A 57,671-nucleotide genomic window follows, 5' to 3' on the forward strand; every position below is an offset into this window, starting at 1 on the left:
CAAGGGCCACGAGTCCAAGGGCCACGAGTCCGAAGGCGGCTGGGGCAGCGACGCCCGCGAAGGCTCCGAGTCCGAAGGCGGCTGGGGCAGCGAAGGCCGCGACTACAAGCGCCACGACTACAAGGGCCACGACTACAAGCGCCACGACTACAAGCGCCACGAGTCAAAGGGCCACGAGTCCGAAGGCGGCTGGGGCAGCGAAGCCCGCGAAGGCTCCGAGTCCGAAGGCGGCGTGACGCCCGCCGATGAACGGTTCGCAGCTCGGCTGGAAGGGAGCAGCGAAGGCCGCGAAAGCAGCGAAGGCCACGACTACAAGGGCCACGACTACAAGGGCCACGACTACAAGGGCTACGAGTCGGCTGGAGACCACGGTGACCGGGGCGGGGACCGCTGGGAGCACAAGCGGGACTACGTCTACTACGGCGAAGCCATGGTTGACCGGAACGCCAAGCCGGGCACTTACAAACTCGAGGGCTCGTGTGGCGAGGGCGAACTGGTCGTCCTGCCGCGGGGCGGTGTCGCTGGTGGTGACGGCGGCATGAACGCCGGCACCAACTTGGGCCTCGCCGCCGGTGGAGCTGGACTGGTCGGCGCGGCCGCCCTGGGCGGTCTGGTGCTGCTTCGCCGTCGGACCAATGGTTCCCTGGTCTGAGGTGACGACGACCCGGGCCGGTGGCCGCCACGGACTCCCGTGGCGCGCCGCCGGCTCCGTCGTCGTCCTGCTCGCCCTGGCCGGCTTCGGCCTGATCGGGGCAGCGTTTACGGAGAGTCCCACGGCCCCCCCTCCGCAGCCTCCCCCGCTGGCCGAATCCCCAGTCGGGGCAGCGGCCACCAGCCCGGAAGTCGCCCAGCCTGCCCCCTCCGGCCGCCCCCGCTCCGCTCCCGGCCAGATCGTCATCCCCAAGATCGGTGTCCACGCATCAATCATGAAGATCGGGACAAATCCGGACGGTACAGTCGAGGTACCCCCGCTCGATCAGGCGCAGCTGGCCGGCTGGTACGAGCCGGGAGCGAGCCCAGGCGAAGTCGGTAACGCCGTGATTGTCGGACACGTCGACTCGGCGGAGCTCGGCCCCGCGGTCTTCTTCTCCCTCGGGGACCTGCGCCCTGGCGACACGGTCGGCGTGGTCCGGGAGGACGGTGAGCAGGTCGACTTCACCGTCGAGTCGGTGAAGGCCTATCCAAAGACCGAATTCCCGACCGAACTGGTCTACGGCCCCACGGACCAGATCGCACTACGGGTGGTCACCTGTGGCGGCATCTTCGACGAGGCGGCCGGCGACTACCCGGACAACATCGTCGTGTTTGCCACCCAGGCCCAATGACTCCGGGATCGGGTGTCCCGGCGGCCGAATCCGAGCCGCCGGGACACCCCTCGGGTCAGGACGCCGCCGAGGTCCGCACCAGGGTTCGGATCTGACGCAGCAGCACCGACAGGGCGGCCAGGTCGGCCCGGGACTCGTCGAACTCCCCCATCGCCCGCTGTGCACGATGGATCGAGGTGGCGTTCGACTGCTCCCACTGCTGCACGCGTTCCACCGGTGGCAGGTTACCTGGGGTACCCCCCAACACCTCGGTGGTCAACGCAGCGAGCGCGGCGTACAGGTCGTACCGCAACGCCATCCGGGCCAGTGTCTGCCACCGGTCCTCTCGTGGCAGCAGCGAGATCTTCGACAGCAGCGAATCCACCCGGAACCGGTCTGACAGGACGAAGTAGACCGATGCGACTTCGGACACGTCCCGCCCGCTGCTCGCCGCGGTCTCGACGACATCGAGCAGGCCGAAGCTGTACATCAACCGGACTGTCTGCTGCGCCAGGTCCCGCGGCAGTCCCTTGGCGACCAACGACTCGATGTGCGCCGCGATCGCCTCCCGCTCGCTGCCGTAGAAGAGCGTCTCCATCTGCGGTAGAAGGTGGGCGACCCCGTCGCGCAGTCGCGCGACCTCTGCCGGCACGTCGATCGGAGAGCGGCGGTTGGTCACCAGCCACCGCACCGCCCGGTCCAGCAGACGCCGGAAGTCCAGGTAGACGTCGGTCTGCAGCTCAGGGGCGACACGATTGTCCAACTCCTCAACGGCGTTCCAGATCTGGCGCAGCCCGAACACCTCGCGGACCACCACGTACGCGCGGAGCACGTCGGCGGCGCTCGCCCCGGTCTCCTCGACCACCCGGTAGACGAACGAGATACCGCCCCGGTTAATCGTCTCGTTCACCAGCATGGTGGTGACGATGTCCCGACGCAGCCGGTGGCGGGACATCCGGTCGGCGAACCGCTCCCGCATCGGCGTCGGGAAGTAGTTGACCAGCAGTTCGGTCGTCCACTCCTCGTCGGCCAGACCTTCCGCCAGGATCTCCTTCTCAAGCACGATCTTGACGTACGCGAGTAGCACCGCGAACTCCGGCGCCGTCATCCCGGACTCCATCCGGACGGCCAGTTCCTCGTCCGGTGGCAGCGCCTCCAGCGCCCGGTCCAGGGCACCTGAACGCTCCAGTTCAACGATCATTCGCCGGTGCACCGGCAACAGCGACGGCGCCTGGGCCTGTGCGTTGCTGATCGCCCGCGCCTGGTCGTAGTTGTCCCGCAGTACCAACTCGGCGACCTCGTCGGTCATCTCGGCGAGCAACTCGTCCCGCTCACCAACGGTCAGTTCCCCGTCGGCGACCGCCGTGTTGAGCAGGATCTTGATGTTCACCTCGTGGTCCGAGCAGTCCACCCCGGCCGCGTTGTCGATGAAGTCGGTGTAGATCCGACCACCCGCCTCGGCGTACTCGATCCGGCCGAGCTGGGTGCAGCCCAGGTTGCCCCCCTCACCGACAACCCGGCAGCGCAGGTCCTTGCCGTCAACCCGGATCGCATCGTTGGACTTGTCTCCCACCTCGACGTTGGTCTGACTCGAGGCCTTGATGTACGTGCCGATGCCGCCGTTCCAGAACAGGTCGACCGAGGCGGTGAGGATCGCCTTCATCAACTCCTGCGGGCTGAGCTGGGACACACCGTCCTCGATGCCGAGCGCCGCCCGCACCTCGGGTGAGATCGGCACTGACTTCGCGGTACGGAGGAAGACGCCGCCTCCCTCGGAGATCAACTCCGGGTTGTACTCCTCCCACGTCGAACGGGACAGGTCGAACAGCCGCTTTCGCTCCACCCAGGAGGTGGCGGCGTCCGGATTCGGGTCGAGGAAGATGTGCCGGTGGTCGAAGGCGGCCACCAGCCGGATGTGCCGCGACAGCAGCATCCCGTTGCCGAAGACGTCACCGGACATGTCGCCGACGCCGACCACCGTGAATTCCTGGGTCTGGGTGTCGTGCCCCAACTCACGGAAGTGCCGCTTCACCGACTCCCAGGCGCCGCGGGCGGTGATCCCCATCTTCTTGTGGTCGTAGCCCGCCGATCCACCGGAGGCGAACGCGTCACCCAGCCAGAAGTTGTGGGCCGTGGAGATCTCGTTGGCGATGTCGGAGAAGGTGGCGGTGCCCTTGTCCGCCGCGACAACCATGTACGGGTCGTCCCCGTCGTGGCGAACCACATCCGGCGGCGGCACGATCTCTCCGCTGACGATGTTGTCGGTGGCGTCCAGCAGCGCGGAGATGAACTCCTTGTAACAGGCCACGGCTTCGTCCCGGTCGCCCGGCTTCTGCTTGAGCACGAAGCCGCCCTTAGCGCCGACCGGGACGATCACGGCGTTCTTCACCATCTGCGCCTTGACCAGACCGAGCACTTCGGTACGGAAGTCCTCCCGTCGGTCGGACCAGCGCAACCCGCCGCGGGCCACCGGCCCGAAACGCAGGTGCACACCCTCGAACCGGGGCGAGTATACGAAAATCTCGAACCGGGGCCGCGGCGCCGGCAGGTCCGGTATCGCCTGCGGATCCAGCTTCAGGGCAACATACGGCTTCGGTCGCCCGTCAACGCGCTTCTGGTAGAAGCTCGTCCGCAGGGTGGCCTGGATCAGGGTCAGGTACGACCGGAGGATCCGATCCTGGTCTAGGCTGGCCACGTCGTCGAGTGCGGCACGTAGCTCGGCGACCAGCTCCCGGCTCTGCTGCTGGCGTTGCTCGGAACTCGTTGAGCCCGGCGCGAACCGGGCCTCGAAGAGCCGCACCAGCAGGGCCGCGATCCGCGGATACGCGATGAACGTCGACTCCATGTAGTCCTGGGAGAAGACCGTGCCCGCCTGACGCAGGTACTTGGCGTACGCCCGCAACACGACCACCTGCCGCCAGGTGAGGCCGGCACGCAGGACCAGCGCGTTGAAGCCGTCCACCTCAGCCTCGCCCCGCCACGCGGCCGCGAAGGCGTTCTCCACGTGCGGGCGAACCTCGACCAGCTCCTGGTGCCCCTCCGGCAACCGCAGGCCGAAGTCGTACAGCCAGATCCGACCGTCAATACGCTCTACCTCGTACGGGTGCTCGTCAACCGCCTTCACCCCGAGCGAGTGCAGCACCGGCAGCACCGCCGAGAGCATCATTGGCTCGCCGTACCGGTAGACCTTGAACCGGACGTCCATCGACTCGTCGCCGCCGGCCACCCGGTTCGCCGCACGAGGCGCCAGCTGCTTCCGGAACAGGTGCATCTCCAGCTGCCCGGGCTCCTCCAGCAGCTCCAGCTTCGCCAGGTCCTTCATCGCCTCGTACGGCGTGTGCCCGTCCTTGTACCCCTCCGGGAAGGCGTCGGCGTACCGGGAGAAGAGGTGCTTGGCCTGCTCGTCGCCGAGCTTACGCTCCAGCACCAGCCGGTAGTCGTCGTCCCAGAGGCGGGTGGCGTCGGCCAGCTCCTCGGCGAGCAGGTCGGCGTCGATCTCCCCCGGCGGCTTGGTCGGGTCGGTACGCACGATGAAGTGCACCCGGGCCAACATCGACTCGGTGACCCGGGTGGTGTAGTCGACCCCGACCCCGTTCAGCTCCCGCAGCAGGATGTCCTGCATCCGCAGCCGGTTCTGGGTGGTGAACCGGTCCCGCGGCAGATAGATCAGGCAGGAGATGAAGCGTCCGTACGCGTCCCGGCGCAGAAACACCCGCAGCTGCCGGCGGCCCGCCATCCGCAGCACACCGATCACCGCGTGGTATAGGTCATCGGTCTTGATCTGGAACAGTTCGTCGCGCGGATAGGTCTCCAGGATCTGGAGTAGATCCTTGCCGGAGTGGCTGCGCAGGCTCAGACCGGACCGGTCGACCACCTCCGCCACCTTGCGCCGCACCACCGGCAGCTCCTGCACGCTGGTGCGGTACGCGGCGGTGGCGAACAGCCCAATGAACCGACGTTCCCCGACCACCTCGCCGGCCTCGTTAAAGACCTTAAAGCCGATGTAGTCCAGGTACGCGGACCGGTGCACGGTAGCCCGTGAGTTCGCCTTGGTGATGACCAGCAGGCGCTTCTCGGTGACCCGCTCGTGCGCCTCGGGCGTCATTGACGACAACGCCCGGGACTCCGTGGAATCCGAGCGCAGAATTCCGAGGCCGGTGCCGAGTACCGCGCGCAGGGCCTTGCCGCCCGCCTCCCCCTCAGCGTCCACCAGGCGATACTCCCGGTAGCCGAGGAAGGTGAAGTGGTCGTGGGCGAGCCAGCGCAGCAGCTCGACCGAGTCGGTGATGTCCTTCTCCGGCACCGGCGGCCGACTCTCGCCTGTCCGCGCGGCCGCCAGCTCGTCGGCGAGCGTCAGCGCCTGCTGGCGCATTCTGGGCCAGTCCTCGACCGCCTCCCGTACGTCGGTGAGCACCCGTTGCAGCTCCCGACGCAGGTTGTCCCGGTCCGCCGCGTCCCGGACCGGGTCGATCTCGATCCGCATCCAGCTCTCGATCAGGCCACCGGTGGTCACCTCGTCGGGCTCCACGTCGGCGGCCACCTCGATCAGCCGGCCAAGCGGCTCACGCCGAATCACCAACAACGGATGGACCAGTAGGTGCACATCCAGGTGATGCGAATTGAGCAGGGCGGTCACCGAATCCACCAGGAAGGGCATGTCGTCGGTGACGATCTCAACCACCGAGTGGTGCTGGTCGGCATCCGGCTCCTGGATGCGCAGTTTGAGTTCGCCCGGTACCCGCTGCTCGGCCAGCTCCCGGTGGGTACGTACGGAGTCGAGCATCTCCTCGGCGGTGAAGCCGATCAGCTCCTCATCTGGTGCGAACCGCCAGTAGCGGCGAACCAGCGACGCCGAGTCGCGGTCGTCGCCGGCGAGCGCGATGGCCTGCGCCACCAAGCGCTCCGCGTTGGGTACCGTCTCATCGAGGTCCGAATCCTCGGCGTCCTCCCCCAAAGCGTTGCCGGGTAGGCCCAAGTCGTAGATCGAGTCGATGCTCGAACCGGTCAGGCCGGTCACACCAGTCTCGACGTCACCGAACCCGTCGGAATCGGTCGCCGAATCGAAGTTGTCGTCCCGGCCGGTATCAACCTGCCGGAGGTCGGGTCCCGGTTTGGTAGCCGGACGCCGGTCCATCGGTGCCACTCCCCTCGACCCACCGCGTCGTGGGTCACTCTGCGCCCAGCCTAGGCCTGCCTATCCGCGCGTTGGTCGGCGGACCATCATCCGGACGTCCGGTTCGGGACTGCCGTCTTTCACCTACTGCGATGGGGGTCGACCCACCCCGGTTTACCCCGCCTCCGGATGTTCATCACCAGTCGGGGGCCTGTCTTCGGCGTCTCGACCTCCAGCCGGGCGACAAACGGGCCGACACAGCCGCATTACGGTGCAAAAAGGCCAGGAATCTGGGGGTTGCCGAGGAGACCAACCGGCGTCAGCTGACTGGTCGCCCCCGGCTGGATGGGGGCCGGGCGTCCGGGGGCTCCACCGCCGCTGCGGGCTTCCCCGCGCCGGTCGGCGGCTCCGGGGGCTGCTCCACGCCGGCCGGCCCGCCCTGGTTGACGAGGATCGGCGGCTCCGGAAGCTGCTCCACGCCCGCTGGCCCGCCCTGGTTGACGAGGAGGACCGGCTGCTCCCGGCTCCGGCGGCGCTCCAGCCCCCGACGCGGCGGGGCAGCGGTCGGCAGCCGAGGCGGGACCGATCCCGGCGCGGTGACCGGGCGGAGGCCCCCGACCAGAGTGTTAACGATCTCGGCGGCGTATGACCCGTCGGGGTCGTAGTCCGGGTCAAATACGGTCAGCTCGACGCCGAGGCAGTGCGGGGTATCGACCAGACCGGCGAGCAGACTCTCCAACTCGGCAAAGGCGATTCCGCCCGGGTCGGGAGCGTCAACGGCGGGCATCACGGCCGGGTCCAGCACGTCCACGTCAACATGCAGCCAGTAGCCAGCGCAGTGGGTGAGCTGGTCATGCGCCCACTGCGCGGTCCGGGCCGCACCCTCCGCGCGCAACTCCGGCACCGGTCGGGTGGTGATCCCGGCGGCCTGGAGGTCGAGCCGATAGTTGTCCTGCGCCCGGATGCCCAGCACGACCACGTCAATATCCCGAAAGTACGGCCGCCGACCCTCAATCGCGGTCAGGTCGAGCTGACCGCGGCCGGTGACCAGGGCCAGCCCCTCACCCGCCGCCGCGCCCACGTAAGAGGCGTTACCGGGGTGCCGGAAATCCGAATGCCCGTCCACGAAGACGAGCCCGACCCGACCACCCACCGCCGCACCGAGCCGGTGCATGGCCAGCGCCGAGCCGAGCACAACCGAGCAGTCCCCGCCGAGTACCAGCGGAAACTCGCCTCGGTCAATAACCGCTCCGATCCGGTCGGCGAGCGCCACCGAGTAGTTGGCGATCTCATACGCGTGACATACGCCATCGCCAGGTCGCCAGTCGCCCGGGTCATACCGGGACGGGGTCAGGCAGCCGGCGTCCCGGGCCCGAAGCCGGCCGAGCAGGCCCTGGTCGCGTAGGGCACCAGGAGCCTTCCCGCAGCCCGGAACCGAGGTGGCGGTGGGCGGGCGCAGCCCAAGGTTGGTGGGCGCGTCGAGGACGGCGATCCGGCGCATCATGGGCTCCCGTCCTCAAGCTCGTGCGGGCCGGTCGGCACCCCGGCCCGCGCCGACGTGACTGGATCAGAACAGGGCGCTGGCCAGTGCCCGACGGGCCAGCGCCACCGCGGAATCGTCGGGGCCGGCGATGGTGAAGAGGCCGACCAGGTGCTGACGCACCTTCTCGCGGTCCTCACCGGCGGTACGGCGAACCAGCCCGACCAGACGTTGGTAAGCCTCCTCCGCCATTCCGCCGAGCACCTCAACATCGGCGGCGAGCAGCTGGGCGTCGATGTCGTCGGTGGCTGCGGCCGCCGCGGTGAGCACCGCCTGCGGGTCGGCACCGGCGACCCGACGGGCAAGCCCGACCTGGGCCAGCCCCGCCTCCGCCGCGGCGTCCGACGGCACCTCGGCCAGGATCTTGCGGTACGCCTGCTCCGCCGCGTCCAGGTCCCCACTGAGCAGGGACTCGTCGGCCTCGTCCAGCCGTGGGTCGGCCGTCTCGGCCACGCTCGCGCCACCAGCCTTCAGAACCGCCTGGATCCACTGCCGTAGCTGCGCCTCGGGCACCACGCCGGAGAAGGCGTCGACCGGCTGGCCGCCGACCACCGCGTAGACCATCGGGATCCCCTGCACCCGGAACATCTGCGCCAGCCGAGGGTTGGCGTCCACGTCGACCTTGGCCAGGACCCAGGCACCGCCGCCTTCAACGGCGAGGCGCTCCAACACTGGCGAGAGCTGCTTACAGGGTTCGCACCACTCGGCCCAGAAGTCGACGACCACCGGCGTGCTGAGCGACCGTTCAAGGACCTCGGCCTGGAAGGTCGCCTCGGTGACATCAATGACGGCGGCGGTGCTCCCGGCGCCGTCATCGGACGGGCCGGTCTGGGCAGGGGCGGGGGAGGGTGCGGGGGTGCGCAGCGCGCTGAGGTCTACCGCGCCGCGGGTAAAGATCGACGGGGTGATCCGTGGGTCGCTCATGGTTACCTAGTCTCGCACGGGTGACGCCAATCTCCGCCCTTCGGCGACGCCGAAGGTCACGGTTCTCACGCAGGTCACCACACCTCCCCGCCGCGTCTGCGGGATAGCGTCGGTCAGAAGCGGGCCGGTTCGCGGTAGACGCCCCACTCGAGGCGCAGCGCGTCACAGATCTCGCCCAGGGTCGCCTCGGCACGGACCGCGTCGAGCATCGCCGGGATCATGTTCCCGCTGGTCCGGCTGACCTCGACCATCCGCTCCAACGCCGCACGGACCTCGGCGTCATCCCGGGCTGCCTTCCGCTCGCCGAGCGTGCGACGCTGTTCCAGCTCGACCTCGTGCGAGATCCGCAGGATCTCCAGGTCCTTGGCGACCGTACCGGTGTGGCAGTTGACCCCGACGATCTTCTTCTCGCCCTTCTCCAGCGCCCGCTGGTAGACGAACGCCGCCTCGGCGATGTGCCCGGTGAACCAGCCGTCCTCAATGCCGCGCAGAATTCCCGAGGTCATCGGGCCGATCTCGTGCGGCCCCTCGCCACCGAGCTGCCGGATCCGGGCGAAGATCTCCTCCGCCTCGGCCTCGATCTTGTCGGTGAGCGCCTCGACATACCAGGAGCCGCCCAGCGGGTCGGCCACGTTGGTCACCCCGGTCTCCTCCATCAACACCTGCTGGGTGCGCAGGGCGATCTCGGCCGACTCGTCGGTGGGCAACGCAAGCGTCTCGTCGAGGGCGTTGGTGTGCAGCGAGTTGGTGCCACCAAGCACGGCCGCCAGGGCCTCCACCGCCGTCCGGACCACGTTGTTGACCGGCTGCTGTGCGGTCAGCGAGACCCCGGCGGTCTGGGTGTGGAAGCGCAGCCACTGCGCCTTCTCACTGGTGGCGCCGTAGACGTCGCGCATCCATCGAGCCCAGATCCGGCGGGTGGCACGGAACTTCGCGACCTCCTCAAAGAAATCCACATGGGAGTCGAAGAAGAAGCTGAGACCCGGGGCGAAGACGTTCACGTCCAGGCCTCGGGAGAGACCCAGCTCGACGTAGCCGAAGCCGTCAGCGAGGGTGTACGCCAACTCCTGCGCGGCCGTCGAGCCCGCCTCCCGGATGTGGTAGCCGGAGACGGAGAGTGGTTTGTACCGGGGAATCTCCCCGGCACAGTACTCCATCAGGTCGCCGATGAGACGCAGGTGCGGCTCCGGGTCGAAGAGCCACTCCTTCTGCGCGATGTACTCCTTGAAGATGTCCGTCTGCAGGGTGCCATCCAGGCGGGAGAGGTCCGCGCCCTGCCGCTCGGCGGCGATCAGATACATGCAGAAGACCGGCACAGCCGGGCCGGAGATGGTCATGCTCGTCGTCACACCAGCCAGGTCGATGCCGTCGAAAAGCACCTCCATGTCGGCGGCGCTGTCCACCGCGACCCCGCAGTGGCCGACCTCGCCGAGCGACTGTGGGTCATCCGAGTCACGGCCCATCAGCGTGGGCATGTCGAAGGCGACAGAGAGCCCGCCACCCCCCGCGCCCAGAATCATCTTGTAGCGCTCGTTGGTCTGCCGGGCGTTGCCGAAGCCGGCGAACTGCCGAATGGTCCAGGCCCGTCCCCGGTAACCGGTCGGATGTAGACCACGGGTGTACGGGAACTCCCCCGGCCAGCCGATCCGCTCAAAGCCGGGATGGTCCGCCCCCTCCGGCGGCCCGTACACCGGGGCGACAGACATCCCGGAGAGCGTAGTGAAGTCGGCGTCCCGTTTGCGCGCGGCATCGTAGCGGTCCTGCCAGCGCCTGCGTCCAGCGGCGATCTCGTCGGCGTTCATCCGCGGGCTCCTCCTCGGGTCTGCGACTCCACCTCCGAGTGTAGATCCCGGCCTGAACGGTCGCTAAGGACGCTCGTACCGGCCGGTAGGGTTTCCGGCGCTGTCGCCGGCGATCTGGGCGAGGAGCTGATCAGCCGCCGCGTACGGGTCGAGCGAACCGGCGGCCACCCGGGCAGCGAGCGTTGACAGCTCGGTGCCGTCCCGCAGCGAACCAATTCGGGCGCGAAGTGCGCCCAGCGCGATCGCCTCCACTTCCGCGGCGGCCCGTGCCTCCTGACGACGGCGGAGTTCACCCCGCTCGACCAGCCAGCCCCGATGCTTGTCGATGGCCGCGGCGACGTCGTCGATCCCCTCGCCGCGTACCGCGACCGCGCGTACCACCGCTGGCCGCCACTGCCCCGGCCCCCGTTCTCCCAGCGCGATCATGCCCTGGATGTCCCGGACCGTGGCATCGGCACCGTCCCGGTCGGCCTTGTTGACCACGAACACGTCGGCGATCTCCAAGATGCCGGCCTTGACCGCCTGGATCGCGTCCCCCATCCCGGGCGCGAGCAGCACGAGCGTGGTGTCCGCGAGCGAGGCGACCTCCACCTCCGCCTGCCCCACGCCGACGGTCTCCACCAGAACCACGTCGCAGCCGGCACCCTCCAGCACCCGGACCGCCTGCGGCGTTGCCGCCGAAAGGCCGCCAAGGTGCCCGCGACTGGACATGGAGCGGATATAGACCCCGGGGTCGGTGGCGTGGTCCTGCATCCGGACCCGATCGCCGAGGATCGCCCCACCGGTGAAGGGACTGGACGGGTCGATGGCCAGCACGCCGACCCGGTGTCCCCGGGAGCGCAGCGCTCGCACCAACTCGTTGGTGGTGGTCGACTTGCCCACTCCGGGCGAACCCGTCAGGCCGACCACCTGGGCCTGGCCGGCGTACGGGGCGAAAGCCGCCGCAATCCGGGGCAGTGTCTCATCCCCGGATTCGACCAACGTGATCAGCCGGGCGACCGCACGGGGGTCACCCGCGCGGGCCCGCTCGACGAGCATGGGAATGTCCCGGCTGCGGCGCACCGACGGCGCGGCCGGGACATTGTTGACGGCGTCAGTCATGGTGCCCTTCGTTCCCGACCACGGGACTCGCCGATCTGGCTCACCCCTGGCTCTCGGCCCCCGCTGGGACGTGAATGATCAGCGCGTCGCCCTGGCCACCACCGCCGCAGAGCGCCGCCGCGCCGGTGCCGCCACCGCGCCGCTTGAGCTCCAGCGCCAGGGTCAGGACCAGCCGGGCACCGGACATACCGATCGGATGCCCCAGGGCGATCGCACCGCCGTTGACGTTGACCTTGTCCGGGCTGATCCCGAGGTCACGGGTTGACTGGATGCCCACCTGCGCAAACGCCTCGTTGATCTCGATTAGATCCAGATCGTTGATGGTGAGGCCCGCCTTCCGGAGCGCGTGGCCGATCGCATTGGACGGCTGCGAGTGCAGCGAGTTGTCCGGACCGGCGACGTTGCCGTGCGCACCGATCTCGGCCAGCCAGGTCAGCCCCAGTTCCTTGGCCTTGGCCTTACTCATCACCACGACAGCGGCCGCCCCGTCGGAGATCGGCGACGAACTGCCGGCGGTGATACTGCCCTGCGGGGCGAAGGCCGGGCGCAGCTTCGCCAGCGATTCCGCGGTGGCGTCCGGACGAATGCCCTCGTCCTCGCTGATCACCAGCGGCTCACCCTTGCGCTGCGGGAGAACGACCGGGGTGATCTCTTCGGTGAAGTGCCCATTCTTCTGGGCTGCGGCGGCCCGCTGGTGGCTTCCCGCGGCGAAGGCGTCCTGCTCCGCACGGCTGATCCCCTTGGTACTGCCGTGCCGCTCGGTCGACTCCCCCATCGAGCAGCAGTCCCAGGCGTCGGTGAGCCCGTCGAGGGCCATGTGGTCCTTGATCACCACGTCGCCGTACTTGTAGCCACCCCGCTGCCCCAACAGCAGATGCGGGGCGTTGGTCATCGACTCCATGCCGCCGGCCACGACGATGTCGAACTCCCCAGCCCGGATCAGCTGGTCAGCCAGGGCGATCGCGTCCAGCCCGGAGAGGCAGACCTTGTTGATCGTCAGCGCCGGAACGGAGAGCGGGATGCCCGCCTCGGCGGCTGCCTGCCGGGCCGGAATCTGACCGGCACCCGCCTGAAGCACCTGCCCCATGATCACGTACTGGACCTGGTCCGGGGCGACCTCGGCACGCTCCAGCGCCGCCTTTATCGCCACGCCACCAAGCCGGGTCGCGGAAAGATCCTTGAGATTTCCCAGCAGTCGCCCCATCGGGGTTCGAGCGCCGCTGACGATCACCGAAGCCATACCTGCCTCCGAGGGTCCCGACCTGTACGCCTTAACGATTGTTAGGACGCACCTTAGCTTCTGGGAACAGATCGGCGACGGTGACCCCGCGCACATCGACGACGCACGGTGGGGCCAGCCCGGTGCACGGCCACTCGTCGCCCGCCACGCGCGGGGAACGGAACCTCTCAGCGACCGCCCGGACAGCGTAGCGGTTCGCGCCCTTTCACGCAGGCATCGACCGCCGCCCCGGGCCCCGCCGCTACCTGTCCACCCGCACGGACGTCCGCGGGCGACCGCCTTCCGCGGCGTAAGGTCGGCGCCTGCTGGCGGTCGGCCCGTTGCCGAACTGGCCGAAGGAGTCGTCGCCTTCCCGTGCGTGAGATAGCCAACCAGCCGCGCTCCCCGCGCACGCGTTCGGCCAGACTGACCTCATGGCCGAGAATCCCCCCGCCGAGTCCGCTGCGGACCACGGCACAGACATCGGACTACGTCGCATCGACCACGTCGGTATCGCCGTACCCGACCTGGACGAGGCGATCGACTTCTACCAGCGCGCCTTCGGCATGCGATGCGTACACACCGAGACCAACGAGGAGCAGGGCGTACGCGAGGCGATGCTGGCGGTCGGTCCGACCGCCGCCGGCGGCTGCGTGCAGCTACTCGCCCCGCTCTCGCCGGTGTCCACGATCGCGCGGTTCCTCGACCGGCAGGGCCCGGGCGTGCAGCAGGTCGCGTACACGATCGCCGATATCGACGTAGCTTGCGCGAAGCTGCGCGAGCGGGGTCTCCGCCTGCTGTATGAGCAGCCGAAGCGGGGCACCGCGAACTCCCGGATCAATTTCGTCCACCCCAAGGACGCCGGTGGCGTCCTGGTCGAACTGGTCGAGCCCGCCGCGGACCACTGAGCCCGGGTGGGCCCGCCCCTGCTCCCTGCCGGGCATGGCCCACCCCGTCAATCGATGCACTTTTTCACAGAGCACTTCCGAGCATAGCTACCGTTCAGTAACGTCCGCCTCCACAACAACGCGGTCGATGTCGGATGCGTCGATACCGAGACGGTGTCCGACACGCCGGGCGCCGACGATGGCACACACCCTGCCGGCGACGCGCGGGGCAGACGAACGGGAGGTCGAAGTGCAGGACATCCTCGAAACGATCATGGCTGCGGAAGGTTCGGCGCAGCCCGAACGTGAACTCGCTGGTGTTGCCCGGCTCCCGATTCCACAGTCCTACCGAGGCGTCGTCGTACGCGCCGAAGAAACCCAGATCTTCGACGGAATGGCCACCCGGGACAAAGACCCCCGCAAGGCGCTGCACGTCCAGGAGGTGCCGACCCCGCAACCTGGCCCCGGCGAGGCACTGGTCGCGGTGATGGCCAGCGCCATCAACTACAACACGGTGTGGACGAGCATCTTCGAACCACTGCCGACCTTCAAGTTCCTCCAGCGCTACGGCCGACTCTCCGAGGAGACCAGGCGACACGACCTGCCGTACCACGTGGTCGGTTCGGACGCGGCCGGTGTCGTGCTGCGCACCGGCCCCGGGGTAACCCGATGGCAGGCCGGTGACGAGGTCGTCGCCCATTGTCTCTCGGTGGAACTGGAGGAGGCCGCCGGACACGACGACACCATGCTCGACCCACAGCAGCGGATCTGGGGCTTCGAGACCAACTTCGGCGGTCTGGCCGAGCTGGCGATCGTCAAGGCCAACCAGCTCATGCCGAAGCCCCGCCACCTCAGCTGGGAGGAGGCGGCGAGCCCGGGGCTGGTCAACTCCACCGCGTACCGACAGCTCGTCTCCCACCACGGCGCCAACATGAAGCAGGGGGATGTCGTGCTGATCTGGGGGGCCTCCGGAGGCCTGGGCAGCTACGCCACCCAGATGGCGCTCACCGGCGGGGCGATTCCGGTCTGTGTGGTCTCCTCGCCGGAGAAGGCGGAGCTGTGCCGACGGATGGGCGCGGAGCTGGTGATAGACCGGGCCGCCGAAGGCTTTCGGTTCTGGCGGGACGAGCAGACCCAGGACCCGGACGAGTGGCGCCGCTTCGGTGAACGCATTCGCGAGCTGACCGGCGGCGAGGACCCCGACATCGTCTTCGAGCACCCGGGGCGGGAGACCTTCGGAGCCAGCGTCTTCGTCACCAAACGCGGTGGCACCGTGGTCACCTGCGCCTCGACCAGCGGCTACCAACACCAGTACGACAACCGCTACCTCTGGATGCACCTCAAGCGGATCGTCGGCAGCCACTTCGCGAACTACCGCGAGGCGTGGGAAGCGAACCGGCTGATCGCGCTCGGCAAGATCCACCCAACCGTGTCGAAGACCTACAGCCTGGAACAGACCGGCCAGGCCGCGTATGAGGTGCACCGGAACGCGCACCAGGGAAAGGTCGGGGTCCGCTGCCTTGCTCCGGCCGACGGCCTCGGTGTGCGCGACCCCGAGTTCCGCGGGCGGCACGAGGCGGCGATCAACCGGTTCCGCGGTCACTGATCAGACGGGCAAGGGTCGCCACCAATGTGGCGGTTGGATTGCCTTTCCTTTCGCTGGCCTGGACGCCCATTTGAACGATACCGGATACCCCGATACCGGCTCAGAACGGAATGGGGCCGCGAGTCCTTGCTCACGGCCCCATTTCCAGAGCCCACTTCAGACCGTCGCGGTGTCCGGGAGCTGCCAAGATCGCCGATTGCTCCGGTGGCTGTGCCCCACCTGGGCGGACCCTGTAATGAGGATGGCAAAGGTCGGGGCGCTCTTGCGAAGGCCCCCAGGTCGTCTGCCAGTATGTCCCAATGCCCCAGCAGCAGTCCTCCCCTCTTGCGTTCTTCGATAACGCGAACACCCAGCCGGACTTCACGGTCGGCCTACGCGGCTACAACACCGGGCAGGTTGACGACTTCCTTGGTCGGATGAGCGCCGCGCTGACCCAGTCCGAGCAGGCCCGCGCCGAGGCCGAGCAGCGGATGAACGACGCGCAGCGCCGGCTCCGCCAGGCCGAGCAGCGGATGACCGCCCTCGAGCAGAAGCTCTCCGAGGCCAGCAAGCAACTCGAAGAGAACAATCGGCCGACCCTCTCCGGCATCGGCACCCGCGTTGAGCAGATCCTCCGGCTCGCCGAGGAGCACGCCAACGACCACCGCAACGAGGCGAAGCGGGAGTCCGAGGGCATTCTCTCCGCCGCCCGCCTCGAGGCACGGGAGATCACTGACAAGGCTCGGGCCGAGGTGGCGGCGATGAAGGCCACCGCGGAGCGGGAGGCGGGCAACGTCCGGACCGCCGCGGAGCGGGAGGCGGCCGAGGTCCGGGTCCAGGCCCGGCGCGAGGCTGACACGCTGCGGGCCGATGCCGACCGGGAGACCAAGCAGCTGCGCACGGTCACCGCGCACGAAGTCGCCGAGCTGAAGTCCACCGTCGAGCGGGAGGTGTCCACCCTCCGCGCGACCGCGGAGCGGGAGATCACCCAGCAGCGGGCGAAGGCCGCCCGCGAAGCCGAGGAGAAGCGCGCCGAGGCGACGAAGCTCCTCACCGACGCGCGGGACAAGCGCGACAAGGACCTGCAGGCCCTTGAGCTGCAGCTGGCCGAGCGGCGGGAGAAGGCCGAGCGCGAGGAGTCGGAGCGGCACGCCGCCCAGGTCGCCCAGACCCAGAAGCTGGTCAACGAGGCCGAGGAGCGGGCCCGGGCCGCCCAGGAGCGGGCGAAGGAGATCGAGCAGCGCGCCGAAGCACGGCGGGTCGAGTCGGAACGCACCGCCCACGACACGGTCGAAGAAGCCAAGTCGGTCGCCGAGAAGAGCCTGAACGAAGCGAAGACCGAGGCAGAGCGCCTGCTCACCGAGGCCCGCACCGAGGCCGACCTGGCTACTCAGACGGCCCGCCGCGAGGTCGAGGATCTGACCCGCCAGAAGGACGCGGTCACCTCCCAGCTCGGCCAGATGCTCTCCGGGCTCGCCGGTATCGTCCCGGGTACCGGCCCGGACGCCGCGGCGGCGGCGGCCTCCGCTGTGGCCGCCGCCACGGAGGCAAAGTCGGAGACCACCGCCGAGGCGAAGCAGGGCGAGGGCACCGAATCCTCCAGCTGACCAGCTCAGCTGGGGCCTGTTCCACCGCGCGGGGCGACGCTGGGCATCCGGTGTCGCCCCGCGCCGTACGTCGTTCCAAGTCCGGATCGCACCGGTTAAACCGCTGCATCCGACGAGTCCGTATCGCCCCAAGAGGGCCAATTGCGTGTGAGGATGGGGGCATGTCGAACGGCGAGGAACTGTTCGCTCTCGGCGGGGATGTGACCACGGAGCCCAGCTTCGAGGCCGGCCTGCGGGGGTACGTGAAGGGGCAGGTCGACCGGTACGTCGCTCGCGCCGAGCACGAGATCGCCACCCTGACCGCCGAGCGAGAGCAGGCCTACACCCAAATCCATAAGCTGGCCGGCCAGGTGGAGGTGCTCCAGCGGGATCTCGCCCAGGTGCGCAAGCAGGTCGGCTTGGTGGACCGCGCCTCCTTCCGGCACCTTGGACCCCGCGTCGAGCAGGTCCTCACCCTCGCCGAGGAACAGGCCGAAGAGATCCTCGCCGCGGCGAACAAGGAGATCGACTCCCGCCGAGCAGTCGCCGAGCACCTCATTGACGAGGCGCGGGCGGAGGCGGCCAAAGCCCTCGAGGACTTCAAACTGGCGCTGGCCGCTCGCCGCGCCGAGGAGGAGCGGCACACCGCGGCTCGGAAGGCGGAGGCAGACGCCGCCGTCAAAGCCGCGACCGAGCAGGCCGACGCAGCGGTAAAGGCCGCGACCGAGCAGGCCGACGCCCGGGTCAAGGCCGCAGCCGAACAGGCAGACGTAACGGTCAAAACCGCAACCGAGCAGGCCGATGCCGCGGTCAAAGCCGCGACCGAGGAGGCCGCCCGGCTCCGCGAGACCGCGCAGGAGGCGCTGACGAAGGCCCAGCAGGAAGCCACCCAATTGCGGGACACTGCGAAAGAGGTGCACACGCGGGCCCAACAGGAGGCGACGAAGCTGCGCGAGGCGGCCCGCGAGGCGCAGGCCAAGGCTCAGCAGGAGGCGACCGAGCTACGGGATGCCGCCAAGGAGGTGCAAGCCAAGGCGCAGGAGGAGGCCGGACGCCTCGTGGAGCAGGCGACCGAGGCGAGCCGGGCTACCCACGCCAAGGCCCAGCAGGAGGCCAAGCAGATCCTTGACGACGCCAGCACCGCCGGCCGGGCCACCCACACAAAGGCCCGTCAGGAGGCGGAGCTGCTCGCCAAACAGGCCGCCGACGCGGCGAAGCGGCAGCGGGCCGAGGCCGAGGCATTCGCGCAGCAGACGCGCACCGAGACCGAGGAGTATGCCCGGCAAACCCGAGCCCAGACACAGCAGGAGCTGGGAGCCTGGCGGGCGGGGGTGGAGACGGAGGTCAACAACCGCCGGGCGGCGGCAGACCGCGAGCTGGCCCAGCGCCGGGCCGCCGATGACCAGGAGTTCGCCAGCCGCCGCGACGAGTTGGAGCAGCGGCACGAGTCCCGGCACACCGAGCTGGAGCAGCAGTACACGAGCCGACAGCAAGAGCTGGAAACTGGGTTCACGACCCGACAGCAGGAGCTGGAGACCGGGTTCACGACCCGACAGCAGGAGCTGGAGACCGAGTTCACGACCCGACAGCAGGAGCTGGAAACCGAGTTCACGACCCGACAGCAAGAGCTGGAAACCGATTTCACCTCGCGCAAGACCGAGTTGGAGTCCACGTACACGGCCCGCCGAGACGAGATCGAGGGTGCCGCCGAGCGCATCCGGCGGACCGCCGAAGAGGATGCCCAGGCCCTACGCGAGCGTGCGGACCAAGAAGCATCGGCGCTGTTGAGCCAGGCCGAGGAGGCGGCGGCCGAGCAACGCCGAACCGCCGACGAGTACGCCGCCACCTCCCGACGCCAGTTCGAGGAGTACGCCGCTACCACCCAGCAGGCCCTGGCAACCACGCAACAGCACCTGGCGGCGACACAGCAGGAGGCCGCGACCGGCCGGCAGCAGCTCGCCCAGGTGATGCTCGAGATCGCGCAGGCGCAGCAGCAGCTCGCTGATTTGCGGCAGGAGACCTGGCGATCCCGCCAGGAGTCCGACGACCTACAGCGACAGGTGGCAGAACTGCGGCTGGAGCTGACCGCAGCGGCAAAGCCGACACCGGTCGGACCCGCGGGCAGCGAATCCGACAACGGTCGGGCCCCCACGGCCGCACCGGCGCCACCCGCTGCCGACCGGGCCGGGGTGGGGAAGGTCGATCCGGCGGACGCCGGTCAGCCGGCCCACGGACGGATCGAGCCGGCTGTTGACGAGTCCGCGAAGGGCAGCGTGAAGTCAGTCACCACGAAGGACGGTGATGAGGCCAGCGCCGGGGTGGACGGTGAGCCGACCGTCGCGGCCGTGCCGGGGGAAGGGGGCCGGGCAGCCTCCCCCACAAAGATCACCAGTACCGGCGAGAACAACAACCGACCGGCAAAGCCCACCACCGACGAGCGCAGCTCCAAGCCGAGCAAGGTCGTCGTTGACAAGGACTGAGCCGGCCGGCTGGAGGACGCTTCCGGGCCAGGCTCGCCGCTGTCGGCGACGGAGCGAGCCGTGGCGGGCCGGCCACGGCGCTGGGCGGGCGGCCTGAGCTCCGGTGGCACCGGGCGAGCCGGAGTCGCAGCAGCACCGCGCCGACCAGGGGTCTGGGCGGTTCGGCGTGCCGGGGCTGCCCCTGCGGCGTAGCAGCTTCCTCGTCGGCTTCACCGGCGGGCTCGGCGCGCTGCTGGCCTACGCTCTCTTCCTCGGCCTGCGCAACGCTGCCGGTCTCCTCGTCCCCGTCGTGATCGCGCTCTTCCTCGCCGTCGGGCTCTATCCGGCGGTGGCGCGGCTACGCCGGCTCGGGCTGCCCCACGGGCTGGCGGTCGCGGTCGTCATGCTGACCCTGCTCCTCCTGCTGTGCAGCGGTGCGGTCGCCCTGGTGCCACCGATCATCACGCAGTCCAACCAGTTCATCGAGCAGTTCCCCGGCTACCTGGAAACGCTGCGGCGCAATGAGACCATCAACGAGCTGGTCGAGCGGTACGACCTGGTGGAGAGGGCGCAGCAGGTCGCGGACAGCGACACCCTCGGCCCGGCACTCGGCGGAGTACTCGGCGGTGCCCAGCTCGTCTTCGGCACCGCCTTCCGGACCCTGACCGTGCTCGTACTCACCATCTACTTCCTGGCGTACTTCAACCAGCTGCGGTCGCTCGGGTACGCGCTCGTCCCCCGGTCCCGTCGGGATCGGGTACGCCTCATCGGCGACGAAATCATCGCCAAGGTCGGCGCGTACATCGTCGGAGCGCTCATCATCGCCCTCCTCGCCGGTACCACCACCTTCGTCTTCGCGTTGATCACCGGGTTGCCGTACCCGTTCGCCCTGGCCGTCGTGGTGGCGGTGACCGACCTGATCCCGCAGATCGGTGCCACGCTCGGGGCGGTGATCGTGAGCCTGGTCGGCTTCGCCACCGACCTACCGGTGGGGATCGCCTGTGTGCTGTTCTTCCTCATCTACCAGCAGGTGGAGAACTACCTGATCTACCCCAAGGTGATGCGCCGATCGGTGCAGGTCAACGAGGTAGCCGCCCTGGTAGCGGCGCTGCTCGGAGTCGCCCTGATCGGCGTGGTGGGCGCCCTCATCGCGATCCCCACCGTCGCGGCGTTCCAGCTGATCCTGCGCGAGGTGGTTATCCCGCGCCAGGACTCCCGTTAGTCGGCGGCGGGGCCCGGCACCGCCCGGTCGGCGAAGGCCGCCACCGTGCGATCGGCGTAGGCACTGGCATCGCCGGTCTCCACCGGGCCGTCCCAGGTGGTCGGCAGCGGCACGGAGACGGTGGGATTGACCCGCCGGACAATCTCGTCGAGGACGGTCTCGGCGTCACCAACCCAGAGGTGTTTGGCGCCCGGCACCCCGACCACCTCAGCCTGCGGCACGGCCGCAAAGCGCTCCCGCGCCGCCTCGGGCCGCAGGTAGTCGTCGAACTCCGGCACCAACGCCGTGATCGGCTTTCCGGCGGCGGCCCAGCTCGCCAGGTCGTCGGGCCCGGAGAACCGCAGCGGCGGGGAGAGCAGGAGGGCACCCGCCACCGCCGGGTCACAGCCGTACCGCAGGGCCAGGTCAGTGCCGAACGACCAACCCAGCAGCCATATCTCCGGCAGCTCGTGGAACTCCGCGTACTCGATGGCGGCGGCGACGTCGTACCGCTCGCCGACCGCGTTGTCGAACGTCCCCGCGCTGGTACCGCGCACGCTGGTCGTGCCCCGGGTGTTGAAACGCAGCACCGCAAGGTCCGCCAGGGCCGGCAGGCGCCAGGCGGCCTTGCGGAACACGTGGCTGTCCATCATCCCGCCGTGGGTGGGCAAGGGATGCAGGCAGACCAGCGTGGCGACCGGCGCGCGGTCGGCCGGGCGGGCCAGCTCACCGACGAGCCGCAGCCCGTCGGCGGTGTGTAGCTCGATCTCCTCCCGGCGACCGGGCAGAATCGACGAGGCGCGGATGGGTGTGCTCACCCGCCCAGTCTCCCCCGTCACCGGGCCGGCAACCCGGCCGGGGTCGGGAAGACGGCGATCCAGATCACGCCTCAGCCGTGGCGGGGCGCACCGCGGCCCCGTTGCACGATCGGTGCCCGCCGGTCCCGGGCCCGCCAACAGCCGCTGTGCCAGTGCCGGCGATCGGTCGGGTCCCCCCACCCCTGCGCGGGCCACGCCACGACATGCGCCACACCGGGACGGATCTCCTGGTCACAGCCGGGGCAACGGTAGGTCTTCACCGACGCGCCGCCGCTGATCAACCGAACCTGCCAGTCGCCGTCCCGCCACTGCTGCACCGACTCGACCCCCTGCCGGAGCCGCGCGGAATCAGGCTGCCCGCTCTCATCCCGGCGGGATCGGTTACGACGAGGGCTCACACCCACCAGCGTACGGCGGGACGAGGCCGTACGGCGTCGGCGGGCCGGCGACCCGACCCGCCCGCACCTGCCCTACTCGCTCAGCGGCGAGTGTGATCGCGGAAGCCACGGCCCGCCTTCCGGCCCAGATAGCCGGCGGTGACCAGGTGCTCCAGCAACGGCGCGGGAGCGAACCCCGGCTCGCGCAGTTCCAGGTACAACTCCCGCTGAATAGCCAGGGACACGTCGAGGCCGACCACGTCCAACAACTCGAACGGACCCATCGGGTAGCCACAGCCGAGCTTCATCGCATGATCGATGTCGTCGGCGGTCGAGTAGCTCGCCTCCAGCATCTTCACCGCGTCGTTGAGGTAGGGGAAGAGCAGCGCGTTGACGATGAACCCGGAGCGGTCACCGCAGACCACACCAGTCTTGCCCAGCTCCCCGCAGACCGCCTTCGCGGTCGCGGTGGTCTCCGCGGACGTACGGATGGTCTGCACGATCTCTACCAGCGACATGACCGGTGCCGGGTTGAAGAAGTGCAGGCCGACCACGTCCGCCGGACGCTGGGTGGCCATCGCGACATCGATCACCGGCAGCGACGAGGTGGTGGTGGCGAGGACGACACCGGGCTTGCAGATCTCGTCAAGGCTCGCGAAGAGCGCCTTCTTGACACTCAGCTCCTCGACGACCGCCTCGACCACCAGGTCGACGTCGGCAAGGTGCTCCAACGTCGCGGACCAGGTGATTCGGCCCAGCGCGGCGTCCCGGTCGGCCTCGCCCAGCTTGCCCCGCACCACGCCCTTGTTGAGCGAAGTCTTGACCGCCTCGAAGAGCTTGGCAGACTTCTCCGCCCCACGGGTCACCGAGACCACCTCGTAGCCAGCCTTGGCGAAGACTTCGATGATGCCGGTCGCCATCGTCCCGGAACCGACCACACCGACCTTCGCGATGCCCCGCGCGCGGGCCTCGAGCGTCGACTCCGCACTCACCGGGGTCTGGTCGTCCGGTACGACCACCGGCGAACCGGGCCGCTCGTAGGTGTAGAAGCCGCGCCCCGACTTCCGACCGAGCAGCCCGGCGGTGACCATCTGCTTGATCAGCGGCACCGGGGCGTGTCGCCGGTCCCGGCCGCCCCGCCGGTACATCGTGTCCAGAATCTCGTACGCGGTGTCCAGGCCGATCAGATCCATCAACGCCAGCGGGCCCATCGGCAGACCACAGCCGAGTTTCATCGCCGCGTCGATGTCCTCCCGGCTGGCGTACCGCGTCTCGAGCAGGCTGACCGCATGGTTGAGGTAGCCGAAGAGGAGGGCGTTGGCGATGAAGCCCGCTCGGTCGCTGATCGTCACATCGACCTTGCCCAACCGTGCGCAGAGCCCTTCCACGTCGGCAACGACCTCGGCCGAGGTGACCACCGTCCGGACGATCTCCACGAGCTTCATGACCGGCGCCGGGTTGAAGAAGTGGATGCCGATGACCTGGTTGGGGCGGGTCGTGGCCACTGAGATCTCGGTCACCGACAGCGACGAGGTATTGGTGGCCAGAACCGTCTCGGGCTTGCAGACCCGATCCAGCTCCGCGAAAATCCGCTGCTTCAGATCGAGCTGCTCGGGAACGGCCTCGATCACCAGGTCGACCGCGTGCAGGGCCGCCAGCCCGACCTGCCAGTCAACGCGGGCCAGGAGCGCGTCCCGGTCGGCCGCCGCGAGCTTGCCCTTGGCGACCGCCCGGTCGGTCGAGCCGGTCAGGGTGGCCCGGCCGCGCTCCAGCGCTGTCTCGGTCACCTCAACGGCGACGACATCGATGCCGTTTCGGGCGAAGACTTCGACGATGCCGGCACCCATGGTGCCCAGACCCACCACACCCACACTGGCGAACTCGCGCGTCACGCCAAGCCTCCCTGGTCAGCTCCATGCGGCCGGCATTAACGGCCGCTAAGGTATGCGCGCGAGTCTGCCATGTGCCGCAGGGTTGTCGAGATGCCGTGGGGTATGTCACGACATCGAGGCGACAGCAAGCGGGCACCGCCTGCCCTACCGGTGAGTAGCAAGCCGGGTCTAAACTTCCGCCATGACGGCTGTACATGTTCCGGGCACGCCGGTGATCGAGGACGGTCGACTCGTGTCGACGAACCCGGCGACCGGCGCGGAGGCCGGGCGCCTGCTGGTCGCGTCCCCCGCCGATGTCGAAGCAACCGTCGCCCAGGCCCGTGCCGCCAGCGGGTGGTGGGCCGGGCTCGGCGTCGCCGCCCGACGGGAGCGGCTGCTGCGCTGGCGGAGCCGGCTGGCGTCCCGGATCGAGGAACTCGCCGAGCTGATTCACCTCGAGGGCGGCAAGCCGGTCGCCGAGGCCGTCGTCGAGGTGGTCACCGCCGTCGAACACCTCGACTGGGCCGCGCGCAACGCCAAGCGGGTGCTCGGCCCCCGCCGGGTACGGTCCCGGCTGATGCTGGCGGAGTTCTCCGCCCACCTGGAGTACCAGCCGTACGGGGTGGTCGGCGTGATCGGCCCGTGGAACTACCCCGTGTTCACCCCGATCGGCTCCATCGCCTACGCCCTGGCCGCGGGCAACGCCGTGGTCCTCAAGCCCAGCGAGTACACCCCGGCCGTCGGCCAGTGGCTGGTGGACAGCTTCGCCGAGGTCGTCCCCGAGGAGCCGGTGTTCGCCGCGGTGCACGGCCTCGGTGATGTCGGCGCGGCGCTGTGCCGATCCGGGGTCGACAAGGTGGCCTTCACCGGGTCCACAGCTACTGGTCGAAAGGTGATGGCCGCCTGCGCCGAGTCCCTGACCCCCGTGCTCATCGAGGCCGGCGGGAAGGACGCGATGATCGTCGACACCGACGCCGACCTGGACGCCGCGGCCGCGGCAGCGGTCTGGGGCGGTCTCACCAACGCCGGCCAGACCTGCATCGGCATCGAGCGGGTCTACGCCGTCGAGGGGGTCTTCGACCGCTTCGTTGACCGGGTGGTCCAGCGGGCCGGACGACTCACCGTGGGCACCGACGGCACCGATATCGGCCCGATCACCATGCCGAGCCAGCTGGAAGTGATCCGTCGGCACATCGATGACGCGCTGGCGCGCGGCGGCCGGGCGGTGCTCGGCGGGGCAGACGCGGTGCAGCCGCCGTACGTGCGACCGACCGTGCTGGTGGACGTGCCGGAGGACTCAGCGGCCGTACGTGAGGAGACCTTCGGCCCCACCCTGACCATCAACCGGGTCCGGGACGTGGACGAGGCGGTCGCCCGCACCAACGCGCTGCGCTACGGGCTCGGCGGCTCGGTCTTCGGCCGGCGTCGGGCCATGGCGGTCGCGCGGCGGCTGCATTCTGGAATGGCCTCGGTGAACTCGGCCCTGACCTTCGCCGGCATGTCCACCCTGCCCTTCGGCGGCGTGGGCGACTCCGGTTTCGGACGGATCCACGGCGCGGACGGGCTGCGGGAGTTCGCCCGCCCCAAGGCCATCACCCGGCGCCGGGCCCGGTCGCTGCTGCCCGCAACGACCTTCGACCGCACCGACGCGGACGTCGCCCGACTGGTCAAGCTCATCAAGCGCTTCTACGGCCGCTGACCCGCCCCCGGCCGCCCTGCCCTCGAGCTGCGCCGCAGCCCCTGCCCGCGGGCGGTGGGCTGCGGGCGACTCAGAACAGGGTCAGCTCGTCCCGCTCGATGCCGCGCAGCTTGTCGTAGTCCACGACCACGCAGCGGATCCCCCGGTCGGTGGCGAGCACCCGCGCCTGCGGCTTGATCTCCTGCGCGGCGAAGACGCCCTGCACCGGCGCGAGCAGCGGGTCCCGGTTGAGCAGTTCCAGGTAGCGGGTGAGCTGCTCCACACCGTCGATCTCACCGCGGCGCTTCACCTCGACCGCCACGGCGCCCTGCGCCGCGTCCCGGCACAACAGGTCCACCGGACCGATCGCCGTCATGTACTCCCGGCGCACCAGCGTGAAACCCTCACCCAACGTCTCCGGGCTCGCCGCCAGCAGCTCCTGAAGGTGCGCCTCCACGCCGTCCTTCCGCAGGCCCGGGTCGACCCCCAGCTCGTACGCGGTGTCCTGGAAGACCTCCTCCAGGGTGATCCGCAGCTCCTCACCGGCCTTGTTGACCACCCGCCAGACGCCCGGGGCCTCCTCCAGCCGGCACGGGGGGCTCATCCAGTTCAGCGGCTTGTAGGCCCGGTCGTCGGCGTGGATCGACACCGACCCGTCCGCCTTCACCATCACCAGACGGGTGGCTGGCGGCAGGTGGGCCGAGAGCCGTCCAACATAGTCCACAGAGCACTTCGCAATCACCAACCGCACCCGACGAGGGTAACGGAGCTACTGCTCCGGTAGGCCGTTGGCGTGGCGAACCACGGTCACCAACTCGTTGATTACCCCGGTGAGCGCGAAATCCTTCGGCGTGAAGACCCGGACGACCCCGGCCTCCCGAAGGGTCTGCGTGTCCGCCTCCGGGATGATGCCGCCGACCACGACGGGCAGATCACCTCGACCGGCGGCGCGCAGCCCCGCCAGGACGGCTGGCACAGCCGCCAGGTGCGAGCCGGAGAGGACCGAGAGGCCGACCAGGTCTACGTCCTCCTCCACGGCCGCGGCCACGATCTGCCCGGCGGTCAGCCGAATGCCCTGATAGACCACCTCGAAGCCAGCGTCCCGGGCCCGGACCGCGATCTGCTCGGCACCGTTGGAGTGCCCGTCCAGACCGGGCTTGCCGACCAGCAGCCGCAGCCGCCCGCTGCCCAGTTGCCGCGCGGTGGCGGCGACCCGGGCCCGCACCGCCGACAGCGGGCCGTCCGCGCCGGAACCGACCGCTCCGGAGAGGCCGGTGGGGGCCCGGTACTCCCCGAAGACCTCTCGCAGCGCGCCCGCCCACTCACCGGTGGTCACGCCGACGCGTACGCAGTCAAGCGTGGCCGACATCAGGTTCGTGGTGGACGCGGCGTCCGCGCGGAGCCGGGCGAGCGCGGCGTCCACGGCCGCTGCGTCCCGGTTGGCCCGCCAGTGGCGTACGGCCGTCGTGGCGGCTGCCTCCACCGCCGGGTCGACCTGTTCGATCGCGGCGGCGCCGGCCGCGGTCAGTGGGGAGGGCTCGGTCTCGGTGAACCGGTTGACGCCGACCACCACATCGGTGCCGGCCTCCATCCGGCGACGCCGGTCGGCGAGCGAGGCGACCAGGGCGCTCTTGAGGTAGCCGGTCTCGACCGCGGCGACCACTCCCCCCATCTCCAGCACCTTCTCCAGCTCGATCCGGGCTCCGGAGACGATGTCGTCAACCAGCGCCGTCATCAGGTGCGAGCCGTCGAACAGGTCGGGGTACTCCAGCAGGTCCGACTCGTACGCGAGTACCTGCTGCATTCGCAGCGACCACTGCTGGTCCCACGGGCGGGGCAGGCCAAGGGCCTCGTTCCAGGCGGGGAGCTGCACCGCCCGGGCCCGGGCGCTCTGGGAGAGGGTCACGCCGAGCATCTCCAGCACGATGCGTTGGATGTTGTTCTCCGGCTGCGCCTCGGTCAGCCCCAGCGAGTTGACCTGGACGCCGTAGCGGAACCGGCGCTGCTTCGGGTTCGCCACGCCGTAACGGTCGCGGGTGATCTCGTCCCAGAGCGCACCGAAGGCCCGCATCTTGGCGATCTCCTCGACGAAGCGCACCCCGGCGTTGACGAAGAAGCTGATCCGCTGGACCACATCTCCCATCCGCTCGGCTGGTACCTGGCCCGAGTCACGGACGGCATCAAGGACGGCGACCGCGGTGGCGAGCGCGAACCCGACCTCCTGGACCGGGGTGGCACCGGCCTCCTGAAGGTGGTAGGAGCAGATGTTGACCGGATTCCACCGGGGCATCGCCTCGAGCGTGTACGCGATGAGGTCGGCGGTCAGCCGCAGGGACGCTGCCGGCGGGAAGATGTAGGTCCCGCGGGACAGGTATTCCTTGATGATGTCGTTCTGGGTCGTGCCGGCGCAGCGGTCGAGTTGCGCCCCCTGCTCGGTGGCGACGGTGCTGTAGAGGCCGAGCAGCCACATCGCGGGCGCGTTGATGGTCATCGAGGTATTCATCTCGGCCAGGGGAATGCCCTGGAAGAGAGCCCGCAGGTCGTTGAGGTGCGCCACCGGCACCCCGACCCGGCCGACCTCTCCGGCGGCGAGTTCGTGGTCGGGGTCGTACCCGGTCTGCGTCGGCAGGTCGAAGGCGACCGATAGCCCGGTCTGCCCCTTCGCCAGGTTGCGGCGAAAAAGCGCGTTGGTCGCAGCGGCCGAGCTGTGCCCGGCATAGGTTCGCATCACCCACGGACGGTCCCGCTCGGGCAGCCGACCTGGGGGGGCCTTCTCGTCCATGGCGGGAGTCTAAGTTACTGATGGGTAGAGTGGGCTGTGGAAAATTCCACAGCGACCACCACACCCCGATGCCCGACCGGTTGCGCGGGGGCAGCACACTTGTTGCATGGACAACGAGCTCGCGATCGTCGCGCGGGGGCTACGCAAGGCGTACGGGAAGAATGTGGCCGTGGCCGGGGTGGACCTGGAGGTCCGCCGGGGTGAGGTGTTCGCTCTCCTCGGCCCGAACGGCGCCGGCAAGACGACCACCGTGGAAATCCTGGAGGGCTACCGGCGACGTGATGCCGGCGAGGTCTCGGTGCTCGGGAGCGACCCGGCGACCCCCGCCGCGGACTGGCGCAACCGGATCGGCATCGTCCTCCAGGGCGTCGGTGAGTTCGACGAGCTCAGTGTCTCCGAACTGGTCCACCACTTCGCCGGCTTCTACGCCGACGCCGACGACCCGGAGAAGGTGATCGCCCGGGTAGGTCTGGCCGGCAAGGCCCGGGCCCGCACCCACACCCTCTCCGGGGGACAGAAGCGCCGCCTGGACGTGGCGCTCGGCATCATCGGCCGACCCGAACTGCTCTTCCTCGACGAACCGACCACCGGCTTCGACCCGGAGGCGCGGCGCGAGTTCTGGCAGCTGATTCGGGACCTGGCGGCGGTCGGGACGACGATCGTGCTGACCACGCACTACCTCGACGAAGCGGAGGCGCTCGCGGACCGGGTGGGGGTGATCGCCGGCGGCCGGCTGATCGAGGTAGCCGCCCCCGAACACCTGGGCAACCGGCAACAGGCCCACGCAACCGTCTCCTGGCGTACGCCCGAGGGGCGCACCGAGAGCACGGAGAGCGCGACGCCCACCGAGCTGGTGACGGAGTTGGCCGCACGCTTCGACGGTGAGGTGCCCGGGCTCACGGTCACCCGGCCAACCCTCGAGGACATCTACCTGCAGATGATCGGACACCGATGACCACGACGTTGAAGCCCGCCACGGCCGCCCGAGCAGCCGGCCACCAGCCCGGCCCACTCGCCCTCGCGCTACGGCAGGGCCGGCTGGAGCTCACCCAGTTCCTGCGCAGCCGGGAGTCCGTCGTGTTCACGATGGGATTCCCGGTCGTCATGATCCTGATCTTCGCCGCGGTCTTTGACGGCGAGATCGCGCCCGGGGTGAGCTACCCGCAGTACTTCATCACCGGCATGATCGCGACCGGCCTGATGACGGTGAGCTTCCAGAACCTCGGCATCTGGATTCCGATCGAACGAGACCGCGGAGTACTCAAGCGCTACCGCGGCACCCCGATGCCGAAGTGGGTGTACTTCGCCGGCAAGGTGATCATGGTCGTGGTGGTCGGCGTCATCGAGACAGCGCTACTGCTCGCCGTCTCGGTGGCCGTGTTCGACCTACAACTGCCGGGCGCCGCCACCAAGTGGCTGACCTTCGGTTGGGTCTCCGTCCTCGGCATCACCGCCTGCACGCTCTGCGGCATCGCGGTCTCCTCGTTGGCGCGGACATCCCGCAGCGGTTCGGCGGTGGTCACCCCGATCGCCCTCGTCCTCCAGTTCATCTCCGGGGTGTTCTTCGTCTTCACCGAGTTGCCGAGTTGGATGCAGCAAACGGCCGCGCTCTTCCCGCTCAAGTGGATGTGTCAGGGGCTCCGCTCGGTCTTCCTGCCGGAGACCTTCGCCGGGCAGGAGCCGGGGGGCTCGTACGAGCTGGGTCGGGTCGCCCTGGTGCTGGCCGCCTGGTGTGTGATCGGGCTCCTGCTCTGCCTCGGCACCTTCCGCTGGACCACCCGCCGCGACGGTTGAGGGGCGACACCGGACCAGCTCAGCCCCGCGGCGGTGAAGGGCTCCTTCGGAGCGCTGCCTCGAAGGGCCCTGCACCGCCGCTCGGCCGGGGCTAGCCGTACGAGTAGAAGCCCTGGCCGGTCTTGCGGCCCAGGTCACCGGCGGTGGCCATCCGCTGGAGCAGCTCCGGGGGGAAGAACTTCTCGTCGGCGGTGTCGGTGTAGATGTTGCGGGTGGCGTTGAGCAACACATCCACCCCGGTCAGATCCACCGTCGCCAACGGGCCCATGGCGTGGCCGAAGCCCAGCTTGCAGGCGTTGTCCAGATCCTCGGCGGAGATCACGCCGGATTCGACCAGGCTGACCGCCTCCATCGCCAGTGCGCAGATCAGCCGGGTGGTCACGAAGCCGGCGGTGTCCCGGTTGACGACCACGACCGTCTTGCCGATCTCCTCGGCGAACGCCTTCGCCGTGGCGATGGTGGCATCGCTGGTCTTGTAGCCGCGGACCAACTCGCACAGCTTCATCATCGGCACCGGCGAGAAGAAGTGGGTACCGACCACCGACTCGGGACGGTCGGTGGCGGTGGCGATCTGGGTGACCGGGATCGCCGAGGTGTTGGTGGCGAGCACCGCATCCGCCTTGCAGATCTTGTCCAACGCGCGGAAGACCTCGTGCTTGAGCTCAAGCTTCTCAAAGACCGCCTCAACGACGATGTCCGCGTCGGCGGCAGCCGCAAGGTCAGTGGTGGGGGTGATCCGGCCAAGTGCCGCCTCGGCGTCGGCCGACGAGATCTTCCCCTTCTCGGCGAACTTCTCCAGCGACCGCTGGATGCCCGCCAGGCCCCGCTTCGTGGCCGTGTCGTCCAGGTCCCGCAACGTCACCTGCCAGCCCGCCTGCGCCGCGACCTGGGCGATTCCCGAGCCCATCAGTCCAGCACCGACGACCGCGAGTCGACCCGCCATCTGCTTACTCCCTCACTGCGATTGGTGTCTGCCTGCACCCTAGTCGGCAGACCTGAACGCAGCTTAAGGGCAGGGCGGCGGTCGACTGAGGGCCCCGCAGGCCCACCGGCGCCCTCACCGGCCGAGGGAGATACCCCCGTCGGCGGCGCCACCCCGCTCCACCTCGACGCCGAGGGCTCGCAGGTCCGCCACGAAGTCCGGGTAGCCCCGGTCCACGTGGTGCACCTGGGAGACCTCGGTGACCCCTTCGGTGCAGAGCCCCGCGATCAGGAGACCCGCTCCGGCGCGGATGTCGGTTGCCCGTACCAGCGCCCCGGAGAGCCGCTGTCGCCCCCGGACCACGGCGTGGTGGCCGTCGGTCTGAATGTCCGCGCCGAGTCGCATCATCTCGTTGGCGAACATGAACCGGCCGTCGAAGATGTTCTCGGTAATCAGGGAGGCACCGTCGCTGACCGCTGCCAGCCCGATCGCCATCGGTAGCAGATCGGTGGCGAAACCGGGGTAGGGCAGGGTGACCACGTCCACCGCACGGGGTCGGTCCACCATCCGGACCCGGAAGGCGTCCCGCCGTGTCTCCACCAGCGCACCGGCGGAGACCAGCTTGTCCAGGGCGATGTCGAGGAAGGCCGGGGAGGCGCCGGTCACCGTCACGTCGCCCCGAGTCATCGCCGCGCCGAACGCCCACGTACCCGCGACGATCCGGTCCCCCACGGTGGCGTGCCGCACCGGATGCAGCCCGGGCACACCGACGACGGTCAACGTCGAGGTGCCGGCACCGTCGATGAGCGCACCCATCTGCTGGAGCATCGTGCAGATGTCTACGATCTCCGGTTCGCGGGCGGCGTTGTCGATGACCGTCGTGCCCTGGGCGAGCACCGCCGCCATCACCAGGTTCTCGGTGGCGCCGACGCTCGGGAAGTCCAACACGATCTCGGTGCCGCGCAGCCCGTGTGGGGCCGTGGCGACCACGCAGCCGCGCTCGCCGGAGATCTCGGCGCCCATCCGGGTGAGCCCGGCGATGTGCATGTCCAACCCGCGCGAGCCGATCGCGTCGCCTCCCGGATGGGCCACCCGAACAGTTCCACGACGCGCCAACAGGGGGCCGAGTACGCAGATCGACGCCCGTAGCCGGCGAACCAGATCGCAGTCCGCGTCGATGCCGGGGGTCTCCGGCACATCAATGGTCACCGATCGGGAGCGGGGAACGCCGCCGTACGCCACCATTGGGTCCACCGGATCGTCCGCGTCGAACCGAACCCCGCAACCGAGCCGGCGCAGCACCTCTCCCATGATCGCGATATCGGTGATTCGCGGAACGTTGGTGATGACGCTACGGCCCGGCGCCAGCAGCGCCGCTGCCATGAGCTTCAGGGCTGAGTTCTTGGCGCCCACCACGTGCACGGTGCCGGTCATTCGGGTGCCACCCCGTACCCGAATGACGTCGTCAACCGCCGCGCCGCCGGCATCGCCCGGACTGCTCAGCCAGGCGGGATCCGGCCGGTCCGGGATCATCAGATCCGGTGTCCGTAGGCTGTGCGTCATGGCCGTCCACCTCACGCGCATCTACACCAAGGCCGGCGACGCCGGCACGACCAGGCTGAGCAACAACGAGCAGGTTCCGAAGACCGATCCCCGGATCGCCGCGTACGCGGACGTAGACGAGTGCAACGCGGCGATTGGCGTGGCGCTTGCTCTCGGGCAGCTCGACGAAGAGCTGCGCACGATTCTGGGGTCGATCCAGAACGATATGTTCGACGTGGGGGCCGACCTGGCCACGCCGGTCGAGCCGAACCCGAAGTACCCGCCGCTGCGGGTCACCGAGGCGTACATCGAGCGCCTTGAGGCCTGGTGCGACAAGTACAACGCACGCCTGAGCAAGCTCGACTCCTTCACCCTCCCCGGCGGCACCGCTGGAGCGGCGCTACTGCACGTTGCGCGGACGGTAGCCCGGCGCGCCGAGCGCGCAGCCTGGGCCCTGATCACCCACGACCCCGACCGCACGAGCACGCTCCCGGCAAAGTATCTCAACCGGCTCTCCGATCTACTCTTTATCCTGTCAAGAACGGCAAATCCGGCCGGAGATGTGCTATGGGTGCCCGGCGGCAAGCACTGACCGATCGACCGTCCGGTGCGCCGGTGTGGGAACCGGCGCACCGCACCACGCCGAGGTCTGCATACCCGACCTGCCGGCTACCATCCGCGTCTACGGGCAGCAGCTCGGCCAGGGGAAACAGCAGGATTGTGTGTGCCCGGGTTGCCTTGTACCGCTGGGGGCACTGGGCCGACGGGCCCGCGCCGGCCCACGACTGGGCGGCCTCAGGCCGCCGGCCAGTCCTGGGCGGTCAGATTCGGCGAGGCCACCCCCGGAGGGGCGGCCTCAAGCCAGGAGAGAAACCCGGTGACGGTCGAGCGCGCCATAGCTATCTCGACCGGGGCGTGGTGACTGGTACAGCGTAGAATGATCCAGTCGGCGGGCATCGAGAACCGTTCCTGCCCTTCGGGCAGCCGACGGCGTTCCACTGCGAGACCCTTACGGGAGAGCGTCCGCCGTGGGCGGAGGGCGAAACTGAACATTCGGTAGAGGCGAAGCTCGTCCCCTACGAAACGGCCGAAGCCGGGCGCCCAGCCCCGGCCGTCGAGGATCGTGGAGGTCCGGACGTTGAGCCGGATAATTCCTCCGCTGCGAGTGACCAACCCGCGCCGGACAAAGAGAGCTAGAAGCACGCCAACGACGACGGCGATGCCGATTCCGACCCCTTCGACGATCCCCATCGCCGGGTGGCGCTCAGCTACCCTGCGCGGCCGGGACCGGGCTGGCGCTCTCGGCCAGGACGGTGACACCCTTGTCGCTCACGGAGAGGAAACCGCCAGCCACCTCGTAGGAGAGCTGGTCACCTCCGGCAACCTTGATCCGAACCTGGCCGGACTCCGCGAGCTGGCCGAGCAGGGGGGCATGCCCTGGCATCACGCCAAGCTCACCCTCGGTCGTCCGGGCCATGACCATCTCGGCCTCGCCGGACCATACCGTCTCCTCGACGGCTACGAGCTCGACGTGAAGCTGCTGTGCCACGCTGTCTCCTTGCTGCGGCGGCGGGTTGCCGAAATTCTAGTCTCGCTAGCGGAGCGCCGGTAACGCGGGTGGCGAGAGGTACGCCACTCGGGTTGGGAATCGGCCCCCGAACGGTCAGAGCTCGTTCTGGAAGTCGGGATGCTCCAGCAGGAACGCATCGAGCTGCTCGTCCCGCAGCGCCTGGAAGAAGTCCTGAACGGCCGGCTCGAAGCGCTCGCCGCGGTACTTCCCGCCATCGGTGATGCCGCCACCCGGCAACTTAATCATCTGGATGTTGCCCGGCCGGAGGTCCTTCAGGGCGAGGCCGAAGTCAATCACGCTGTGCCCCCGGCCGTTGAAGACCAGCGACTCACCGGCCGCCCGAAGCACCGAGTCCAGCTTGAGTGGGTTAGTCACCACGTCAGCGCTGAGGGCCTGACTCGCCATCGCCTTGACGAACTGCTGCTGGTGCCGCTGGCGGCCGTAGTCGCCGTCCGGCACACCGTTCTTGGGGTAACGCTGACGGACATAGTCCAGCGCCTGCCATCCCTCAAGGAGTTGCTCCCCCTCCGGGTAGACCGCCTGCTCACCGAGGTACCCCCCACCGCCGGGGCGAAGCTCACGGTGGGTGCCGTCGGGGTGGCGATGCTCCGAGCGCACCTCACGCTCGATGTCCATCGTGACGCCACCCATCGCGTCCACGATGTTGATGAAGCCACCGAAGTTGATGATCGCCCCGGCGTCGAACCGCTGGATCCCGGTGATCGACTGGACCGTCTTGGCGAGCAGTTCGAAGCCCTGCGCCGTGCTGGGGTTCTCGCCCTGCACCCGGCTGCCGTAGGACATCGCCGCGTTGAGCTTGTCCGCACCGCCATTGAACCCGGCCTTGTCGAAAGCGGGAATCTCGACGTAGAGATCCCGGGGCATCGAGAAGAGGTAGGCCTGGTCGAGCCCTTCCGGCACGTGCAGCACCATGATCGAGTCAGCCAGCGGTAGCTGCTCCTCTTTTCGGGGGTCAACGCCGACGAGCAGGATGTTGAGCGGGCCCTTGATGTCGCTCGTGCGCTCACTGGCTCCCGCCGCCTGGTCCCCGAACAGGTCCGCCTTGCCCACTGCGCCCTCGTACCGTGCCACCAGCGCCTCAACGCCGACCAAGGCCACGCCGCTGACGAACATCAAGACAGCGCCGAAGACGGTGCACACCTGGGCCCACCGCGGCACGCCCGCCCACACCGACGGCTTCTTCTTGCCGCCTTTGCCGGCCTTACCCACGATCATCTCCGTTCGTCAACGTCTATCGGGACGGGCGTACGTCAGCGAATGATTGCACGAACGCGCGCACAGTCAGCGCGACGCGCGTGAAACGGTACCTCGCCACCCGTCAAGATCACTGACCGGCGAAAGGGAGTCCGCGACCCGAATGGGTTCGACGGATGCACGGAAAGGCCGCCCCGGCGTACACCAGGACGGCCTTTCGTCGCTGCTCGCGCGGCCTGCGGCGGTAGCCGCAGCGGGGCACTCAGCCCTCCGCCATCAGCTCCTTGGCCTTGTTCTCCAGGTCGTCCAGGCCACCGCACATGAAGAAGGCCTGCTCGGGGAAGTGGTCGTACTCACCCTCACTGATCTTCTTGAACGCCTCGATGGTCTCCTTGATCGGGACCGTCGAGCCCTTCATGCCGGTGAACTGCTCAGCCGCGTAGGTGTTCTGCGACAGGAAGCGCTCGATCCGGCGCGCCCGGCCGACCGTAAGCTTGTCCTCCTCGGAAAGCTCCTCAATACCCAGGATCGCGATGATGTCCTGCAGGTCCTTGTACCGCTGCAGGATCCGCTTCACCTCGGTGGCCACCGTGAAGTGCTCCTGGCCAACGAACTCCGGGGCGAGGATCCGAGACGAGGACGCCAGCGGGTCCACCGCCGGGTAGATGCCCTTGTCGGAGATCGAACGCTCCAGGTTGGTGGTCGCGTCCAGGTGGGCGAAGGTGGTGGCCGGCGCCGGGTCGGTGTAGTCGTCGGCAGGCACGTAGATCGCCTGCAGCGAGGTGATCGCCTGGCCCCGGACCGAGGTGATCCGCTCCTGGAGCTCACCCATCTCGTCGGCGAGCGTCGGCTGGTAACCCACGGCGCTCGGCATCCGGCCGAGCAGCGTGGAGACCTCGGAACCGGCCTGGGTGAACCGGAAGATGTTGTCGATGAAGAGCAACACCTCCTGCTTCTGCACGTCCCGGAAGTACTCCGCCATGGTCAGCGCGGAGAGGGCGACGCGGAGACGGGTGCCCGGCGGCTCGTCCATCTGGCCGTAGACCAGCGCGGTCTTATCGATCACGCCGGACTCGGTCATCTCGGCGATCAGGTCGTTACCCTCGCGGGTACGCTCACCCACCCCGGCGAAGACCGAGGTACCACCGAAGTTCCGGGCGACCCGGGTGATCATCTCCTGGATCAGGACCGTCTTACCCACGCCGGCGCCGCCGAACAGACCGATCTTGCCGCCCTTGACGTACGGGGCGAGCAGGTCGATGACCTTGATGCCGGTCTCCAGCATCTCGGTCTTCGGCTCCAGGTCCGCGAAGGCCGGGGCCTTGCGGTGGATCTGCCAGTGGTCGTCCGGGCTGAGCGTCTCACCCGGCTCCAGGTTCAGGCACTCGCCGATCGCGTTGAACACGTGGCCCTTGACGGTGTCACCCACGGGGACCGTGATCGGCGAACCGGTGTCCCGCACCTCCACCCCGCGGACCAGGCCGTCGGTCGGCTGCATGGAGATGGCGCGGACCAGGTTGTCCCCCAGGTGCTGGGCAACCTCCAGGGTCAGCGTCTTCTCGCCGCCGGAGAGGGTCACGTCAACGTGCATGGCGTTGAACAGGTCCGGCATCGCGTCGCGCGGGAACTCGGCGTCGACGACCGGGCCGATGACCCGGACCACGCGACCGGTGGCCGCGTTGGTGCCGGCCGGCCCATCAGCAGTAGCGGAAACAGTCATCACACTTCACTTCCCGACGCGGCCAGCGCGTTCGCGCCGCCGACGATCTCGCTGATCTCCTGGGTGATCCCGGCCTGGCGGGCCGAGTTCATCTCGCGGGTGTACTTCTCGATCATCTCTTCGGCGTTGTCGGTGGCGCTCTTCATCGCCCGCCGCCGCGACGCCGACTCGCTCGCCGCCGACTCGACCAACGCCGCGTAGATCCGCGTGTTGATGTACTTCGGCAGCAGCGCGTCGAGGAGCGCCTCCGCCTCCGGCTCGAATTCGTAGGCCGGCAGAATGCCTTCGGAACGGGGCTTGTCCTCGATCTGCATCGGTCCGAGGATCCTCGCGACCGGCACCTGGGTCATCAGAGACTTGAACTCGGTGGAGACGATGTGTAGCTCGTCCACACCGAAGACCCCGTCCGGCCCCGGATCCCCGTCGCCGTCGTCCACGCCGGCGGTGAACGCCTTGATCAGCGTCTCACCCACCTCCCGGGCGTCGGCGAAGGTCGGTTGCTCCGAGAAGCCCGTCCAGCACGCCGTCATCGGCCGGTTGCGGAACCGGTAGTACTGCACGCCCTTGCGGCCGATGACGTAGAGCGAGGGCTCCTTGCCGTCGGCGCGCAGCCGGGCGAGCAGCGACTCCGCCGTCTTGATGGCGTTGGAGCTGTAGCCGCCGGCCAAGCCCCGGTCGCTGGTGACCAGCAGCACACCGGCCCGCCGCACCCGCTCCCGGGGAGTGAGGAGCGGATGGTCGATCCGCGTGTTGGACGCCAGCGCCGTGAGCACCTCGGTGATGGCCCGGGAGTAGGGCAGGGAGGCCGCCACCTGCTCCTGGGCCTTGGCGATGCGGCTCGTCGCGACGAGCTCCATCGCCTTGGTGATCTTCTTCATCGACTTCGCCGCGCGGATGCGTTGGCGGAGTACGCGTACCTGGGCGGCCATCGGTCAGCTTCCAGCCGGACGGTCGGTCGGCTCGTCCTGGAACCGGGTAACCGTCTCCCGCTCCTCCGCGCCAGCCAGCGGCTCGGCGGCCGGCTCGTTGATCCGCCGCTCGTCCTCCTTGCCCAGGAAGAGCTTCTTGAAGTCGCTGATCGCCGCGTCCAGGGAGGCGATGACGTCGTCGCCCCAGGTGCCGCCCGCGATCTGCGCCAGGATCCCCTCGTGCTTGTGCCGCAGGTACTGCAGGAACTCGGACTCGAAGCGACGGATCTCGCCGACCGGGACGTCGTCCAGCTTGCCCTCGACACCGGCCCAGACCGAGACGACCTGATCCTGCACCGGGAAGGGCGAGTAGTTCGACTGCTTGAGCAGCTCGACCAGGCGGGAACCCCGCTCCAGCTGGGCGCGGGAGGCCTTGTCCAGGTCCGAGGCGAAGGCGGCGAACGCCTCCAGCTCACGGAACTGGGCCAGGCTCAGCCGCAGCGAGCCGGCGACCTTCCGCATCGGCTTCACCTGCGCGGCGCCGCCGACCCGGGAGACCGAGGTACCGACGTTGATCGCCGGCCGGACGCCCTGGTTGAACAGGTCCGTCTCCAGGAAGATCTGGCCGTCGGTGATGGAGATGACGTTGGTCGGGATGAACGCCGAGATGTCGTTCGCCTTGGTCTCGATGATCGGCAGACCGGTCATCGAGCCGCCGCCCATCTCATCGGAGAGCTTCGCGCAGCGCTCCAGCAGCCGGGAGTGCAGGTAGAAGACGTCACCCGGGTACGCCTCGCGGCCCGGCGGGCGACGCAGCAGCAGCGACACGGCCCGGTACGCCTCGGCCTGCTTGCTCAGGTCGTCGAAGACGATGAGGACGTGCTTGCCGCCGTACATCCAGTGCTGCCCGATTGACGAGCCGGTGTACGGGGCGAGGTACTTGAAGCCGGCCGGGTCGGACGCCGGGGAGGCCACGATGGTGGTGTACTCCATCGCGCCCGCCTCCTCCAGCACGCCCTTGATCGAGGCGATCGTGGAGGCCTTCTGGCCAACGGCGACGTAGATGCAGCGGACCTGCTTCTTCGGGTCGCCGGAGCGCCAGTTGTCCCGCTGGTTGAGGATGGTGTCCAGGGCGACGGTGGTCTTACCGGTCTTCCGGTCACCGATGATCAGCTGGCGCTGGCCCCGGCCGATCGGGGTCATCGCGTCGATGGCCTTGATACCGGTCTGCAGCGGCTCGTCGACCGACTTCCGGGACATCACGTTCGGGGCCTGGAGCTCCAGCTCCCGGTAGCCCTCGTTCGGGATGTCGCCGAGGCCGTCGATCGGCTCGCCGAGCGCGTTGACCACCCGGCCGAGGAAGGCGTCGCCGACCGGGGCCGAGAGCACCCGGCCAGTGCGCTTGACGCGCTGCCCCTCCTCGATGCCGGCGAAGTCGCCGAGGACGACGACACCGATCTCCCGGACGTCGAGGTTCAGCGCCACACCGATCGTGCCGTCTTCGAACTCGAGCAGCTCGTTGGTCATGGTCGAGGGCAGGCCCTCGACGTGGGCGATGCCGTCGCCGGCGTCAGCGACGGTGCCGACCTCCTCGCGGGACACGTCGGCGCGGTAGGAGGAGACGTAGCGCTCCAGCGCGCCGCGGATCTCCTCCGTCGAGATGGTCAGCTCGGCCATCCTCTGCTTCCTTAAGTATCAGGGGCCCGGGATACCTAGTACCGACCGGTCCGAATGACGTCTGGTCAGGCGCTGGCGCGGCAGTTCCGGCTCAGCGCTTAGCGAGCGCGTTACGGGATTCGTTGAGGCGACGCAGGACGGTGCCGTCGTACAGGTCGGAGCCGACCTGGACGCTGACCCCACCGAGGACCTCGGGGTTGACCGACTGCTTGACGGTCACCTCGCGACCGTAGATGGCAGAGAGGCGGGCGACCAGGCGCTGCTCCTCCTCCGCACCCAACGGGGCCGCGACGGTCACATACGCCACCTGCCGGTCCCGCTGTTCGGCGGCGAGCTCGACCAACCGGGTGAGCGCCCCGACGAAGGAGCGCCCGCCGAACCCGCCGAGCGCCACCTCGACCAGCCGGACGGTGACCGGACGGGCCTTGCCAGCGAGCAACTCGCCGGCGAGGGTGGCTCGCTGCGCGGCCGGGGCCGCCGGGTCCGACAGCACGTTGGAGAGCGCGGACTGGCCGGCCACGACCTGACCGAACCGGAACAGCTCGTCCTCGACCTCACCGAGGTCGCCCGCCTTGTCGGCGGCGGCCAGCAGCGCGGCCACCCCGAGCCGCTCGGCACCGTCGAGGAGTTCCGACGAGGCCGACCAGCGGTGGGAGACCAGGGTAGTCAGCAAGTCGAGCGCGTCCCCGCCGACCTTCCCGCGGAGAATTCCGGCGAGCAGGTCGGCCCGGTCCGCACCAGAGCGGGCCGGATCAACGAGGGCCCGGCGCAGCCGTGGCTCCCGCCGGAGCAGATCGGCGACGGAGAGAAGGTCTTCGGCGGTGGCGGACACCGCCGAAGACTCCGCGCCCCGGACGTACGCGTCGAGGCGGTCGGCCGCGATCTTGTACGACTCCCGGCTGGTGGCGGCCTGCATCAGCGGGCCCCCGCGCTCTCGAGACCGTCCAGGAACCGGTCGACCGTGCCGGCGCGGCGCGCCTCGTCGGCGAGCGACTCGCCAACGATCTTGCTGGCCAGGTCCACCGCGAGCGTGCCGACCTCGGTGCGCAGCTCGCGCACGATCGTGGTCCGCTCGGCGACGAGCTGCTCCTTGCCCGCGGCGATGATCCGGTCGGACTCCTCCCGCGCCTTGGCGAGGATGTCCTGCCGGATGCCCTCCGCGTCGGCCCGGGCGTCGTCCCGAATCCGGGCCGCCTCGGTGCGCACCTCGGCCAGCTGGGCCCGGTACTGCTCGAGCAGCTGGTTGGCCTCGGCCTGGGCAGCCTCGGCGCGCTTGAGGCCACCCTCGATCGCGTCCACCCGCGCCTGGTACATCGCCTCCATGCGCGGCATCACGAACTTCAGCAGTACAAAGACGAGTAGGGCGAAGGCGATGGTCCCGACGACGAGCTCTTGCCAGATCGGCAGGATCGGATTGTGCCCACCTTCGGCGGCGAGATACATGTCAGACCTCCGGGTCGGGGAAGGGTACTCGTCAGCTCAAGGCGAAGGCGAGCACCAGGCCGAAGAGGGCGAGCGCCTCGACCAGGGCGAACCCCAGGACCAGCCAGGTGCGGTTGAAGCCGGCGGACTCCGGCTGGCGGGCGCTGGCCTGGATGTAGGCCGCGAAGACCAGCGCGACACCAATACCGGGGCCGATGGCGGCGAGGCCATAGCCGACGGTGTTGAGGTTGCCTTCCAGGGCGGCGAGAACGTCCATTGCGGGTATTCCTCCTAGCTCACACGTGAGGGCTCACGCGTTCGGGGTTTGTACCAGAAAGCTTGGTCGGGCCGGGCAGCCCGCCGAGCGGGATCTCAGTGCTCCTCGGCCAGCGAGGTGCCGACGTAGTTGGCGGTCAGCGTGACGAAGACGTACGCCTGCAGCACCGCCACCAGCGCCTCGAAGAAGGCCATCACGATCGCCATCGCGAAGGAGAAGACCGAGGTCACCTGAACGAAGAGGTTGTCCGCGGACAGCATCACGAAGCCACCGACGGTGAAGACCAGCAGGAGCAGGTGACCGGCGAACATGTTGGCGAAGAGCCGGAGGGCCAGGGTAACCGGCCGGTTGATGAAGTTCTGCAGGAACTCGATCGGGACCAGCAGGAAGTGCATCGGCCACGGCACGCCCGGCATGATCAGGGTCATCTTGAGGTACTTGACGAGACCGTGCTTGCGGATCCCGACAGCGAGGTAGAGCACGTAGGAGATCGCGGCGAGCACGATCGGGAAGGCGATGTGCGAGTTCGGCGAGATCTGCAGCCCGGGAACGATGCTGAAGATATTGGTGACCAGAATGAAGCTGAACAGCACCGTGAAGTAGGGGGCGAACCGGATGCCGGCATTACCCATCTGTTCCCGGGTGATGTTGTCCCGAACTAGCCCGTAGACCGACTCGGCCAGCCACTGCCCCTTGCTGGGGACCAGCTTTGGGTTCCGGTAGGCGGCCATGTAGAAGATGATCACCAGCCCGACGGCCAGCCAGACCATGAGGGTGAACTTCGTGACCCACGGTCCAGCCACCGCTGGGGGGTAGAAGTCATTGACGCTGGGGGGCCAGGGAAGGTCCTGGGCGACGACCAGCTGTCCGCTCACCGTGTCATCCTCCACACTCGACAGACCGGCGCGTGCCGACACTCAGGCACCGAGCCTCTTCATGATCAGGTAGATCGCTGCGGCTGCGCCGAGCATCATGCCGACGGCGATCCCCACGCCGGCCGGCACGCCGAGGAAGCCCTCTGCCAACCAGCCGAGAAATCCCCAGACCAGGATGCCGGCGAGGAGGTAGCCAAGCACGGCACCCGCTACACCCTCCGACGAGTGCGCGTCGGACGGTTCGCGGTCTGGGTTGTCGGCCATTACGACGCGTACATTAGCAGCCGGAACACGCAGGAGTGTGCGGCACCCCCCACACTGCAGGACGGCGTGCGGGCGGCGGCTGGCGCATCAATCCGGGCCAGCCTACTCCTGTCCGACACGCGGCACCGGACATCAAAGGTGGGGTAGCCGCCAGTCATCCGCCGAGGGCGGTCCGACCGCCCGACTCCTCAGTTCCGCGACGACGGGTCGACTGTGGGTAATGGAGCGCGGAGCGCCCAGGTCAGGTGGGCCGCCGTCCAGACCACCACGGCGACGATGATGGCCACCCCCAGGTCCGGCAGCCCGGCCCAGCCGGTCGCGGCGACCCCCGCCATCACCACGCCCAGCACGACGATCTTCGTGACGTAGGTGACCAGCCCAACCGACATGATCAGCTGCGGGCTGACCGCGTCCGCCCAGGCCACCGAGAGACCGGAGACCAGATAGCTCACGACAACGAGCGCGATCCCCGCCGCCACCGCGATCGCGGAGGTGGTACCCCGGACGGCCGCCGCGACCGGTACCGCGGCGACCGCGAGGAGGGCACACGAGGCCAGGGGCAGCCGCAGGTACGGCAGCCGCGCGCGGATCGCGCCCGGCTCGCCCGCGGCCGGATCGGTCGCCCGCGGCTGGTCCTCGTCCCGCCCCTGGGAGGTCGGCGTCGTCTCGGTGTTCACAACACCACAGTCTATTGGTCCCCGTACCGGTGGCCGCGCGGCGCCAGGTAGGCGGTGCGACGGGGCACACCGGCCGGTATCTCCCGCCCCACCGGTGAGAACCCCCCGCGCCCGGGACGCGGGCCGCTACTCTCCGGTCCGGGCACGGGTGACGTTGAAGGCGGTTACCTCGCTCGGCGGGACGAAATCCCGAACCGGCTGCCCCCGCAGCGCGGCGGACATCAGCTCCGCCACCCCGTCGGCCATCCGCGCCTGGACCGCGTGCCCCACCGCATCGCGCGGGTCATCCGGGTTGGTGGCGATCGCCGCCACCGCGAGCTGCGGCGTGACCGCGACGAAGGACTCCGTGCCGTACCCCTCCGAGCTACCAGTCTTGCCGGCGACCGGACGTCCCAGCTGGGAGCGAAACTCCTCTGCGGTCCCCCCCTCGCAGCCCCGGTACATCGACTGATCCCCGACCGGACACCGCGCGGCGTCCACCGCCGCCCGGGCCACATCCCGGGCCACGACCTGCCGGCAGTCCGGCGACCCGGCCGCGACCGTCCGCCCGGCCGCATCGGTGATCCGCACCACCGGTAGCGGCGCGCACCACCGCCCCTCGGCCGCGATGGTGGCGTAGGCGTTCGCCAGATCCAACGGAGTCGTGGCCGACACACCCAGCGTGAACGGGCCCCACGCCTGCGCACCGTGCCGGGCCAGCCGCTCGTCGCTGGGGGCACGGAACACGATGCCCAGCCGCTCGGCCATCTCCACCACGCGATCCGCGCCGACCTCCTGGGTCAACCAGGCGAAGTACGTGTTGACCGACTTACCGAACGCGCCCCACATGGTGTGCTCGCCCTTGACCAGGGGGCTGGCGTTGCGGGGGCACCACTTCCCGTCGCAGCTCACCGGACCGCTAACGGGGAAATCGGTAACGATCCGGTCGGGCGCGTCAAACACGGTGTTCAACGGCAGCCCCGCCTCCACCGCGGCCAGCACGGTGAACAGTTTGAACGTGCTCCCGCCCTGGTAGCCCTGGATCGCGCCGCCGCCGGCGACCAGCTGGTTGACCGTGTTCGGGCGGTTCTTCCACCCGTCCGGGTTCGGCTGCACGCCGTAGGTGCGGTTGACCGCCATGGCGAGCACCCGGCCGGTACCGGGCTGGACCACGGCGGTCGGCAGTGCGTGCGGGTGGTTCGCCGAGTAGATCTGCCGCACCTGCTCGGTCGCGGCCTGCTGCACCGCCGGGTCCAGGGAGGCCACAATCTCGTAGCCGCCCCGGCGCAGGGCGAGCTGCCGCTCGTCAACCGTCGACCCGAACGCCTCCTGGGAATTCCACCAGCGGGTGAACCAGTCGCAAAAGAAGCCCCAGTCGTTCTGCTCCGCCGGCACCGCCGCGCAGTCGTTCGGCGTCTCGGTGGGGCGCAGCCGCAGTGGTTCCGCCGCCACCCGGGCCGCCTCGTCCGCCGCGAGCTGACCGGCCTCAACCATCTGCTCCAGCACATACGCCCGACGTTGCAACGCGGCATCGGCGTCCCCGTTGAGCGGATCATCCGTGTGTGGGGACTGGACCAGCCCGGCGAGCAACGCCGCCTCGGCCAGGGTCAGGTCCGCCGGCGATTTGGTGAAGTAGCGCTTACTCGCGGCCGCCACCCCATACGCGCCGGCACCGAAGTACGCGATGTTGAGGTAGCGGGCGAGGATCTCGTCCTTACTCAGCTCCCGCTCCAGCGCCAACGCGTACCGCACCTCCTGTACCTTGCGCGCGGAGGTGACCTCGGTGGCGGCCCGACGCTGCTCCTCGGTCAGGCGCGGGTCGCTGGACAGAACGTTGCGGACGTACTGCATGGTCAGTGTGGAGGCCCCCTGCCGAACCTCACCGCCACGCTGGTTGGCGGTGAACGCCCGGACCACGCCGCGCAGGTCCACCCCCCGGTGCTGGTAGAAGCGGACGTCCTCGGCAGCGAGGATCGCCTGACGCATCACCGGGGCCACCTCGTGCAGCGGCACATCCACCCGGTCCTCCTGGTAGAAGGAGGTGATCAACGTACTGCCGTCGTTGGCGTACAGGTTGGACCGCTGCGGGGTTGGCGGCGTCCGCAGGGTGTTCGGCAGCTCCGTGTAGGGCGCGGCGAGGGCCGAGAAGCCGACTCCGTACACCAGCGCGGCGGGCAAGGCCGCCACCGCGAGCCCGAGACCGGCCAGCAGGCCGGCGAGCAGGACTGTCATTAGCTTGTTCAGGTGTGCCCGGGTCATCAGCTCTCCCCGCAGGAGCCGGCAGGACCCGTCAAGAATGACCCGAATGCGCCTCTTGTCCGGCTCGTTCCGCTGACGGTTACCCGGGTGGGTTACGGCAGCAACACCGCCGCCAGCGGACGCACCGTCTCCTCGATCTCGTCCGCGACCCGGCCGAAACACTGGTCGCCCCGGCCCCACGGGTCGTCAAGGTCGTCCCCGGGGAGCGGCCCGGCCCCCACCCGCACGGCGTTAACCGCCTCGACCAGCGCCACACCGCGCGCGTACACGGCGGTGGGGCTCGCTCCAGCCGCCGGCAGACCTGCCAGGTCCACCGCGGGCAGCAGGCGGCCAAACTCACCCAACACGAAGGTGCGGGAACCCGCGTCCGGACGCAACACCGACACGAACTCCTGCTGGTCGGCGGTCGCGGTGAGCACCAGGTCAGCGCCGTCGATGTGCTCCGAACGCAGCTTGCGGGCCGCGAACCCGTCGGTGCCACCGCCCCGCCTGGTCACCTGTCGGGCCGCCGGTGGGTTCATCTCCTCACCGGCATGCCAGCCACCGGTGCCGGCGCTGTGACTGTGCAGCAGCTCGTCGGCGACCCCCGGTGCGGCATCGCCGCGCCGGGCCAACTGCTCCTGGACAGCCAGGACCAGCAGTCGCTCCGCCATCGGAGAGCGACAGATGTTGCCCATACAAACGTGGAGAACGGTAAACGGCGGCACTTCAGGCCACCCGGTTCGCGGCGATGTCCGGCACCACATCCCGCAGCCGGTCCAGCGCGATCGCACCTTCGCGGAGCAGCTGGGGCACCGCCCCGGTCAGGTCCACGATCGTGCTCGGCACCGGATCAACCGCCGGCCCCGCCTCCAGGTACGTGCGCACCGAGTAGGCGAGCTGCCCGCGGGCCGCCTCCGCGGTGGTGGTCGCGGGCAGACCAGCCGTGTTCGCCGACGCCACCGCCATCGGGCCGGTCTCCCGGAGGACCTCCAGCGCGACCGGATGCAACGGCATCCGCACCGCGACCCGGCCCGAGGTCTCCCCCAGATCCCAGCGAAGGCTGGGCGAGTGCTCCACCACGATGGTCAGCGCGCCCGGCCAGAAGGCCGCCACCAGGTCGCGGGCCGAGCTGGGCAACGAGAAGACCAGACCATCCAGGGTGTGCCGGGAGCCGATCAGCACCGGTGGCGGCACCGGCTGGCCGCCCTTGGCGTCGAGCAGGGCCTTGACCGCGTGCGGAGTGAACGCGTCCGCCCCGATCCCATAGACCGTGTCGGTCGGCAGGACGACCAACTCGCCGTCGCGGATCGCCTTGATGGCTGCCGCGATGCCGCGGTCCCGGTCGGCGGGCGACCGGCAGTCGTAGAGCATCACGAGCAGCAGTCTGCCACGCCCGCGTCCGGGCGGTGTGCCGGCCGTACCCGGGCGGCGGGACACGCGCGCCCCACCCCCGCCCCGGAGGTGGGCGAGTTCACCGGGCTACTCGCCAACACCACCGGACTCTCCCGGGTCCACGGCGTCCCGACGCCGGACCGCAGTAGCGAATCGGGGCCGGCCGGCGAGGTCGGCATGGTCGGCGATCTGGTCGAACCGGCCGTCCCCGGCCAGCAGCCCGGGTACCGCCGCGCCCTGGGTGTCGTCGTGCTCGATCCCGAGCCACCCCCCGGGCCGTAACAGCAGCGCGGCCCGCGGCACCACCGGCCGGATCACGGCCAACCCGTCCGCGCCCGCGAAGACCGCAGGCGCCGGATCGTGCCGGTCGACCTCCGGCGGCACCACCACGTCCGCCGGCACGTACGGCGGATTGCACAGCAGCACGTCCACCCGGCCCAGAAGGTCGTCGAGCAGATCCGACGCCGTGACGTCGGCGACCACCACCTCAACCGGCCGATCGCCGGCGGCGGACCGGCTGGCGATGTTGCGCCGCAGCCACGACAGCGCCGCCGGGGAACGCTCCACCGCGACTACCCGGGCCGCCGGGACCTCCTGCGCCACCGCCAGGGCGATCGCACCGGAGCCGCTGCACAGATCCACCACCAACGGCGCCGCCTCCCGGCGTGCCTGCTCGACGCCCCACCCGGCGAGCAGCTCCGTCTCCGGACGAGGCACGAAGACACCCGGTCCGACCGCCAGGTCGAGATGCCGAAAGGGGGCGCTGCCGGTGAGATGTTGCAACGGTTCCCGGCCGGCCCGCCGGGCCACCAACGCGTCGAATCGGCGACGCTGGTCCGGGCTTAGTCCGTCGGCCAGCGCCAGCCGTCCCCGCGGCACTCCCAGCACATACGCGGCCAGCACCTCCGCCTCCCCCCGGGGACCCTCCACCCCAGCGTCGGCCAGCAGCCGGGCGGCCCGGACGACCGCCCGGGTAGGTCGCTCCCGATTCGTTCCTTCGGACGGCTGTTGCGACAAAGTGCTCACGCCATAATCATGAGGCGTCGCGTAACCGGCCACGAGCCGGTGCGGTCAGACGCACACAGACAGGAGGTCGTGGGTGGGTTGGTTGGACCAAGTCGGCGACCAGGTTGACACTCTGACCCGGGCACGCGGGCTACAGGAGTCGAGCCGCTCCGCCGAGGCGTACCGCATCCTCTCGGACGTGCTCGCCACCACCAACGACCGCTACGCCCGGGCCGACGCCCTGGTGCAACGTCTCTCCGCGGTGGTCAACCTAGGCCGCACCGCGGAGTACACCCGGGCCATCGAGGAGGCCACCACCGCCGTCCGGGACCTCGCCGAGCCGTACCCGCATGGGCACCTCCACGCGCTCGCCGCGCTCGCCGCCCACCACCAGGGCGCCCTGGACCGCTGCGTCATGCACCTGGTACGGGCCGCTCGCGCGCTGGGTGCCGTGGAGGACCCCGACCGGGACACCGCCTGGGGCTGGCACGACCTCGCGATGGCCTACTCCTACCTCAGCTTCCACGGGTACGCGCTGGGCGCGATCGAGCGGGCACGACAACTCGGGCTCGAGGCCGGCATCCCGGCGGAGACCTTCGCCACCCCCGGCATCCGACTGCGCAACGCCGTCGCGCTGGACCACACCGGCGACAGTGACGGCTGTCTGCGGGTGCTCCGCGACATCGCCAGCGACCTGGCGCAGTTCCTGCACGCCGGACAGGCCAGGCGGCTCCGCCCAAGCAGCCTCGCCGCGTACGGCTACGCCGCGGCGCGGCAGGCCGCCCTGGGTGACCGGCTGGAGGTGGGAACAGACGCCGCCCCGGCCCGGCTGCTGGGCCACGGCGGCGACAGTGCCCGGGCGCGAGACATGCGCCAACTCGGCGAGGTCTGCCTGGCCATCGCGGCCGACCGTCCGATCGAGGCGGTCGCCCGGCTGGACAGCGTCCAGGTCTCCACCGAGACCCTGGGCGCGGCCGAGCCCGACCGGCTCCGCAGTATCGCGCTCGGGCGGGCCGGTGAACACGTCGCCGCGCACCGGACCGACCGGCGAGCGTTCCGGCTCGCCGCGCAGCGCAACGATCGACTTCGGGACGTCTACATCGACGGAATCGCCGCCCGGATCGACCACGAGGAGATGCGCCGCGAGGCCGCCCGCTTCGAGGGAGAGGCACTCACCGACCCGTTGACCGGGCTACCCAACCGCCGCCGGCTGGAACGGCACATCGCCACCGTGATGGCACAGGGAAAACGGGTGGTGATCGGCGTCTGCGACCTGGACGGGTTCAAGGCGGTGAACACGTACCACGGGCACCACTCCGGCGACCTGGTCCTGCAGCGCGTCGCCGGAGTGGTCAACCGGGTGATGCGGCGCAACGACTTCGTGGCCCGCTACGGCGGCGACGAGTTCGTCGTGGTGCTACCCGGGACGAACATGGCCGAGGCGGAGGAGGTGGCGCGCCGGATCAGGTCCGCCGTGCGGACCGAGGACTGGGAGTCCCTCGTCCCCGGCACCCCGGTCGGGGTCAGCATCGGCTTCGCCGAGGTGGCCGCCACCGGCCCCGACGTACAGGATGCCCTGAGCGTCGCCTTCGAGACCGCCGACCGGGAGATGCTGCGCGCCAAGACCCGCCCCCGCGCCTCCTGACGGCCTCGGGGCCGGCCCGCGACCGTGGACCGGGGCGAGCAGGGGGGTGTCAGCGGCGGCCCAGATCCGTGTTGCCCGCCAGCCGGGCTGCCCGGTCGGCCTCAGCGAGCGCCACCAGCACGCCGTCCAAGTCGCCGGCGAGGGCCAGGTCCAGGTTGTACGCCGTATAACCGATCCGGTGGTCGGTGATCCGGTTCTGCGGGAAGTTGTAGGTGCGGATCCGCTCCGAACGGTCCACCGTCCGGATCTGCGCCTTACGCGCGTCGGAGGCGGCGGCGTCGGCCTGCTCCTGCGCCACCGCCAAGAGTCGGGCCCGCAGGATCCGCAACGCCTGCTCGCGGTTCTGTAGCTGGGACTTCTCGTTCTGGCAGGAGACGACGATACCGGTCGGCAGGTGGGTGATCCGGACCGCGGAATCGGTGGTGTTCACCGACTGACCACCGGGACCAGACGACCGGAACACATCGATCCGAAGCTCGTTCGGATCGATGGTCACATCGATCTCCTCGGCCTCCGGCAGCATCAGCACGCCGGCCGCGCTGGTGTGGATGCGTCCCTGCGACTCGGTGACCGGCACCCGCTGCACGCGGTGCACACCGCCCTCCCACTTGAGTCGGGACCACACCCCGTTGCCGCCCTCCGGCACTCCCTTGCTCTTGATGGCCAGCGAGACGTCCTTCACCCCGCCCAGGTCGGAATCCTGCGCATCGATCACCTCAACCAGCCAGCCACAGCGCTCGGCGTAACGGGTGTACATCCGCAGCAGATCACCGGCGAAGAGCGCCGACTCCTCGCCCCCCTCCCCGGCCTTGATCTCGACGATGACGTCCTTGGCGTCGTGCGGGTCCCGCGGGATCAACAACTCGGCGAGACACTCCTCCAGCGCCGGCAGGGTCACCGCGATCGTCTCAGCCTCGGCAGCGAAGGCAGGGTCCTCGGCCGCCAGTTCCTTCGCCGCCGACAGGTCGGCTCGGGCCTGCGCCAGCTCGGTGGCGGCCTTGTGCAGCGGCGCCAGCTCCGCATACCGGCGACCGACTCGACGAGCCAGGTTCTGGTCGGCGTGAATCGCCGGGTCGGCCAGCCGCTTTTCCAACTCCGCGTACTCGTCCAGAAGGGTTGCCAGACGCTCGCTACTCATGGACAGCTACTCCTTCGACAACGGCGCTGGGCGGCTTGCCCCGAAGCGGGGCGGAATACGGACGACGCCCGCGCCCGGACAGGAAACCGGACACGGGCGCCGAGTGGGGCGTTACTTGCCCTTCTTGGCCTGAACCTTGGCGTACTTCTGCTGGAACTTGGCCACCCGGCCGGCGGTGTCCAGAACACGCTGCTTACCGGTGTAGAACGGGTGGCAGGCGCTGCACGTCTCCACGTGGATGGAACCGCCCTTGGCGGTGCTGCGGGTGGTGAAGGTGTTACCGCAGGAGCAGACGACCTCCGTGGCCGCGTACTCCGGGTGAATGTTGGGCTTCATGTCGCCTCGGTCCTTTCGTTGGTGGTCGCCGGGTCGCCCAGCCGTGGGTGTGCAACGGATCGGGCGTGAACCGGAACCGGTGGCCGACTGACCAGTCTGCCACGGGGGTAGGTTGACTCGGCGGGCGGGCCATACTGCGGCACTGGCAGCGCAAACGTCGGCCCGCACCACCGCATTCCCCGATCCGCCGCCGAGCATTCGTCCCGGCGGCTCCGTTCCCGGCGTGCGGACGGTCCGCCGCGGTGTCGCCGCTGTTACCCGGCGCCGGGGCACGACAAGACGCGGCCGTGCCCCGGGCCGAACTGGGGGCTCACTCCCCCGGCGTCGACTTCGCGATCTGCATCAGGAACTCGATGTTGGTCCGCGACTGCTTGAGCCGGTCCAGCAGCAGGTCCAGCGCGGCCTGCGAGTCCAGCGCGTGCAGCACCTTCCGGAGCTTGTGGACAATGGCCAGTTCCTCCGGCGCGAGCAGGATCTCCTCCTTACGCGTGCCGGACGGGTGGATGTCGATAGCCGGGAAGGTCCGCTTGTCGGCGATCTTCCGGTCCAGCTTCAACTCCGCGTTGCCAGTGCCCTTGAACTCCTCGAAAATGACCGTGTCCGCTGTCGAACCGGTCTCCACCAACGCGGTGGCGAGGATGGTCAGCGAACCGCCGTTTTCGATGTTGCGGGCCGCACCAAGGAACCGCTTGGGCGGGTACAGCGCGGTGGAGTCGATACCACCCGACATGATCCGGCCGCTGGCCGGCGCCGCCAGGTTGTACGACCGACCGAGCCGCGTCACCGAGTCCAGCAGCACGACCACGTCGTGACCCAACTCGACCAGCCGCTTCGCCCGCTCGATCGCCAACTCGGCGACGGTGGTGTGGTCCTGCGGCGGACGGTCGAAGGTGGCCGCGACAACCTCACCCTTCACCGACCGCTGCATGTCGGTGACCTCTTCTGGGCGCTCGTCCACCAACACCACCATCAGGTGGCACTCCGGATTGTTGTGGGTGATCGCGTTCGCGATCGCCTGCAACACCATCGTCTTACCGGCCTTGGGCGGCGAAACGATGAGCGCCCGCTGCCCCTTGCCGATCGGCATCACCAGGTCGATCACCCGAGTGGTGAGGATGTGCGGCTCGCTCTCCAACCGCAGCCGCTCCTGCGGGTAGAGCGGGGTGAGTCGGTAGAACTCCGGCCGACGCTTCGCCTCCTCCGGCTCCATCCCGTTGATGGTGTCCAGCCGGACCAGCGGGTTGTACTTGTCCCGCCGCTGCTCGCCCTCCCGCGTCGCGCGGACGGCACCGGTAATCGCGTCACCGCGCCGCAGACCGTACCGCTTGATCTGGGACATAGAGACGTAAACATCATTCGGCCCGGCCAGATAACCGGTAGTCCGGACGAAAGCGTAATTGTCGAGCACGTCGATGATGCCGGCCACCGGGACCAGGACGTCGTCCTCGCTAACCTGGGGCTCCCGGCCGCCATCGCCGTCCCGGTCGCCACGGCCGCGCCGACGGTCCCGGAAGCGGCTGCGCCGGCCACGCCGACCGCCGCCCTCGTTCTCCTCCTCGCCGTCGTTGTCACGCTGGCCCCGCTCGTTCCGGTCGTTCCGGTCCGCACGGTCACCACGCTCGGCCCGCTCCGCACGGTCGTTCCGGTCGCCCCGCTCGGCACGGTCACCACGCTCGGCCCGCTCCGCACGGTCGTTCCGGTCGCCCCGCTCGGCACGGTCGCCCCGGTCGCCCCGGTCGTTCCGGTCGCCACGCTCGGCACGGTCGCCCCGGTCGTTCCGGTCGCCACGCTCGCCCCGGTCGTTCCGGTCGCCACGCTCGGCACGGTCGCCCCGGTCGTTCCGCTCGGCACGGTCGCCACGCTCGGCACGGTCCCGGCCACCGCGGCCCTCACCCCGCTCCCGGCGTTCGCCGGCCTCGGCGCCCTCCGGTCGCGTCTCGGCGCGGGCCTCACCGGCCTCGCTGACCGCCCGGCCACGTCGGCCACGGGCGCGACCGGTGGTCGCCGTGGTCGGCGTGGTTGTTGAAGCCTCGGCGGGACGCGACTCGGTCTCCGGCCGCTCATCCGACTCCCGAACCTCCGCGTGAACCTCCCCCCGGGCGGGGGCCGCAGCAGCCGCAACCTCGGCCCGCGGTCGAGGGGTTCCGGTGGCTGCCCCGCCACTCTGGCGCTCGGTGATGGCGCTGATCAGCTCACCCTTGCGCATGCGAGCCGTGCCCGAGATGCCGAGCGACGCGGCCAGGCTCTGAAGCTCCGGCAGCAGCATCGCCGACAGGCCTGTGCCGCTACGCCGACGACGGGTGGGAGCAGCGGTCGTGGCATCGCCAGCGACGTTGGAAACATCCGACGTCACGTCGGTGGTGTCGCTCAATGGAATCCTTCCCTCGATAGGCCGGGACTGCCCGGGATCGACATACAGGTGGCCGGGCGGCCTCGGTGCACCCGCCTCGCATTGACGCGTCGCGGGAGATGGTGACACAGCAGCCGGTCGCCTTCCCGACTCACCGAGGTGATGAGGACGGGCTCGCCGTCTGCCGCGACCGGTGCGCACTGCGGTGCGGCGTGTCTAGGCAGGGGTGACGGGCAGACCGCCGATAGCTTCGGGGGTGCGCCGACCCGCAGGAAAATCGCGTGCATCGCGGCTGTGCTAAGTCTAGAGCGTAATCAACTCTTCCGACCTGCGGCAACAGGATCCCGCTCCGCGTGTCCCAGTCTACCCCGCCCGACCCGGGCGCCGTGCACCTCTACCGGCAAAGACCAAACCTGCCAGTCAGGCCCCGTTACCAGGTCGGCGGGGGGATCGCGCAGCGCCAGCACAGTCGGGCCGGCCCCAGACACCACCGCTGGCACATCCGCCGCGCGTAGCTCGGCAACCAGCGCGGCCGTCGCCGGCATGCTCTCGGCCCGGTAGTCCTGGTGCAACCGGTCAACCGTGGCCGGCAGCAACAGCTCCGGCGCGACGCTGAGCGCATGGACCAGCAGGGCGGCCCGGCCAGCGTTGTGCGCCGCATCCTGGTGCGGCACGGTAGCCGGCAGGGCGGCCCGCGCCGCAGCCGTCAGCCCCCGCTTCGTCGGCACGAACGCCGTCGGCCGAACCTCGGCGGCGACCGGAAGCGACACCGCCCGGGCGCCCTCCGGCTCGGTCCACGCGACGGTGAACCCACCCAGCAGGCAGGGCGCCACATTGTCCGGGTGGCCCTCGAGCCGGGCCGCGAGGCGGAGCACCGCCGCGTCGTCCAGCCGCTGCTGCCCATCGGGCACCAACGCGCGAGCCAGCAGCACCCCGGCTACGATCGCCGCCGAGGACGAGCCGAGGCCACGCGCCTGGGGGATCCGGTTGACGCACTCCACGGCCAGCCCCGCCGGCTGGCCGCCACACTCGGCGAAGGTGGCCCGCATCGCGCCCACCACGAGGTGCCGCTCGTCGCTCGGTAGGTCACCGGCGCCCTCGCCGACCACCTGCACCGTGACACCGCCATCGGTAACCTCGGCACAGACATCGTCATAGAGTCCGAGGGCGAGCCCAACGGCGTCGAAACCGGGCCCCAGGTTGGCGCTCGTGGCAGCGACTCGCACCCGAACCGGGCCGGGCATGAAGTTGGTGGACACGCGCTCATGCTAGGACCGCGCACCGATGTTCCGCACCACCGCCCCCGGCCCGACTGCCGGGGAGAGAACGGGCGGGAAGCCCCGGCGGGTCAGCGCAGCGCGGACTCCGACTCGGCGGCCGGTCCAGTCAGCGAGAGGCGGCGGGTCGCCACCCGCCAGCCGATCGCGTAGACCAGGGTGACCAGACCGCCACCGGCCAGCACCACCCGTTCGTCCACCACGTCGATCACCGATGCCACCACCAACTGGCTCACCGAGATGGCGAGGGTCGCCAGCATCATGTCGGTGGCGAAAACCCGCCCCCGTAACCGGTCCGGGACCTCGCCCTGGAGGGCGTAGTTGGACATGACCCAGTTACTGCCCCCGGCGAAGTGCGCCACAAAGACCAACACGAGCACCAGCGGGAACCAGTTCACCGCCGAGGTGCCCAGATAGGCCAGCCCGTACAGCGACATCGACAGTGCCAGGCCCGGCAGCAGCCAGGCGCGGTTACCCAGAACCCGTCGCATCAGGATCGGACCGACCAGGGCCCCCGCCCCACGTACCGCGAAGAGCAGACCGGCTCCGATCGGGCCGGCCCCATAGGTCACTGCCAACAGGGGAAAGACCGTCAGCACACCGTTGCCGAGACCGACCGCCGACTTCACCGTCACCAACGCCAGCACCCGGGGCCGGTGGCCGATGTAGCCAAGCGCCTCCCGGACAGCTGCCCAGGTGGGCTGTACCGGCCGGTCCCGCTCTCGGGGAGCCTGCAGGGGCCGACGGATCAGCCCGGCCAGGACCGCTGCCAGGACCAAGCCACCGGCGGCCACCCAGAAGGCGACGTACGGTCCGGTGGCGCTGCTCAGTACACCGCCCAGCGACGCCCCGACAATCGTCATCGTGCCCCACGCCGAACCCGCGACCGCATTACCCGCTGCCAACTCGTCCCGGTCCAGCACGTTCGGCAGGGCGGCCTGCGCGGCCGGCGAGTAGAACGCCTTGGCTACCGCCACCACCCCGATCCCGACCAACGCCAGCCAGGCGGTGCCGGCGTCGCGTACGCCGAGGAGCAGCAGGACGCCGACCAGCGCGGCGATGTTGGCCCCGATCATGATCCGGCGACGGTCGAACCGGTCCGCCACCGCCCCGGCGTACGGCAGCAGCAGCGCCACGATGCCGGTCTCCATGGCCAGCAGCAGCGCACCCCACACGCCGCTGCCGGTCAACGCCGGCAGGAGCACCAACAACGGCACCATGACGAACCAGTCGACGCCGAAGACCATCAGCTCGGCCAAGAGCAGTTTGCGGAAGTTCCGGTTACGACGCAGGACCGAGAGGACGGACGGCATCACCGAACCCTATCCACCGCGATGCCGACCTTAGGTCATCGTGCGGACAGCCGGGTCCGGAAACGGCGCGGACGCCCTCGACCAGCCGTCGAGGACGTCCGCGAGCCCGGGTCTTACTCCTCCGTCGGTGGAAGCGGCGAGGTACGGCTCCTGGGGAGTCGCAGCACCTCGAACTGGTCAGTTCCCTCCACCAGCGCCGGCGAGGGCGTCGGTTGGTCGGACGACTCCCCGGTGGCGGTGGCAGTAGTGGCGCCCCGACCCGCAGGCTCGGCCGCACCCGGCTCGGTGGCCGTCGGGGAGGCCGCACCGGGCCCGCTGGCCGCCGGCTCAGCCGAGGCGGACGTGGCGACCGAGGTCTCGGCCACGGCCGGCGTCCCCCGCCGACCGGCCCGCCAGTCCCGGATCGACTCCTTGGCGTGCTCGACCATGACGTACAGGGTCGGAACCAGCACCAGGGTGAGCAAGGTCGAGCTGAGCAGACCACCAATCACCACGATCGCCAGCGGCTCCGAGATGAAGCCGCCCTCGCCGGTGAGGCCAAGGGCCATCGGCAACAGCGCGAAGATGGTCGCGACCGCGGTCATCAGAATCGGGCGCAGCCGGCGCCGGCCGCCCTCGACAACCGCCTCCCGAGCCCCCAGGCCCTGCGCCCGGTACTGGTTGACCAGGTCGAGCAGGACGATCGCGTTCGTCACCACGATGCCGACCAGCATGAGAACACCGATCAACGCCGGCACCCCCAGTGGGGTACCGGTAGCCAGCAGCAGCCCGATTGCGCCGGTCGCCGCGAACGGCACGGAGACCAGCAGGATCAACGCCTGAGACAGGCTACGGAACGTCACAACCATGATCAGGAAGACGATCGCGATCGCGGCGAGCACCGCCAGACCCAGATCAGCGAAGGCCTCCTCCTGGTCCGCGCTGACCCCGCCGATGACGAAGGTGGCGCCGGGGACGTCGATCGCGTCCAGCCGCTCCTGCAGCTCCTGGCTGGTCGCACCGAGGTCGGAGCCGGTGGCCGTGCCGGTCACCGAGACGCTGCGCTCACCGTCGATCCGAGTGATCTGCTGGGGACCGAGAACCTCACTGACCTCAGCGATGGCGCCCAGCGTGACCGCGCCGACCGGCAACGCCCGTAGCTGCTCGGTCGACAGCGGCGGCGGGGCGGTTCGCAGCACCACGTCCCGCTGCTGGCCCTCGATCGTCAACTGCCCCAGCGGAGCGCCCCGGAATGCCTGCGCGACCAACTGCCCGACCGTCGCCTCGGTGAGCCCGACCGCCGCGGCCTTAGTCCGATCGACCTTGACCGCGACCTGCCCGACCTGGGTGGCCACGCTGGTGGTCACGTCTTCAACGCCGGGCAGCCCAGCCATCGCCGCCGACGCCTCGTCGATCGCCTGGGTCCGGGTCTCCGAATCGATGGCCTGAACGATCACCTCAAGCTGGTTCGCGGCAGCGCCGCCCTGCCCGGCCCCGAACCGGAACTCTCCTGCCTCGGCGCCGAACTCGTCGAACTTCTCCCGCAGAGCGGCCCGCATCTGCTCGGCGTCGGTGTCTACCAGGGTGAGGGACCAGGTCGCCACGTTGTTGCCGCCGGCACCGGCCCACGGGTTACCCCCCACCCCGGCCGTCACCTGATAGGTCTCGATGCCCTCGGTGTCGGCCAGCACCTCCTCGACCCGCTGCGCGGCCGCGTCCGTGCCGGCCAGGCCGGTGCCCGCCGGTAGTTCCTGGGTGATGGTCATCGTGTCCTGGCCGGAGTCGTCGAGGAAGTTCGTCTCCAGCTGACGAGAGAGGCCGAACGTGCCGAAGAGGACCAGGACACCGAGTCCGAGGGTGATCCACCGGGTTGACCGTGCCCGGGTGGCGAAACCGATGACCGGCA

At 69.6% G+C, this 57,671-nt stretch carries 46 protein-coding genes and 1 pseudogene (1 of these 47 only partly in view); 12 read left to right on the top strand and 35 right to left on the bottom strand.

From position 1 onward, the window contains the following. Both SALPAC4_RS25045 and SALPAC4_RS0103800 read left to right on the top strand, forming a co-directional pair. Window positions 1-652 (top strand): annotated as a pseudogene (locus SALPAC4_RS25045) (hypothetical protein); the annotation flags it as partial. A 1-nt stretch (window position 653) separates the two neighbouring features. Then, complete coding sequence (locus tag SALPAC4_RS0103800) at window positions 654-1,325, top strand: class F sortase (RefSeq protein ID WP_027644847.1); 672 nt, start codon at window positions 654-656, stop codon at window positions 1,323-1,325. Between the two features lie 55 nt (window positions 1,326-1,380). On the opposite strand, the gene SALPAC4_RS0103805 is transcribed toward SALPAC4_RS0103800, so the two are convergent. The 6 genes from SALPAC4_RS0103805 to SALPAC4_RS0103830 form a co-directional block, all read right to left on the bottom strand. Then, a complete protein-coding gene (locus tag SALPAC4_RS0103805) occupies window positions 1,381-6,438 on the bottom strand; it encodes an NAD-glutamate dehydrogenase (RefSeq protein WP_019869229.1) in 5,058 nt (1,685 codons plus the stop codon). Window positions 6,439-6,736: 298 nt separating this feature from the next. After that, on the bottom strand, window positions 6,737-7,921 hold the full coding sequence (locus tag SALPAC4_RS0103810) for an arginase family protein (protein ID WP_019869230.1): 1,185 nt from the start codon (window positions 7,919-7,921) through the stop codon (window positions 6,737-6,739). A gap of 63 nt (window positions 7,922-7,984) precedes the next feature. Beyond that, complete coding sequence (locus tag SALPAC4_RS0103815) at window positions 7,985-8,881, bottom strand: tetratricopeptide repeat protein (RefSeq protein WP_019869231.1); 897 nt, start codon at window positions 8,879-8,881, stop codon at window positions 7,985-7,987. A gap of 113 nt (window positions 8,882-8,994) precedes the next feature. Further along, window positions 8,995-10,683 (bottom strand): acyl-CoA mutase large subunit family protein, encoded by a 1,689-nt coding sequence (locus SALPAC4_RS0103820; protein WP_019869232.1) that lies wholly within the window; start codon window positions 10,681-10,683, stop codon window positions 8,995-8,997. 63 nt (window positions 10,684-10,746) lie between these two features. Continuing rightward, the gene (gene meaB, locus SALPAC4_RS0103825) at window positions 10,747-11,784 is read right to left on the bottom strand and encodes a methylmalonyl Co-A mutase-associated GTPase MeaB (RefSeq protein WP_019869233.1); all 1,038 of its coding nucleotides are present in this window, start codon (window positions 11,782-11,784) and stop codon (window positions 10,747-10,749) included. A 40-nt stretch (window positions 11,785-11,824) separates the two neighbouring features. Beyond that, complete coding sequence (locus SALPAC4_RS0103830; protein WP_018729407.1) at window positions 11,825-13,024, bottom strand: acetyl-CoA C-acetyltransferase; 1,200 nt, start codon at window positions 13,022-13,024, stop codon at window positions 11,825-11,827. A gap of 413 nt (window positions 13,025-13,437) precedes the next feature. Between SALPAC4_RS0103830 and mce the strand changes: the two genes are divergently transcribed. The 5 genes from mce (at window position 13,438) to SALPAC4_RS0103855 (ending at window position 20,742) form a co-directional block, all read left to right on the top strand. Next, the gene (gene mce / locus SALPAC4_RS0103835) at window positions 13,438-13,911 is read left to right on the top strand and encodes a methylmalonyl-CoA epimerase (RefSeq protein WP_019869234.1); all 474 of its coding nucleotides are present in this window, start codon (window positions 13,438-13,440) and stop codon (window positions 13,909-13,911) included. A gap of 229 nt (window positions 13,912-14,140) precedes the next feature. Continuing rightward, window positions 14,141-15,496 (top strand): crotonyl-CoA carboxylase/reductase, encoded by a 1,356-nt coding sequence (gene ccrA, locus SALPAC4_RS0103840; RefSeq protein ID WP_027644846.1) that lies wholly within the window; start codon window positions 14,141-14,143, stop codon window positions 15,494-15,496. 299 nt (window positions 15,497-15,795) lie between these two features. Further along, window positions 15,796-17,082 (top strand): DivIVA domain-containing protein, encoded by a 1,287-nt coding sequence (locus SALPAC4_RS0103845; RefSeq protein ID WP_019869236.1) that lies wholly within the window; start codon window positions 15,796-15,798, stop codon window positions 17,080-17,082. 161 nt (window positions 17,083-17,243) lie between these two features. After that, window positions 17,244-19,541, top strand: a complete 2,298-nt coding sequence (locus SALPAC4_RS0103850) for a coiled-coil domain-containing protein (protein WP_027644845.1) — start codon at window positions 17,244-17,246, stop codon at window positions 19,539-19,541. A 103-nt stretch (window positions 19,542-19,644) separates the two neighbouring features. Continuing rightward, entirely contained in the window at window positions 19,645-20,742 is a 1,098-nt protein-coding gene (locus SALPAC4_RS0103855) for an AI-2E family transporter (protein WP_019869237.1), read from the top strand. Here the strand turns inward: SALPAC4_RS0103855 and SALPAC4_RS0103860 are convergent. The 3 genes from SALPAC4_RS0103860 to SALPAC4_RS0103870 all read right to left on the bottom strand — a co-directional run bounded on the left by SALPAC4_RS0103860 (window position 20,739) and on the right by SALPAC4_RS0103870 (window position 23,808). Then, window positions 20,739-21,539, bottom strand: coding sequence for an alpha/beta hydrolase (locus tag SALPAC4_RS0103860; RefSeq protein WP_019869238.1), 801 nt, complete (start codon window positions 21,537-21,539; stop codon window positions 20,739-20,741). The two genes, SALPAC4_RS0103855 and SALPAC4_RS0103860, sit on opposite strands and share 4 nt — an antisense overlap. Window positions 21,540-21,610: 71 nt before the next feature. Beyond that, window positions 21,611-21,937 carry a hypothetical protein gene (locus SALPAC4_RS0103865; RefSeq protein WP_080640962.1) on the bottom strand — a complete coding sequence of 109 codons (327 nt, stop codon included), beginning with the start codon at window positions 21,935-21,937 and terminating at the stop codon, window positions 21,611-21,613. 80 nt (window positions 21,938-22,017) lie between these two features. Next, on the bottom strand, window positions 22,018-23,808 hold the full coding sequence (locus SALPAC4_RS0103870; RefSeq protein ID WP_019869239.1) for a 3-hydroxyacyl-CoA dehydrogenase family protein: 1,791 nt from the start codon (window positions 23,806-23,808) through the stop codon (window positions 22,018-22,020). Window positions 23,809-23,989: 181 nt separating this feature from the next. Between SALPAC4_RS0103870 and SALPAC4_RS0103875 the strand changes: the two genes are divergently transcribed. Next, window positions 23,990-25,486 carry an aldehyde dehydrogenase family protein gene (locus SALPAC4_RS0103875; RefSeq protein WP_019869240.1) on the top strand — a complete coding sequence of 499 codons (1,497 nt, stop codon included), beginning with the start codon at window positions 23,990-23,992 and terminating at the stop codon, window positions 25,484-25,486. Window positions 25,487-25,556: 70 nt separating this feature from the next. Here the strand turns inward: SALPAC4_RS0103875 and nucS are convergent, their stop codons facing one another. Together nucS and SALPAC4_RS0103885 are read right to left on the bottom strand one after the other, a co-directional pair. After that, window positions 25,557-26,216, bottom strand: a complete 660-nt coding sequence (gene nucS, locus SALPAC4_RS0103880; protein WP_018729397.1) for an endonuclease NucS — start codon at window positions 26,214-26,216, stop codon at window positions 25,557-25,559. 18 nt (window positions 26,217-26,234) lie between these two features. Further along, complete coding sequence (locus SALPAC4_RS0103885) at window positions 26,235-28,247, bottom strand: protein meaA (protein WP_019869241.1); 2,013 nt, start codon at window positions 28,245-28,247, stop codon at window positions 26,235-26,237. 106 nt (window positions 28,248-28,353) lie between these two features. Here SALPAC4_RS0103885 and SALPAC4_RS0103890 point away from each other — a divergent pair, with 106 nt between their 5' ends. Further along, entirely contained in the window at window positions 28,354-29,202 is an 849-nt protein-coding gene (locus SALPAC4_RS0103890) for an ABC transporter ATP-binding protein (protein WP_019869242.1), read from the top strand. Next, entirely contained in the window at window positions 29,199-30,041 is an 843-nt protein-coding gene (locus tag SALPAC4_RS0103895; RefSeq protein WP_019869243.1) for an ABC transporter permease, read from the top strand. Before SALPAC4_RS0103890 ends, SALPAC4_RS0103895 begins: the two co-directional genes overlap by 4 nt. A gap of 91 nt (window positions 30,042-30,132) precedes the next feature. On the opposite strand, the gene SALPAC4_RS0103900 is transcribed toward SALPAC4_RS0103895, so the two are convergent. Continuing rightward, the gene (locus SALPAC4_RS0103900) at window positions 30,133-30,984 is read right to left on the bottom strand and encodes a 3-hydroxyacyl-CoA dehydrogenase family protein (protein WP_018729393.1); all 852 of its coding nucleotides are present in this window, start codon (window positions 30,982-30,984) and stop codon (window positions 30,133-30,135) included. Window positions 30,985-31,098: 114 nt separating this feature from the next. Beyond that, the gene (gene murA / locus SALPAC4_RS0103905; protein WP_019869244.1) at window positions 31,099-32,526 is read right to left on the bottom strand and encodes a UDP-N-acetylglucosamine 1-carboxyvinyltransferase; all 1,428 of its coding nucleotides are present in this window, start codon (window positions 32,524-32,526) and stop codon (window positions 31,099-31,101) included. Between murA and SALPAC4_RS0103910 the strand changes: the two genes are divergently transcribed. Further along, window positions 32,525-33,097: a cob(I)yrinic acid a,c-diamide adenosyltransferase gene (locus SALPAC4_RS0103910; RefSeq protein ID WP_018729391.1), complete on the top strand. Its 573-nt coding sequence runs from the start codon at window positions 32,525-32,527 to the stop codon at window positions 33,095-33,097. The genes murA and SALPAC4_RS0103910 overlap by 2 nt on opposite strands. Before the next feature lie 203 nt (window positions 33,098-33,300). On the opposite strand, the gene SALPAC4_RS0103915 is transcribed toward SALPAC4_RS0103910, so the two are convergent. From SALPAC4_RS0103915 to prmC, 16 genes are all read right to left on the bottom strand, one after another. After that, a complete protein-coding gene (locus SALPAC4_RS0103915; RefSeq protein ID WP_018729390.1) occupies window positions 33,301-33,756 on the bottom strand; it encodes a DUF2550 domain-containing protein in 456 nt (151 codons plus the stop codon). A gap of 13 nt (window positions 33,757-33,769) precedes the next feature. Next, window positions 33,770-34,054, bottom strand: coding sequence for a F0F1 ATP synthase subunit epsilon (locus SALPAC4_RS0103920; RefSeq protein WP_018729389.1), 285 nt, complete (start codon window positions 34,052-34,054; stop codon window positions 33,770-33,772). A gap of 114 nt (window positions 34,055-34,168) precedes the next feature. Continuing rightward, window positions 34,169-35,311, bottom strand: coding sequence for an LCP family protein (locus SALPAC4_RS0103925; protein ID WP_019869245.1), 1,143 nt, complete (start codon window positions 35,309-35,311; stop codon window positions 34,169-34,171). Between the two features lie 241 nt (window positions 35,312-35,552). Next, window positions 35,553-37,010: a F0F1 ATP synthase subunit beta gene (atpD, locus tag SALPAC4_RS0103930; RefSeq protein WP_018222854.1), complete on the bottom strand. Its 1,458-nt coding sequence runs from the start codon at window positions 37,008-37,010 to the stop codon at window positions 35,553-35,555. Continuing rightward, window positions 37,010-37,939, bottom strand: coding sequence for a F0F1 ATP synthase subunit gamma (locus tag SALPAC4_RS0103935; RefSeq protein WP_019869246.1), 930 nt, complete (start codon window positions 37,937-37,939; stop codon window positions 37,010-37,012). Before SALPAC4_RS0103935 ends, atpD begins: the two co-directional genes overlap by 1 nt. Window positions 37,940-37,942: 3 nt before the next feature. Continuing rightward, complete coding sequence (atpA, locus tag SALPAC4_RS0103940; protein WP_019869247.1) at window positions 37,943-39,595, bottom strand: F0F1 ATP synthase subunit alpha; 1,653 nt, start codon at window positions 39,593-39,595, stop codon at window positions 37,943-37,945. Window positions 39,596-39,686: 91 nt separating this feature from the next. Beyond that, a complete protein-coding gene (locus SALPAC4_RS0103945) occupies window positions 39,687-40,511 on the bottom strand; it encodes a F0F1 ATP synthase subunit delta (RefSeq protein ID WP_018729384.1) in 825 nt (274 codons plus the stop codon). Further along, window positions 40,511-41,038 (bottom strand): F0F1 ATP synthase subunit B, encoded by a 528-nt coding sequence (locus tag SALPAC4_RS0103950; RefSeq protein ID WP_018728380.1) that lies wholly within the window; start codon window positions 41,036-41,038, stop codon window positions 40,511-40,513. The genes SALPAC4_RS0103945 and SALPAC4_RS0103950 overlap by 1 nt, the downstream gene beginning before the upstream one ends. 31 nt (window positions 41,039-41,069) lie before the next feature. Continuing rightward, on the bottom strand, window positions 41,070-41,294 hold the full coding sequence (gene atpE, locus SALPAC4_RS0103955) for an ATP synthase F0 subunit C (RefSeq protein WP_018216784.1): 225 nt from the start codon (window positions 41,292-41,294) through the stop codon (window positions 41,070-41,072). 95 nt (window positions 41,295-41,389) lie between these two features. Continuing rightward, window positions 41,390-42,211, bottom strand: a complete 822-nt coding sequence (atpB, locus tag SALPAC4_RS0103960) for a F0F1 ATP synthase subunit A (RefSeq protein ID WP_020113449.1) — start codon at window positions 42,209-42,211, stop codon at window positions 41,390-41,392. Next, on the bottom strand, window positions 42,212-42,433 hold the full coding sequence (locus tag SALPAC4_RS0103965) for an MATE family efflux transporter (RefSeq protein ID WP_018216786.1): 222 nt from the start codon (window positions 42,431-42,433) through the stop codon (window positions 42,212-42,214). Between the two features lie 188 nt (window positions 42,434-42,621). Then, window positions 42,622-43,110: a hypothetical protein gene (locus SALPAC4_RS0103970; RefSeq protein ID WP_019869249.1), complete on the bottom strand. Its 489-nt coding sequence runs from the start codon at window positions 43,108-43,110 to the stop codon at window positions 42,622-42,624. Window positions 43,111-43,236: 126 nt separating this feature from the next. After that, entirely contained in the window at window positions 43,237-45,348 is a 2,112-nt protein-coding gene (locus tag SALPAC4_RS0103975; RefSeq protein ID WP_019869250.1) for a transglycosylase domain-containing protein, read from the bottom strand. A 92-nt stretch (window positions 45,349-45,440) separates the two neighbouring features. Then, entirely contained in the window at window positions 45,441-46,055 is a 615-nt protein-coding gene (locus SALPAC4_RS0103980) for an arsenate reductase/protein-tyrosine-phosphatase family protein (RefSeq protein ID WP_027644844.1), read from the bottom strand. Between the two features lies 1 nt (window position 46,056). Continuing rightward, complete coding sequence (locus SALPAC4_RS0103985) at window positions 46,057-46,701, bottom strand: L-threonylcarbamoyladenylate synthase (RefSeq protein WP_019869252.1); 645 nt, start codon at window positions 46,699-46,701, stop codon at window positions 46,057-46,059. 108 nt (window positions 46,702-46,809) lie between these two features. Then, window positions 46,810-47,748, bottom strand: a complete 939-nt coding sequence (prmC, locus tag SALPAC4_RS0103990) for a peptide chain release factor N(5)-glutamine methyltransferase (protein WP_027644843.1) — start codon at window positions 47,746-47,748, stop codon at window positions 46,810-46,812. A gap of 73 nt (window positions 47,749-47,821) precedes the next feature. Between prmC and SALPAC4_RS0103995 the strand changes: the two genes are divergently transcribed. Next, the gene (locus SALPAC4_RS0103995; protein WP_019869254.1) at window positions 47,822-49,372 is read left to right on the top strand and encodes a GGDEF domain-containing protein; all 1,551 of its coding nucleotides are present in this window, start codon (window positions 47,822-47,824) and stop codon (window positions 49,370-49,372) included. A 49-nt stretch (window positions 49,373-49,421) separates the two neighbouring features. On the opposite strand, the gene prfA is transcribed toward SALPAC4_RS0103995, so the two are convergent. From prfA to SALPAC4_RS0104030, 6 genes are all read right to left on the bottom strand, one after another. After that, a complete protein-coding gene (gene prfA / locus SALPAC4_RS0104000) occupies window positions 49,422-50,510 on the bottom strand; it encodes a peptide chain release factor 1 (protein WP_018738117.1) in 1,089 nt (362 codons plus the stop codon). 111 nt (window positions 50,511-50,621) lie between these two features. Continuing rightward, on the bottom strand, window positions 50,622-50,846 hold the full coding sequence (gene rpmE, locus SALPAC4_RS0104005; protein ID WP_018729375.1) for a 50S ribosomal protein L31: 225 nt from the start codon (window positions 50,844-50,846) through the stop codon (window positions 50,622-50,624). Between the two features lie 310 nt (window positions 50,847-51,156). Then, window positions 51,157-53,217: a transcription termination factor Rho gene (gene rho, locus SALPAC4_RS0104015; protein WP_080640840.1), complete on the bottom strand. Its 2,061-nt coding sequence runs from the start codon at window positions 53,215-53,217 to the stop codon at window positions 51,157-51,159. A 293-nt stretch (window positions 53,218-53,510) separates the two neighbouring features. Further along, window positions 53,511-54,455 carry a homoserine kinase gene (gene thrB / locus SALPAC4_RS0104020; protein WP_019869256.1) on the bottom strand — a complete coding sequence of 315 codons (945 nt, stop codon included), beginning with the start codon at window positions 54,453-54,455 and terminating at the stop codon, window positions 53,511-53,513. A gap of 89 nt (window positions 54,456-54,544) precedes the next feature. Continuing rightward, the gene (locus SALPAC4_RS0104025; protein WP_019869257.1) at window positions 54,545-55,786 is read right to left on the bottom strand and encodes an MFS transporter; all 1,242 of its coding nucleotides are present in this window, start codon (window positions 55,784-55,786) and stop codon (window positions 54,545-54,547) included. A 113-nt stretch (window positions 55,787-55,899) separates the two neighbouring features. Further along, a protein-coding gene (locus SALPAC4_RS0104030) for an efflux RND transporter permease subunit (protein WP_027644841.1) crosses the window boundary here: on the bottom strand, window positions 55,900-57,671 show its 3' portion. Its footprint extends 1,543 nt past the window's final position; 1,772 of the gene's 3,315 nt are visible here — the last part of the coding sequence; the start codon falls outside the window, past its right edge; its stop codon occupies window positions 55,900-55,902.

The organism is Salinispora oceanensis, from assembly GCF_000383575.1.
Classification (GTDB): domain Bacteria; phylum Actinomycetota; class Actinomycetes; order Mycobacteriales; family Micromonosporaceae; genus Micromonospora; species Micromonospora oceanensis.

Coding starts and splice junctions, on each gene's coding strand:
- SALPAC4_RS0103815 (WP_019869231.1), bottom strand. CDS start 8,881: ATGAGCGACCCACGGATCACCCCGTCGATCTTTACCCGCGGCGCGGTA.
- atpD (WP_018222854.1), bottom strand. CDS start 37,010: ATGACTGTTTCCGCTACTGCTGATGGGCCGGCCGGCACCAACGCGGCC.
- SALPAC4_RS0104025 (WP_019869257.1), bottom strand. CDS start 55,786: ATGCCGTCCGTCCTCTCGGTCCTGCGTCGTAACCGGAACTTCCGCAAA.
- mce (WP_019869234.1), top strand. CDS start 13,438: ATGGCCGAGAATCCCCCCGCCGAGTCCGCTGCGGACCACGGCACAGAC.
- SALPAC4_RS0103965 (WP_018216786.1), bottom strand. CDS start 42,433: ATGGCCGACAACCCAGACCGCGAACCGTCCGACGCGCACTCGTCGGAG.
- atpE (WP_018216784.1), bottom strand. CDS start 41,294: ATGGACGTTCTCGCCGCCCTGGAAGGCAACCTCAACACCGTCGGCTAT.
- SALPAC4_RS0103890 (WP_019869242.1), top strand. CDS start 28,354: ATGGACAACGAGCTCGCGATCGTCGCGCGGGGGCTACGCAAGGCGTAC.
- SALPAC4_RS0103910 (WP_018729391.1), top strand. CDS start 32,525: ATGGCCGTCCACCTCACGCGCATCTACACCAAGGCCGGCGACGCCGGC.
- SALPAC4_RS0103900 (WP_018729393.1), bottom strand. CDS start 30,984: ATGGCGGGTCGACTCGCGGTCGTCGGTGCTGGACTGATGGGCTCGGGA.
- SALPAC4_RS0103925 (WP_019869245.1), bottom strand. CDS start 35,311: ATGATCGTGGGTAAGGCCGGCAAAGGCGGCAAGAAGAAGCCGTCGGTG.
- murA (WP_019869244.1), bottom strand. CDS start 32,526: ATGACGCACAGCCTACGGACACCGGATCTGATGATCCCGGACCGGCCG.
- SALPAC4_RS0103985 (WP_019869252.1), bottom strand. CDS start 46,701: ATGCTCTACGACTGCCGGTCGCCCGCCGACCGGGACCGCGGCATCGCG.
- SALPAC4_RS0103935 (WP_019869246.1), bottom strand. CDS start 37,939: ATGGCCGCCCAGGTACGCGTACTCCGCCAACGCATCCGCGCGGCGAAG.
- SALPAC4_RS0103945 (WP_018729384.1), bottom strand. CDS start 40,511: ATGCAGGCCGCCACCAGCCGGGAGTCGTACAAGATCGCGGCCGACCGC.
- SALPAC4_RS0103885 (WP_019869241.1), bottom strand. CDS start 28,247: ATGGACGAGAAGGCCCCCCCAGGTCGGCTGCCCGAGCGGGACCGTCCG.
- SALPAC4_RS0103830 (WP_018729407.1), bottom strand. CDS start 13,024: ATGGCTTCGGTGATCGTCAGCGGCGCTCGAACCCCGATGGGGCGACTG.
- meaB (WP_019869233.1), bottom strand. CDS start 11,784: ATGACTGACGCCGTCAACAATGTCCCGGCCGCGCCGTCGGTGCGCCGC.
- SALPAC4_RS0103810 (WP_019869230.1), bottom strand. CDS start 7,921: ATGATGCGCCGGATCGCCGTCCTCGACGCGCCCACCAACCTTGGGCTG.
- SALPAC4_RS0103850 (WP_027644845.1), top strand. CDS start 17,244: ATGTCGAACGGCGAGGAACTGTTCGCTCTCGGCGGGGATGTGACCACG.
- SALPAC4_RS0103820 (WP_019869232.1), bottom strand. CDS start 10,683: ATGAACGCCGACGAGATCGCCGCTGGACGCAGGCGCTGGCAGGACCGC.
- SALPAC4_RS0103975 (WP_019869250.1), bottom strand. CDS start 45,348: ATGACCCGGGCACACCTGAACAAGCTAATGACAGTCCTGCTCGCCGGC.
- rpmE (WP_018729375.1), bottom strand. CDS start 50,846: ATGAAGCCCAACATTCACCCGGAGTACGCGGCCACGGAGGTCGTCTGC.
- prfA (WP_018738117.1), bottom strand. CDS start 50,510: ATGAGTAGCGAGCGTCTGGCAACCCTTCTGGACGAGTACGCGGAGTTG.
- SALPAC4_RS0103875 (WP_019869240.1), top strand. CDS start 23,990: ATGACGGCTGTACATGTTCCGGGCACGCCGGTGATCGAGGACGGTCGA.
- SALPAC4_RS0103805 (WP_019869229.1), bottom strand. CDS start 6,438: ATGGACCGGCGTCCGGCTACCAAACCGGGACCCGACCTCCGGCAGGTT.
- SALPAC4_RS0103915 (WP_018729390.1), bottom strand. CDS start 33,756: ATGGGGATCGTCGAAGGGGTCGGAATCGGCATCGCCGTCGTCGTTGGC.
- atpA (WP_019869247.1), bottom strand. CDS start 39,595: ATGGCCGAGCTGACCATCTCGACGGAGGAGATCCGCGGCGCGCTGGAG.
- SALPAC4_RS0103895 (WP_019869243.1), top strand. CDS start 29,199: ATGACCACGACGTTGAAGCCCGCCACGGCCGCCCGAGCAGCCGGCCAC.
- SALPAC4_RS0103845 (WP_019869236.1), top strand. CDS start 15,796: ATGCCCCAGCAGCAGTCCTCCCCTCTTGCGTTCTTCGATAACGCGAAC.
- SALPAC4_RS0103950 (WP_018728380.1), bottom strand. CDS start 41,038: ATGTATCTCGCCGCCGAAGGTGGGCACAATCCGATCCTGCCGATCTGG.